The 44,404-nt window shown below is 71.0% G+C and carries 40 protein-coding genes, 2 tRNA genes and 1 pseudogene (1 of these 43 cut by a window edge); 18 read left to right on the top strand and 25 right to left on the bottom strand.

Translation table 11 applies throughout. From position 1 onward, the window contains the following. Window positions 1–118 precede the first annotated feature (118 nt). Window positions 119–1,456: a diaminopimelate decarboxylase gene (gene lysA, locus AB0878_RS32900; RefSeq protein ID WP_366584091.1), complete on the bottom strand. Its 1,338-nt coding sequence runs from the start codon at window positions 1,454–1,456 to the stop codon at window positions 119–121. Between the two features lie 208 nt (window positions 1,457–1,664). Here lysA and AB0878_RS32895 point away from each other — a divergent pair, with 208 nt between their 5' ends. Continuing rightward, on the top strand, window positions 1,665–2,621 hold the full coding sequence (locus AB0878_RS32895) for an RNA polymerase subunit sigma-70 (protein ID WP_366584090.1): 957 nt from the start codon (window positions 1,665–1,667) through the stop codon (window positions 2,619–2,621). Between the two features lie 74 nt (window positions 2,622–2,695). Here the strand turns inward: AB0878_RS32895 and AB0878_RS32890 are convergent, their stop codons facing one another. From AB0878_RS32890 to AB0878_RS32860, 7 genes are all read right to left on the bottom strand, one after another. Continuing rightward, window positions 2,696–2,854, bottom strand: coding sequence for a DUF6307 family protein (locus tag AB0878_RS32890; protein ID WP_366584089.1), 159 nt, complete (start codon window positions 2,852–2,854; stop codon window positions 2,696–2,698). Then, a complete protein-coding gene (locus tag AB0878_RS32885) occupies window positions 2,854–3,039 on the bottom strand; it encodes an RGCVC family protein (RefSeq protein ID WP_366584088.1) in 186 nt (61 codons plus the stop codon). Before AB0878_RS32885 ends, AB0878_RS32890 begins: the two co-directional genes overlap by 1 nt. Continuing rightward, window positions 3,036–4,085: an acyl-CoA desaturase gene (locus AB0878_RS32880; protein WP_366584087.1), complete on the bottom strand. Its 1,050-nt coding sequence runs from the start codon at window positions 4,083–4,085 to the stop codon at window positions 3,036–3,038. The genes AB0878_RS32885 and AB0878_RS32880 overlap by 4 nt, the downstream gene beginning before the upstream one ends. A gap of 176 nt (window positions 4,086–4,261) precedes the next feature. After that, window positions 4,262–5,164 (bottom strand): dihydrodipicolinate synthase family protein, encoded by a 903-nt coding sequence (locus tag AB0878_RS32875; RefSeq protein ID WP_366584086.1) that lies wholly within the window; start codon window positions 5,162–5,164, stop codon window positions 4,262–4,264. A 58-nt stretch (window positions 5,165–5,222) separates the two neighbouring features. Then, entirely contained in the window at window positions 5,223–5,816 is a 594-nt protein-coding gene (locus AB0878_RS32870; RefSeq protein ID WP_366584085.1) for a dihydrofolate reductase family protein, read from the bottom strand. Next, window positions 5,813–6,274: a dihydrofolate reductase family protein gene (locus AB0878_RS32865; protein WP_366584084.1), complete on the bottom strand. Its 462-nt coding sequence runs from the start codon at window positions 6,272–6,274 to the stop codon at window positions 5,813–5,815. The genes AB0878_RS32870 and AB0878_RS32865 overlap by 4 nt, the downstream gene beginning before the upstream one ends. 105 nt (window positions 6,275–6,379) lie before the next feature. After that, complete coding sequence (locus AB0878_RS32860) at window positions 6,380–6,850, bottom strand: heme-degrading domain-containing protein (RefSeq protein ID WP_366584083.1); 471 nt, start codon at window positions 6,848–6,850, stop codon at window positions 6,380–6,382. Window positions 6,851–7,002: 152 nt separating this feature from the next. On the opposite strand from AB0878_RS32860, the gene AB0878_RS32855 reads away from it, so the two are divergent. Continuing rightward, window positions 7,003–9,060: a phosphocholine-specific phospholipase C gene (locus AB0878_RS32855; protein ID WP_366584082.1), complete on the top strand. Its 2,058-nt coding sequence runs from the start codon at window positions 7,003–7,005 to the stop codon at window positions 9,058–9,060. Window positions 9,061–9,724: 664 nt separating this feature from the next. Here the strand turns inward: AB0878_RS32855 and AB0878_RS32850 are convergent. Next, entirely contained in the window at window positions 9,725–10,957 is a 1,233-nt protein-coding gene (locus AB0878_RS32850) for a M20 family metallopeptidase (RefSeq protein WP_366584081.1), read from the bottom strand. A gap of 76 nt (window positions 10,958–11,033) precedes the next feature. Between AB0878_RS32850 and AB0878_RS32845 the strand changes: the two genes are divergently transcribed. The 3 genes and pseudogenes from AB0878_RS32845 to AB0878_RS32835 all read left to right on the top strand — a co-directional run bounded on the left by AB0878_RS32845 (window position 11,034) and on the right by AB0878_RS32835 (window position 12,097). After that, a complete protein-coding gene (locus AB0878_RS32845) occupies window positions 11,034–11,516 on the top strand; it encodes a tRNA adenosine deaminase-associated protein (RefSeq protein WP_354864834.1) in 483 nt (160 codons plus the stop codon). Window positions 11,517–11,539: 23 nt separating this feature from the next. After that, a pseudogene (locus AB0878_RS32840) lies at window positions 11,540–11,965 on the top strand (nucleoside deaminase); the annotation flags it as partial. 45 nt (window positions 11,966–12,010) lie between these two features. Beyond that, window positions 12,011–12,097: transfer RNA gene (locus AB0878_RS32835), tRNA-Ser, on the top strand. Between the two features lie 532 nt (window positions 12,098–12,629). On the opposite strand, the gene AB0878_RS32830 is transcribed toward AB0878_RS32835, so the two are convergent. After that, entirely contained in the window at window positions 12,630–13,202 is a 573-nt protein-coding gene (locus AB0878_RS32830) for a hypothetical protein (protein ID WP_366584080.1), read from the bottom strand. Then, window positions 13,202–13,501 (bottom strand): hypothetical protein, encoded by a 300-nt coding sequence (locus AB0878_RS32825; protein ID WP_285971760.1) that lies wholly within the window; start codon window positions 13,499–13,501, stop codon window positions 13,202–13,204. Before AB0878_RS32825 ends, AB0878_RS32830 begins: the two co-directional genes overlap by 1 nt. A 311-nt stretch (window positions 13,502–13,812) precedes the next feature. On the opposite strand from AB0878_RS32825, the gene AB0878_RS32820 reads away from it, so the two are divergent. Together AB0878_RS32820 and AB0878_RS32815 are read left to right on the top strand one after the other, a co-directional pair. Next, the gene (locus AB0878_RS32820; protein ID WP_366584079.1) at window positions 13,813–14,748 is read left to right on the top strand and encodes a TauD/TfdA family dioxygenase; all 936 of its coding nucleotides are present in this window, start codon (window positions 13,813–13,815) and stop codon (window positions 14,746–14,748) included. Further along, window positions 14,745–15,173: a limonene-1,2-epoxide hydrolase family protein gene (locus AB0878_RS32815; protein ID WP_366584078.1), complete on the top strand. Its 429-nt coding sequence runs from the start codon at window positions 14,745–14,747 to the stop codon at window positions 15,171–15,173. The genes AB0878_RS32820 and AB0878_RS32815 overlap by 4 nt, the downstream gene beginning before the upstream one ends. A gap of 332 nt (window positions 15,174–15,505) precedes the next feature. Here the strand turns inward: AB0878_RS32815 and AB0878_RS32810 are convergent, their stop codons facing one another. Next, complete coding sequence (locus AB0878_RS32810) at window positions 15,506–16,543, bottom strand: CapA family protein (RefSeq protein WP_366584077.1); 1,038 nt, start codon at window positions 16,541–16,543, stop codon at window positions 15,506–15,508. A 105-nt stretch (window positions 16,544–16,648) separates the two neighbouring features. On the opposite strand from AB0878_RS32810, the gene AB0878_RS32805 reads away from it, so the two are divergent. Both AB0878_RS32805 and AB0878_RS32800 read left to right on the top strand, forming a co-directional pair. Further along, window positions 16,649–19,147, top strand: coding sequence for an endonuclease/exonuclease/phosphatase family protein (locus AB0878_RS32805; RefSeq protein WP_366584076.1), 2,499 nt, complete (start codon window positions 16,649–16,651; stop codon window positions 19,145–19,147). 196 nt (window positions 19,148–19,343) lie between these two features. Then, on the top strand, window positions 19,344–20,453 hold the full coding sequence (locus tag AB0878_RS32800) for a serine protease (protein ID WP_366584075.1): 1,110 nt from the start codon (window positions 19,344–19,346) through the stop codon (window positions 20,451–20,453). A gap of 4 nt (window positions 20,454–20,457) precedes the next feature. Here AB0878_RS32800 and AB0878_RS32795 read toward each other — a convergent pair whose 3' ends face one another. The 6 genes from AB0878_RS32795 to AB0878_RS32770 all read right to left on the bottom strand — a co-directional run bounded on the left by AB0878_RS32795 (window position 20,458) and on the right by AB0878_RS32770 (window position 25,814). Then, window positions 20,458–20,826 carry a hypothetical protein gene (locus tag AB0878_RS32795; protein WP_360601296.1) on the bottom strand — a complete coding sequence of 123 codons (369 nt, stop codon included), beginning with the start codon at window positions 20,824–20,826 and terminating at the stop codon, window positions 20,458–20,460. Continuing rightward, window positions 20,823–23,564 (bottom strand): FtsK/SpoIIIE domain-containing protein, encoded by a 2,742-nt coding sequence (locus AB0878_RS32790; protein WP_366584074.1) that lies wholly within the window; start codon window positions 23,562–23,564, stop codon window positions 20,823–20,825. The genes AB0878_RS32795 and AB0878_RS32790 overlap by 4 nt, the downstream gene beginning before the upstream one ends. A gap of 26 nt (window positions 23,565–23,590) precedes the next feature. After that, window positions 23,591–23,839 (bottom strand): hypothetical protein, encoded by a 249-nt coding sequence (locus tag AB0878_RS32785; protein ID WP_285971769.1) that lies wholly within the window; start codon window positions 23,837–23,839, stop codon window positions 23,591–23,593. Window positions 23,840–23,843: 4 nt separating this feature from the next. Then, complete coding sequence (locus AB0878_RS32780; RefSeq protein ID WP_220244957.1) at window positions 23,844–24,104, bottom strand: hypothetical protein; 261 nt, start codon at window positions 24,102–24,104, stop codon at window positions 23,844–23,846. 818 nt (window positions 24,105–24,922) lie between these two features. Beyond that, a tRNA-Ser gene (locus tag AB0878_RS32775) sits at window positions 24,923–25,007 on the bottom strand. A gap of 57 nt (window positions 25,008–25,064) precedes the next feature. Continuing rightward, complete coding sequence (locus tag AB0878_RS32770) at window positions 25,065–25,814, bottom strand: protein phosphatase 2C domain-containing protein (RefSeq protein ID WP_366584073.1); 750 nt, start codon at window positions 25,812–25,814, stop codon at window positions 25,065–25,067. Between the two features lie 77 nt (window positions 25,815–25,891). Here AB0878_RS32770 and AB0878_RS32765 point away from each other — a divergent pair, with 77 nt between their 5' ends. After that, a complete protein-coding gene (locus AB0878_RS32765) occupies window positions 25,892–27,634 on the top strand; it encodes an N-6 DNA methylase (protein ID WP_366584072.1) in 1,743 nt (580 codons plus the stop codon). A 9-nt stretch (window positions 27,635–27,643) separates the two neighbouring features. Continuing rightward, window positions 27,644–28,528, top strand: a complete 885-nt coding sequence (locus AB0878_RS32760; RefSeq protein WP_366584071.1) for a serine/threonine-protein kinase — start codon at window positions 27,644–27,646, stop codon at window positions 28,526–28,528. A gap of 48 nt (window positions 28,529–28,576) precedes the next feature. On the opposite strand, the gene AB0878_RS32755 is transcribed toward AB0878_RS32760, so the two are convergent. Next, complete coding sequence (locus AB0878_RS32755) at window positions 28,577–29,083, bottom strand: hypothetical protein (RefSeq protein ID WP_366584070.1); 507 nt, start codon at window positions 29,081–29,083, stop codon at window positions 28,577–28,579. Between the two features lie 212 nt (window positions 29,084–29,295). Here AB0878_RS32755 and AB0878_RS32750 point away from each other — a divergent pair, with 212 nt between their 5' ends. The 3 genes from AB0878_RS32750 (at window position 29,296) to AB0878_RS32740 (ending at window position 33,844) form a co-directional block, all read left to right on the top strand. Then, a complete protein-coding gene (locus tag AB0878_RS32750; protein WP_366584069.1) occupies window positions 29,296–29,967 on the top strand; it encodes a L,D-transpeptidase in 672 nt (223 codons plus the stop codon). A 304-nt stretch (window positions 29,968–30,271) separates the two neighbouring features. Then, window positions 30,272–33,256: a PQQ-dependent sugar dehydrogenase gene (locus tag AB0878_RS32745; protein WP_366584068.1), complete on the top strand. Its 2,985-nt coding sequence runs from the start codon at window positions 30,272–30,274 to the stop codon at window positions 33,254–33,256. Window positions 33,257–33,412: 156 nt separating this feature from the next. Next, complete coding sequence (locus tag AB0878_RS32740; RefSeq protein WP_366584067.1) at window positions 33,413–33,844, top strand: cupin domain-containing protein; 432 nt, start codon at window positions 33,413–33,415, stop codon at window positions 33,842–33,844. A gap of 57 nt (window positions 33,845–33,901) precedes the next feature. On the opposite strand, the gene AB0878_RS32735 is transcribed toward AB0878_RS32740, so the two are convergent. Together AB0878_RS32735 and AB0878_RS32730 are read right to left on the bottom strand one after the other, a co-directional pair. Continuing rightward, window positions 33,902–35,422: a 3-hydroxyacyl-CoA dehydrogenase gene (locus AB0878_RS32735; protein WP_366584066.1), complete on the bottom strand. Its 1,521-nt coding sequence runs from the start codon at window positions 35,420–35,422 to the stop codon at window positions 33,902–33,904. A gap of 82 nt (window positions 35,423–35,504) precedes the next feature. Beyond that, window positions 35,505–36,182, bottom strand: coding sequence for a TetR/AcrR family transcriptional regulator (locus AB0878_RS32730; RefSeq protein WP_366584065.1), 678 nt, complete (start codon window positions 36,180–36,182; stop codon window positions 35,505–35,507). Between the two features lie 127 nt (window positions 36,183–36,309). On the opposite strand from AB0878_RS32730, the gene AB0878_RS32725 reads away from it, so the two are divergent. After that, the gene (locus AB0878_RS32725; RefSeq protein ID WP_366584064.1) at window positions 36,310–36,759 is read left to right on the top strand and encodes a nitroreductase family deazaflavin-dependent oxidoreductase; all 450 of its coding nucleotides are present in this window, start codon (window positions 36,310–36,312) and stop codon (window positions 36,757–36,759) included. A 1-nt stretch (window position 36,760) separates the two neighbouring features. On the opposite strand, the gene AB0878_RS32720 is transcribed toward AB0878_RS32725, so the two are convergent. The 4 genes from AB0878_RS32720 to AB0878_RS32705 all read right to left on the bottom strand — a co-directional run bounded on the left by AB0878_RS32720 (window position 36,761) and on the right by AB0878_RS32705 (window position 40,403). Then, window positions 36,761–36,967, bottom strand: coding sequence for a hypothetical protein (locus AB0878_RS32720; RefSeq protein ID WP_366584063.1), 207 nt, complete (start codon window positions 36,965–36,967; stop codon window positions 36,761–36,763). Window positions 36,968–36,978: 11 nt separating this feature from the next. Continuing rightward, window positions 36,979–37,641 carry a response regulator transcription factor gene (locus AB0878_RS32715; RefSeq protein ID WP_366584062.1) on the bottom strand — a complete coding sequence of 221 codons (663 nt, stop codon included), beginning with the start codon at window positions 37,639–37,641 and terminating at the stop codon, window positions 36,979–36,981. Between the two features lie 64 nt (window positions 37,642–37,705). Further along, window positions 37,706–38,857 (bottom strand): histidine kinase, encoded by a 1,152-nt coding sequence (locus AB0878_RS32710; RefSeq protein ID WP_366584061.1) that lies wholly within the window; start codon window positions 38,855–38,857, stop codon window positions 37,706–37,708. Between the two features lie 928 nt (window positions 38,858–39,785). Further along, window positions 39,786–40,403: a hypothetical protein gene (locus AB0878_RS32705; protein ID WP_366584060.1), complete on the bottom strand. Its 618-nt coding sequence runs from the start codon at window positions 40,401–40,403 to the stop codon at window positions 39,786–39,788. Between the two features lie 176 nt (window positions 40,404–40,579). On the opposite strand from AB0878_RS32705, the gene AB0878_RS32700 reads away from it, so the two are divergent. From AB0878_RS32700 to AB0878_RS32690, 3 genes are all read left to right on the top strand, one after another. Next, window positions 40,580–41,329: a response regulator transcription factor gene (locus tag AB0878_RS32700; protein WP_285971785.1), complete on the top strand. Its 750-nt coding sequence runs from the start codon at window positions 40,580–40,582 to the stop codon at window positions 41,327–41,329. Continuing rightward, complete coding sequence (locus AB0878_RS32695; RefSeq protein WP_366584059.1) at window positions 41,307–42,821, top strand: ATP-binding protein; 1,515 nt, start codon at window positions 41,307–41,309, stop codon at window positions 42,819–42,821. Before AB0878_RS32700 ends, AB0878_RS32695 begins: the two co-directional genes overlap by 23 nt. A gap of 66 nt (window positions 42,822–42,887) precedes the next feature. Further along, window positions 42,888–44,404, top strand: the 5' portion of a protein-coding gene (locus AB0878_RS32690) for a glycosyltransferase family 39 protein (RefSeq protein ID WP_366584058.1). Its footprint extends 406 nt past the window's final position; 1,517 of the gene's 1,923 nt are visible here — the first part of the coding sequence; it begins with the start codon at window positions 42,888–42,890; its stop codon lies beyond the right edge, outside the window.

Genomic DNA, 44,404 nt, shown 5'->3' with positions numbered 1-44,404 from the left:
TCCTCAACAGCTCCACTTCACAACCGGAGGCCTTCGCCTGTCTGCACGACAGGCCGACCTCACCTCAACCGAGAACAACGTCCCCGGACATCACAGCTAGGCCAGCAACCGGCAAGGCTCAGCAACGCCGAAGCAGGTCTTCTTCGGTTTCGCGCGGCACGAGCAGCTTCGCGAAGCCGTCGCGCACGCCGATGAGCGGCGGGCGGCCCACGAGGTTGTAGTTCGACGCCAGCGAGTGGTGGTACGCGCCGGTGCACGGCACGGCCAGCAGGTCGCCGGCGTGGACGTCGTCGGGCAGGCAGACGTCGTCGGCCAGCACGTCACCCGACTCGCAGTGACGGCCGACCACGGTCATCGGCGTGCGCGCGGCCTTGGTGTGCCGTCCGACGAGCCGCGCGGTGTAGCGGGCGCCGTACAGGGCGGGGCGCGCGTTGTCGCTCATGCCGCCGTCGACGGCGACGAACGTGCGGCTGCCGCGCTTCACCGCGCACACCCGGTACACCGTGATCCCGGCGGGGCCGACGATCGCGCGACCGGGCTCGATCGTCAAGCGGGGCAAGGGAAAGTCGTGCGACGAGCATTCGTACCCCAGCGCCACCCGCAGCCGGCGGGCGTAGCCGTCGAGGTCGAAGCTCGCTTCGCGGTCGAGGTACGGCACGGCGTGGCCGCCGCCGAGGTCCAGCTCGCGCAGGGTGATGCCGTACTGGTCGCGCACGCGCACCAGCACCTCCACCATGCGCCGCGCGGCCTCTTCGTAGCGGTCGACGCGGGCGACCTGCGAGCCGATGTGGCAGTGGAGCCCGACCAGCCTGAGCCCGGGCTGCGCGAGCACGGCGGCGACGGCGCGGTCCACGTTGTCGCGGACGTCCGGGCGCAGCGAGAAGCCGAACTTCTGGCCTTCGGTGCCGGTCGTGATCGCCGCGTGGGTGTCGCCGGAGACGCCGGGCGTCACGCGGATCATGACCTGTTGCGCGCCGTGGGCCAGTGCGCCGAGCTGCTCGATCTCGTCGAGCGAGTCGAGGACGATGCGGCGCACGCCGTACTCCAGCGCGGCCTTGAGGTCTTCGGGGGTTTTCGCGTTGCCGTGCAACAGGATCCGCTCGGCGGGGAAGCCGATGGACCGCGCGACGGCGAGCTCGCCCGCCGAACAGGTGTCGAGCGACAGGCCTTCCTCGGCCACCCAGCGCAGCACGGCGCGGGTACACAGCGCCTTGCTCGCGAAGGCCACTTCGGCCTCCGGCAGGGCGCGGCGGTAGGCGCGTGCGGTGTCGCGCACCTGGGCCTCGTCGATGAGGTACGCCGGGGTCCCGAACCGGTTGGCCAGGTGGCTCACCGGAGCACCCGCGAAGATCAGCTCACCGCCTTCGCCGAGGCAGGTGCTGCGCGGCCAGAGCCCCGGCTCGAGATGGTCGGCGGCCTCGCAACCGAGGCTGGGGAGGAGCTCGCTGAGTGTCACGGTGACCTCCGGGCGATGTGCGAATTCGGACACCGTCAGCACACTGCGGCGGTGTTCGATTCGCCCCAACCGTGAACACCACCCTGACGCTCCGCCCGGCCGCGCTGACACGTTCTTAACACGCGAGTAACTTCGGCCACATTCCGTTTGACCTGCGAAGAGTCGATTTTTCCCGCGGAGTCCCGTCTCATGGGACATGGTTGAAGAGATGACGGACTTCGCGACCGAAACCGAGACGCACCGCCACGAGCTGCGGGTGCACTGCTACCGGCTGCTGGGTTCTTACGACGAGGCCGAGGACTTGGTGCAGGAGACGCTGCTGCGCGCGTGGCGTGGCCGCGGCACCTACGACGGCCGAGCGAGCCTGCGCGCGTGGCTGTACCGCATCGCGACGAACGCGTGCCTGGATCACCTCGCCGCGCACCCGCGTGAGCTGCCGGTGCTGGACCTGCCGGCGACCGGCGGGTCCGATCTGGCGCCGCGGCCGGACGTCGCCGTGCCGTGGTTGCAGCCGGTGCCCGACGACGTGCTCGGCGAGGTGGTCGCGCGCGAGACCGTTGAGCTGGCCTTCCTCGCGGCGATCCAGCACCTGTCCCCCCGCCGTCGTGCGGCGGTGGTGCTGCGTGACGTCCTCGGCTGGTCGGCCCGCGAGACGGCGGCCGCGCTGGAGACGACGCCGGCGTCGATCAACACCGCGGTGCTGCAGGCACGGGCGGCGCTGAAGGAGCACCTGCCGGAGCGGCGAACGGAGTGGTCGGCTGAGGGCAGCGGGGAGGAACGCGCGGTGGTGGCCCGGTACATGGCGGCGCTGGTGGATCACGACGAGGCGGCCTTCGCGTCGCTGCTGCGCGAAGACGTCCGCTGCAGTCACGCCGCGGGCGCCGGCGGGCACGTCGGCGCGGAGCCCACTTGGTACGCGGGCCGGGAGACCGTGCTCGAAGGCTGGGCGCCGGCGCTGCGCGGGCCGGACGCCGTGGCTTTCCGCGTGCTGGCAACGCGAGCCAACGGCCTCCCGGCGCTCGCGACCTACGTCCGGATCGACGGCGAGTTCCGGGCGTTCGGGCTCAACGTGTTGCGAATCGCCCGGGGCAATGTCGCCGAAGTGACAACATTCGCACCGGCGGTGTTCGAGCTGTTCGATTTCCCGCAAACATTGATCGATTGACCCCGCTCAGGGCACGAGATCTCCCTGTGCGGCACCGCGATCTCGTCGCGGTGCCGACGCCGGGATGGGTCAGGTCAGCGCATCTTCTCCGGAACCGTGTCCAGCGCGTGCACCATCTGCACGGCCAGCTCACGAGCCTTTTCCTCAGAGAGCTTGGTGTTGTCCAGCACGATCTTCTTCACACGCTCGACCCGCGTTTCGTAACGGCTCGGCGGCAGGGCAGTGGCGGTCATCATCGTCCTCGGTGTTGGGCTTTTTTCGCGGCGCCGCAGACGCAACCGCGCTCGGTGTGGCCGGCGGCGGTCGCGGCGCAGTACCTGCGGGCGATCACGTCGTGCTCCTCGAGCGGGTGCGGGCAGCTGGGGCAGGACGTCTCGGGCCGGACCTCGGTCGGCGTGTCGTGTTCGGCGGCGGTCATGACGTGGCCGGCTCCGGCGTGCGCTCGCGCAGGGGAGCGCCGACGGAGTGGAGGTGTTCGAGCACGTAGCCGTAGGAGCGCGCCCAGCCGCACTGGGCGTAGGAAATCCCGTGGCGGGCGCAGAACTCGCGCACGATCACCTGCGCGTGCTTGAGGTTTCCGCGGGCCATGCTCGGGAAGAGGTGGTGCTCGATCTGGTAGTTGAGGCCGCCGAGGGCGAAGTCGACGACGACGCCGCCGCGGATGTTGCGCGACGTCAGCACCTGCTTGCGCAGGAAGTCGAGCTTGTGGCCCGTGGTGAGCATTTCCATGCCCTTGTGGTTGGGAGCGAACGAACATCCCATGTACAAACCCCACAGGAACTGGTGTACGACGATGAACACCAGACCCGTCAGGGGTGACAACACGATGAACACCGCGGCGAGGTACGCCACCAGGTGCCCGATCAGCAGCGTCGACTCGAGTTTGTGGCGGCGCATGTCACCTGCCCATACCGCGCGAACGCTCGCCACGTGCAAGTTGAGGCCTTCGAGCAGCAGCAGCGGGAAGAACAGGAACGCCTGGTACTTCGCGACCCAGCGCAGGAAACCTCGCTTGTCGTGGCTCTGCGCCCGCGAGAACGCGAGCGCGGCGATGTCGACGTCCGGGTCCTCGTCCTCGTGGTTCGGGTTGGCGTGGTGACGGTTGTGGGTGGCGATCCACCAGCCGTAGCTGAGCCCGGTGAGTCCACCGTGGACGAGTCCGGTGGCGTCGTTGGCCTTGCGGCTGGAGAAGATCTGCTTGTGGCCGGCGTCGTGGCCGATGAAGGCCAGCTGCGCGAACATCATCGCGAAAAACGCGGCGAGGAAAAGCTGCCACCAGGAGTCGCCGAGAAACGCGAACGCCACCCAGCCGCCGGCGAAGGCGGCGAGGTTGAGGCCGATGCGGATTCCGTAGGCGATACGGCGGCGTTTCAGCAGGCCGGCCGCCTTGACGAGCCGGGAAAGTTCGGCGAAATCACTTCCGGTGGACGGTTCTGTGGTGTCGAAAGTTGAGGACGAAGTCATGCCAGCACCGCTCTGGTTCAGGCGAATCGCTTGTCCAGCGACGGTTTCCGGCCACGACGGGTCCGGGTCCAGTCCGGGAGAAGGGCGCTGGGGCCTGGCCGCGGTGGCACCGCAGCCTGCACCCACCTTCTCACCCTTGGCTGGCAAAGGCAATTGCCCACAGGTGTCGAGAAACCTTACGAAAGTCCCCACGACGAGAGCAGGCCGAAAATCCGCTCGCGCTCGGCCGCGGTCAGCAGCCGGCTCGGCGGGCGCACGTCGGGCCGGCAGAGGCCGAGTTGTGACAACGCGTCCTTGACGACGCTCACGTTGTTGGCGTTGCGCTCGGCCGCGCGCATCTGTTCGAACGGCCGGATCAGTTCCCACAACCGCATGGCACCGGGGAAATCGCGCTCGCGCAGCCGGGCGAACAGGTCGAGCGAGATGCGCGGCGCGACGTTCACCAGCCCCGACGTGAACCCGTGCGCGCCGACGGCGAAATAGCCCGGCGCCGAAAGCTCGGCCAGCCCCGCGATCCACACGAACCGTTCGAGACCGGCGTCACGTGAAACTGTTGCAAAACGCACAGGATCTGACACCGCGTACTTCACACCGATCACATTCGGCGCCGCGTCGGCCAGGCGCGCGAGCTCTTCGCCGCCGATTTCCGGGTTGCGCACGTACAGCACCACGCCGACCTCCGGCACGGCCGACGCGATCGCGCGGTGGTACTCGACCCAGCCCTCGCGCGAGACGTACGGGTGCACCGGCTGGTGGATCATCACCAGGTCGGCACCGGTGTCGCGCGCGTGCCGGGCCGCCTTCACGGCCGTGCGCACGTCGTGCCCGACGCCCGCCAGCACGCTCGCCTCCCGCGCAGCCTTCACCGTGACCTCGACACACAGCCGGGTCTCGTGCTCGTCGAGCGCGTAGAACTCGCCGGTGTTGCCGTTGGGCGTGACCACCTCGACGCCGCCGGTCACCAGCCGCTCGACGAGCCGGCCGTACGTCTCCGCCTCGACTCCGCCGCTCCCGTTGAACGGCGTCACGGGGATCGCGACGACGCCCGCCAACCGCCGTTTCTGCACTTCGAACGCCACTGGTGTGTCCGATCTGATATATGATGTGTCGGCGCAGAGGGTAGCACGGTGAGCTGGGTCAGGCGTCCTGATCTTCGGGTCGGTAGACCTGCACGGAGACGCCCTTGCCGGTCGTGCGATGTTCGACGAGCCGCAGTGACTGCCGCGGTGTTCCCGGCGGGAACAGCCGTTGTCCCTTTCCCAACACCACCGGGAACACCCACACGCGGTGCTCGTCCACCAGGCCGGCCGCCAGCAGCGTCCGGAGCAGATCGCTGCTGCCGTGCACCTGCAGCTCGCGTCCGGGCTCGGCCTTGAGCTCGGTCACCGCCCGCACGACGTCGCCGCGCAGGAACGCGGTGCCCTGCCACGACGAGCGCGTGAGCGTGCGCGAGGCGACGTACTTCGGCAGTGAGTTGAGCGGTCCCGCGATCGGGTCGGAGCCGCCGACGGTGGGCCAGTAGCCCGCGAAGATCTCGTACGTGCGGCGCCCGAGCAGGAACGCGTCGGCGCGCGAGAACCAGTCGGCGGTGTACTCGGCCATCACCGCGTCGTAGTACGGCGTGAGCCAGCCGCCGAGGTCGAAGCCGCCCCGCGGGTCCTCGGTGGGCGTGCCCGGGCCCTGCACCACGCCGTCGAGGGAGACGAAGGTGGTGGCGGTGAGCGTGGTCATGCCATCGACCCGAACGTCGGGGCGCCCGCGGCCGCGTACTCCTGGATGACGACGCCGGTACTCGTCGCGCTGGTGGACAGCGGGCGCAGGGCGAGCGGGTGGGCGCCGGCGGGGAAGAGCGGGTGGCCTTCGCCGAGGACGACGGGGAAGACGAGCAGGCGGTACTCGTCGACGAGGTCGTCGAGCTCGGCCACGAGGCTGCCGCTGGCGTGCAGCTGCAGCTCGCCGTCGTAGCGGGCCTTGAGCCGGCGGACCTCGGTGGCGAGGTCGCCGGTGACGACGTGCCGCGGCAGGTCACCGGAGCTCGGGCAGTAGTCGGCGACGTCCCTGACCTGCAGGAACGCCGACGCTCGGCGTTGCCAGCGGGCCAGGGCCGCGTCCATCTGCGCGTCGACGTGACCCGGTCCGCGCACCACGCCGTCCAGGGTCAGGAACGCCGTGACGGTCAGCTTGCCCATCGGTCGTCTCCCTCGTTCGTCGGGTCTGTGGTGAACCGTCGAACGAGGGATGCGCCGAATCGACAACTTCTTGTGCGCGGGCTACCAGTTTTTGTGCGGAGATTTTCAGCCGGCGAGGAACGCCGCGAGCTGCTCGACCACGAACGCGTGGTCCTCGGCCTGCGGCAGGCCCGAGACGCCGACCGTGCCGACCGGCCCGACGTCCTTGACCAGCACCGGGAAGACGCCGCCGTGGGCTGCGTAGAGATCGGGGTCGAGGCGGGAGTCGGCCTCGAAGCTGCTGCCCTTCGCGCGGAACTGCGTGCCCACGAGGAACGAGCTGTGCCCGTAGCGGTCGACGACGCGGCTCTTGCGATCGATCCAGGCGTCGTTGTCGGCCGATGTTCCCGGGAGTGCGGCGTGGAACAACCGCTGTCCGTTTCTGCGCACGGAGACGGTGACGGGCAGGGCGCGTTCGCGCGCGGCGGCGAGCAGGTGCTGGCCGAGCGCGAGGGCGGTCTCGTTGTCGAACCGGGGGAACACCAGCCGGCTCTCCTGTTCGAGGAGCTCCTGGATGAGCTCGGTTTCGGTCGTCATGTCCGATATTAAATCAACACTGTTGTTTAATTGCCACCGTGTTCAGCCGCGGTTCACATTCGGCTGCTTGTCGTGCGCCGTGACCTGGGGAAGGCTGCTTGCCGCGCGTGATGTGGATCTCCGTCACGCACATTCCGGACGAGGAGGTACGGATGGGGCAGGCGGAAGGGCGGCTGAGCCGTCGCTCGGTGCTCGGCGGCGCGGCGGCGGCCGGCATGGCAGGCGCGGCGGCGGGTCTCGGCGGCGCGTTCGCCGAGGCGGCCGCGGGCCCCCGGCGGCGCGGCAGCCTCGACGACGTCGAGCACGTCGTGGTGCTCATGCAGGAGAACCGGTCGTTCGACCACTACTACGGCACGGCGGCCGGCGTCCGCGGCTTCGGCGACACCGCGGCCGTGCGCGATGTGTTCCGCCAGCCCGACGCCCAGCGCACCGACGGCGGCCGGCTGCTGCCGTTCCACGTCGACACCGCGCTCGTCGACGGCCAGGACCTCGGCGACCTCGCGCACGACTGGGCCACGACGCACCAGGCGTGGGCCAACGGCGCCTACGACGCGTGGGTCCCGGCCAAGACCGAGATGACCATGAGCTACTTCAACCGCGACGACCTGCCGTTCCACCGCGCGCTCGCGAGCGCGTTCACCTTGTGCGACAACTACTTCTGCTCACTGCAGGGCCCGACCACGCCCAACCGCCTCTACCACTGGACGGGCATGATCGACCCGGACGGCGAGCTGGGCGGCCCCGCGACGTGGAACCCGGACGACTACAAGCCCGTCTACCGCTGGACGACCTACCCCGAACGCCTGCAGGCCGCCGGCATCTCCTGGCAGGTCTACGCGAACGACGAGGTCGGCGACGGCGCGGACGGCTACGTCGGCGACTACGGCGACAATCCACTGTGGCTGTTCCAGCAGTACCACGACGCGCTGGCGTCGTCGGACCCGAAGAAGCGCCAGCTCGCCGAGCGGGCCAGCCTGCGCGCGCAGTGGAAAGCGGATTCGGGGCAGGGCAAGAACGTCGACCACGTGCTGCAGCAGTTCGTGGCGGACTGCAAGGCGGGCACGTTGCCGGCGGTGTCGTGGGTCGTGGCGCCCTACGCGTACTGCGAACACCCGGCCGCGCGGCCCGTCGACGGTGCGGCTTACACCCAGCGCGTGCTGAAGGCCTTGTGGGACAACCCGAAGCTGTGGGAGTCCACTGTGGTCCTGATCAACTACGACGAGAACGACGGGTTCTTCGACCACGTCGTGCCGCCGTGCGCCCCGGCCGGGACGCCGGGTGAGCTGCTGCCGGTGAACCAGCCGTCGGGCCCCGGCGGCGTCGGCACGGGCGCGCTGGCGCCGATCGGCCTCGGGCCGCGCGTGCCGATGACGGTGATCTCGCCGTGGAGCCGCGGTGGGTTCGTGAACTCGCAGGTGTTCGACCACACGTCCGTACTGCGGTTCCTGGAGACGTGGACGGGGGTGCGCGAGCCCAACATCTCCGCGTGGCGCCGCGAGATCTGCGGTGACCTGACGAGCTGCTTCGACTTCTCGCGCAAGGACGTTTCGATTCCCGTGCTGCCGGACGCCACGGCGTTGCGCGCCGAGGCCGACCGGACGCAGACGAAGCTGCCCAAGCCGGCGCCCCCGCTGACGGGCCAGCAGTCGATGCCGGAACAGGAACGCGGCACGGCTCCGGCGCGGGCGTTGCCGTATCAGCCGGTGGCTTCTGTTTCGGTGGGCGCGGGGTCGCTGGCTCTGCAGGCGTCGAACCACGGGGCGGCTGGTTTGCAGCTGGCTTCTTACGCTTATCACGCGGGTGGGGTTTCGCAGCGGTTCGACGTTTCCGGTGGTGGTTCGGCTGCCGGGAAGATTGCGTTTTCTGGTTCTTATGACGTTGCTGTCCACGGGCCGAATGGATTTGTCGTGGAAGCTTCCGGCGATTCTTCAACGGCCGGGGTGGAGGTCTCGGCCGCCATTTCGGGGTCGGCGGCGCACCCGGTTTTTGTGGTGAAGGTGACCAATTCGCTGTCCCGATCGGCGACTTTGACAGTCAAGGGCCGCCCCGGTTTTGTCGTGGGCCCGCACGGTTCGCACACACTTTCCGTCGACGCTCTGACGGACAATTCCGGCTGGTACGACCTGCGCCTGTCCCTCGTCGGCCACCCGGAGTGGCACCGGCGCTTCGCCGGCCACCTGGAGAACGGCCAACCAAGCCGGACGGCCTGACCCGGCTGCGCGGGGGACCGTTCGCTGGGCGAATGGTCCCCCGGCGCGCCGCATCCGTGCGCGACTGGACCTCTGGCCGCGCCCGACGGCACGACCGGCCCTTTCGCGCACTGATCGCGCCGCGACTGGACCTTTCGCGCACAGCCTGAGGGTGCGACCGGTCCACTCGCGCACCGACCGCGACGCGACTGGACCGTTCGTGCTCGGCTTGAGGGTCCGACTGCGATACGAGAGGACCTTTCGCGCCGCCGTTTGAGCGCCAGCGGACCTGTCACGGCGCGCCGAGTGCGAGCGAAGGGACCGCTCGTGTCCGCGATAGCGGGGCGAGTGGTGGTCGTTTCGTGCTTGTCGCGCCGCCGCGAGTGGTCCATCCACACCGTCCTGGCTGTGCGAGGGGTCTTTCGTGCGCGGCTTGAGGGTGCGACCGGTCTGTTCGCGCGTCGACCGCGACGCGACTGGACCGCTCGTGCCGTCGTGACCGCACGAGGGGACCGCTCGTGTCGCAGTTGCGGAGCGAGCGGTCGTTTCGTGATTGTCTCTGCGGCGCGAGTGGTCCCCTCGCGCCGCCAGTGACCGGTGCGAGGGGACCGTTCGCGCGCATGAAGCGGCACGAGCGCTCCGTTCGCCTGGCGAAATGCGCGAATGGTCCCCTCGCATCAACCCCCTAGCCCCGCAAAGCGTTCAGCGCGAACGCCGCATACATCGCCACCCCGGCAGGCATCGCGGCTTCGTCGAAGACCACCCGGTTCGAGTGGTTCGCCGGAGCGTCCGAGGGCGACACCCCCGGTGGGCAGGCGCCGAGGAACGCGAATGCCCCCGGAACACGTTGCAGGACATACGAAAAGTCCTCCGCCCCCATGATCGGGTGGGGGATCTCCTGGACGCTCTCCGAGCCCAGCACCGTCGCGCCGAGGGCCAGGACCTCGGCGGCCACCTCGGGGTCGTTGACGGTGGGCGGGTAGCCCGGCTCGATGTCGGCCAGGACGCGGCAGCCGTGGGCCGCGCCGATGGACTCGCAGACGCGGGGCAGCTCGGTGCGGACGACGGCGCGCGTGGCTTCCGACAGGGTGCGGATGGTCCCTTCGAGCACGGCCGTCTCGGGGATGATGTTGGTGGTCGTGCCGGCTTCGATGCGGGTCACGGAGATCACGGCGGGGTCGAAGACGCCGATGCGGCGGGTGACCATCGTCTGCAGGGCGCCGACCATCGCGGCCGCCGCGGGGACGGGGTCGATGGCTTCCTGAGGGGCGGAGCCGTGGCCGCCGCGGCCGGTGACCTCGACGCGGAAGGTGTCGGCGGACGCCATCATCGCGCCGCCGCGGACCTGGAGGAGGCCGGTGGGCACGTTGGCCATGGCGTGGAGGCCGAAGGCGCGCGAGACGCGCGGGCCGGCGGCGTCGAGCACGCCCTCGTGGATCATGAAGCGCGCGCCGTGGTGGCCCTCCTCGCCGGGCTGGAACATGAAGACCACGGAGCCGGCCAGCGAATCCACGCGCGAGGCCAGCAGGCGGGCGGCGGAGGCGAGCATGGCGACGTGGGTGTCGTGCCCGCAGGCGTGCATGGAGTCGTCGACCTCGGACGAGAACTCGAGGCCGGTGTCCTCGTGCAGCGGCAGCGCGTCCATGTCCCCGCGCAGCAGCACGGCCGGGCCCGGGCGCGCGCCGCGCAGCACGGCGGTGAGCGACGTCGTGGCGCGGCCTTCGGTCACGGAAAGCGGCAGGTCGGCCAGGGCCGAACGGATCGCTTCCTGCGTCCGCGGCAGCTGGAGCCCCTGCTCCGGACGGCGGTGCAGGGCGCGGCGCAACGCGACGGTGCGGTCCTGCAGCTCCCGCGCGGCGTCGAGCAGCCCGTTGAAGCGGGTGTCCGGGAGAGTCGGCAGGTCGGTGGGTCCGGTCATGGCTCGATAGTGGCACCACGGACGCTTCGGGTGCACCGTGCGTGCGCTCGCATCGGCGGCGGAATACGGTGTGCGCATGGCGGTGCAAGAGCCGGTCACGGGCTTCGCGATGGCAGTGGTCCGAGAAGACGGTCGGTGGCGGTGCAGTGCGCTCGATCCCGCGGCGCTCACGGAGCTCGACGCGGCGATCACCGAGCTGGGGAAACTCCGCTCGACCGGCGCGGCGTTCGGGCTGCTGGCGGTGGACGACGAGTTCTTCGTGATCGTGCGGCCCAGCCCGCGAGGCCCGTCGCTGCTGCTGTCGGACGCCGCGGCGGCGCTCGACTACGACATCGCCGCGGACGTGCTCGACGTGCTGCGCGTCGACCCGCCCGACGAGGACGACGACGCCGTCTGGCCCGAAGGCGACCTCGACATCCTCGCCGATCTCGGACTGCCGGGCGGCGAGCTTGAAGTTATCGTCGGAGAGGTGGATCTCTACCCCGACGAGCAGCTCCAGATGATCGCCCAGCGCTGCGGCTTCGCGGCCGAGTTCTCGAAACTGCTGGACGAGCTCTGAGACGCCCGGCCGACACCGAAGCCGTGCAGGCGGCGCTCGAAGCCGCGCGCGGTCCAGGCGCCGATGTGCCCATCGGCGCCGTGGTGTTCGGCCCTGACGGAAGGCCTCTCGCCGCGGCCCGCAACGCCCGCGTCGAGCTCGGCGACCCCACCGCCCACGCGGAAATCCTCGCCCTGCGCGCGGCCGCCCGCGTCCACGGCGACGGCTGGCGCCTGGAGGGCTGCACGCTCGCCGTCACGTTGGAACCCTGCACGATGTGCGCCGGTGCCCTCGTGCTCGCCCGCATCTCCCGCCTGGTCTTCGGCGCGTGGGAACCCAAGACCGGCGCCGTGTCCTCCCTCTGGGACGTCGTGCGCGACCGCCGGCTCAACCACCGCCCCGAAGTCCACGGCGGTGTGCTGGCCACCGAGTGCGCCGCGCTGCTCGAGACGTACTTCGCCACCCGCCGCCACCCCGCCGACGCCCTGCCTTCGGCCTCCGGTATTGTTCTCGGCGGTGGCGTGTCCGAGCGGCCGAAGGAGCACGACTCGAAATCGTGTGACGGTTAATCCCGTCCGTGGGTTCAAATCCCACCGCCACCGCTCGCGAGTGGGCGAGGTATGTCAACGGAAAGCGTTGATGTGCCTCGCTCGCTGTGTTTTCTGGGGGTGCAACCCCCAGGCCCCGCCCGGAGGGCGTTGCCCCCGGACCCCCGGTGGTGGTTGCGACTGGTGAGTTGGTCACGGGGGTTGGTGATCGTCTTTGAAAGACAACTCCGGTGGCGTTCAGGTTGACCGCAGGTCGGCACGGCCGAGTTGGGGGCGTTCGTTTCGGGGTGCGGGTTAGCTGGTCGGGTTCGCTGGAATCTGGGCACCTCAGTTGCGGGGCGCGGCTTTGACGGCGGGCGTCGCTGGGACCCCTGGCACCGCCGTTGGGGGGTGCGATTTTGCTGGCGGGCGTCGCTGGAATCCAGGGGGTCGCAGTTGCGGGGCGCGGGTTTGACGGTGGGCGTCGCTGGGACCCGAGGGACCGCTGTTGTGGGGCGCGGGGGTTGCTGGCGGGCGCGGCTGGAATTCAGGGGCCTCGGTGCCGGAGGGCAAGGCTGTGGGGCGGCGGCGCCGGGAGCCGGGTGCGTCAGTCGAAGGGCAGGACTGGAGTGCCGAAGGGTTCCAGGAACGAGATGGTCTCCATGATCGTCGAGACGCCCGTTTCGACGGCGCGCGCGACGGCGGCGCAGGCGTCGAGTACTGGTTGCACCGCCTCGGTCGAGCGGTCGCCGGCCAGGACGGCGACGGCGGACGCGGCGGCGGAGCCGGCGACGCAGATGACCTGGGCTGCCGTCTCGGTGGCGAGGCGGTCCAGGAGGTCGGCCAGGTCCAGGCCGACGGCGGCGGTGCGGGCGGCGGCTTCGGCGGCCTGCCGGTAGTGCACGTCGAGCTCGTCGGCGCGGGTGCGGAACCGCGCGGCGGGCTCGCCGCCCCAGCGGCGTTCCGCGCGGTGGGCGCCGCTTTCGAAGGCGAGCCGCGCGGTGACCAGGACGTCGCGGCCGGTGGACAAGGTGCGGGCCGAATCGCGGATGGCGGGAGGCGAGCAGTCGATCTGCTGCAGCGCGGCCACGGGGTCCGGGGCGCCCAGGCGCGCGCCGGCCTTCCGCAGCGGCTCGAGGGTCGCGGCGGCTTTCTCCAGGGCCGGGTGCAGGAACGGCATCAGGTGAACAGCGCCGTCGCCACCGCGGGGCGGATCTTCTCCGCGTGCCCGCCCGCCGCCATGCGCAGGCGGCCGGCGAGGTCGGACGTCGCGTCGCCGAGGACGCGGGCGTCGACGTCGCGCGCGGCCAGCGCGGCCTCCCAGCGCGCGGCCAGCTCGCGCGCGGGCGCGGAGATGCCGAACGGCGTCGACTCCAGACGCGCCTCGGCGAACCGGCCGGCCGCCTGGTCGGCGTCGGCCGCGGCCTTGTCCAGCGCGTCGGCCGCGGCGCGCAGCCGCTCGCTCGTCGAGCTCGCCATGGGACCTCCCTTCCCGGAACAAACAGTTCAAGGTGGCCAGGCCCCCACCTCGTCACCCTGTAGGGGGAGATCTAACCTCATCACGTCCTGTGTGGTCACTCGGCCGGGCGTAGGACAGTTTCACATCGTGAAGAGCCTTGACCGCGCTCGGCAGCGCTGACGATCATCGCGCCCATGCCAGCCACCCGCCCGCGCCGCCGGCCCGGCCGCCCGTCCGGTGCCGGCACAGCCGCGCGCCGGTCGCCGCGGCGAGCCACCCCGATCGGCCGAACTCCGCTCAACCAAGCCGATTCGACCACGCGGAGGGCTTGATGTCGATCGACCTGCTGCGCTCGTCGGCCACCCCCGCCGACGGCATCCTCGAAGGCCCGCGCGTGCTGCGCCGGCTGCCCGAAGGGGTTGAAGAACGCCCCTACGAGCTGTTCACCCTCCGCCCCCTCGGTCGGGTGATCGGGGCCGAAATCGAGGGCGTCGACCTCGGAGCGTCATTGACCCCCCGGGTTCGCGAAGAGCTGAACCGCGCGTTGCTGGAGTGGAAGGTGCTGTTCTTCCGCGAACAGAAAATGACGTCGGAACAACAGCGCGTGTTCGCTTCCCACTGGGGCGCGTTGGAAACCAACCCTTTCATCCCGCAAGGCGACAACGACGAGGTCGTCCGCTTCACCCGCACCGCGGGCATGCCGGGTTACGAGAACATCTGGCACACCGACGTCACCTGGCGCCCAGCACCCGCGCTCGGCTCCGTCCTCCGGCTGGTGGAGGTCCCGCCGATCGGCGGCGACACGATGTGGGCCGACATGGCCGCCGCCTACGACAACCTGCCCGCCGACGTGCGCGAACGCATCGACGGCCTGACCGCCGTCCACGACTTCGTCCCCGGCTTCGAACGCTTCACCGACCCGGACCTGCTGGCCGCCCACCAGGACCGCTTCCCGCCCGTCGAGCACCCGATCGTCCGCGTCCACCCCGAGACGGGCCGGCGGACGCTGTTCGTGAACCAGGCCTTCACCACCCACGTCGTGGGCCTCGACAAACCCGAGAGCGACCGCCTGCTCCGCTCCCTGTTCCTCCAGGCCCACACGCCCGAGTACCAGGTGCGCTTCCGCTGGACCCGCGACGCCGTGGCGTTCTGGGACAACCGCGCGACCCAGCACTACGCCGTGAACGACTACCACCCCCACAACCGGGTGGCCGAACGCGTCGCGATCGTCGGCGACCGGCCATTTGGGCCTAGCCTGGTCGTATGAGCGAACCCAAGGCCGTGGTCACCGCGTTCCTGCAGGCTCTCGAAGACATGGACGTCGAACGGGCGCTGAGCCACGTCGCTGTCGACATCACCTACCAGAACGTGCCGCTCCCGCCCGCCCGCGGGCTCACGGCCGTGGAGAAGCAGCTGCGCACGCTGACCCGGTTCGGCACCGGGTTCGAAGCACGCACGCACCACATCGCCGCCGACGGCAACATCGTGCTCACCGAACGCACCGACGTGCTGCGCCGCGGCTCGTTCGCGGCGGAGTTCTGGGTGTGCGGCACCTTCGAGGTCGAGAACGGCCGGATCGTGCTGTGGCGCGACTACTTCGACTGGACGACGTTCCTCGCGGCCAGCGCGAAGGGCGCCGGACGCGCTGCACTGTCGGGCGCCAAGACCCTCATCGGCAAGTACCGCTCGTAGGTGGTGCGGCCGCCAAGCCGCCGCCGCACCACCCACGAACCCCCGGGGCAAACTTTCTCGAGGACGCCGCGGTCGCGAGCGAAGCGGAAGATCCCGCGTCCGCGGCGTTCCTCAGCGGGGCGCGAAACCGCGCAAGCCGAACACGATCAACCCCCATGTGATCGTGTCGCCTCCCCCCGCGGTGTGCGACCCGTGAGCTCCCGGGAAGTGGTCTGGGCCACTTTCTCGTGGGCTCGCGAGTAAAGGTACCTCCGCCGCAAACGCACCGCGCCAAAGCTTGACCTGCATTTAAGGCAGATGGGCCGTCCGGGTGACGACCTGGGGAAACGCCCTCAGCGCTTCGGCGCGAGAAACCCTTCGACGGTGCCGATCCCGGCTCCCACGGCCACCTTTGTGGACCGCCGCGCCGACAGCTCGGCCACGTGCCGCAGCACCTGCGCCGCGGCCTCGCCGGCCAGCGGCACGCACTCGTTGTCCTCGCCGCGGCGCACCGGAATGAGTTCGAGCCGCGGCCGGTCGCCGAGCAGGCACCCGGCGAGCAGTCCGTCGACGTGGCGGCCGCGCATCGCGGGCCAGTCGAACACGAGGTTGCCGAGGCTGTAGAGGATCGGGCGGCCGCGGTAGACCTCCACGGCCTGGATGCTGTGCGGCCCGTGGCCCACCACGAGGTCGGCGCCCGCGTCGATGATCGCGTGGGCGTAGGCGATCTGGTACTCGGTGAGCTCCTCGCCCGGCAGTCCCCAGTGCATCGACACGATCACGTGGTCGGCCGTCGCGCGGGCGCGGTGGACGTCGGCGACCAGGCGTTCCAGGTCCGCCGGCACCGGGGTGGTGTGGACGATCGGCGGCCGGCCCGGCACGTCGAGCACCCGCGGGTCCGGCTGGTAGGAGGTGTACGCGCCGGCGACCGCGACGCCCGCCGAATCGGCCTTCGCCTCTTGGCCGACCGGCCAGCACAGCGACGTGAACGCGAGGAAGGCGACGCGGCGGTCGGCCCGCTCGATCACGGCCGGCGTGTGCGCGGCGGTGAGGTTCGGACCGCCGCCGCAGTACGCGATCCCGGCCTTCTCCAGCACCGCCAGGCTCGCGAGCATGGCCGGCGGCGGGTACGTCACGTTGTTGGCCACCGACACCACGTCGATGCCGGCGGCGGTGAGCGCCTCGACCATTTCGGGTGCGGAATGGCGCCAATTCGGCTTGTGCGGGATGTCCAGACCGCCGTGGTCGCCCATCGATCCCGACAGCGGGCCCTCGAGGTTGACGAAACGCAGGTCGGCTCCGCTCAACAACGGAGTCAGCGCCCGGAATGCCGTTTTCGGCTCGGTCCGCCCCTGCACGTTGACGTCTCCGCCGAGTACGAGAGAGATCACTGTGTCAACCCGTCCCTCGGAGGTAATTCCGCGAACTCGTTACGAATCGTTGCCTCTTAGTCTTCCTACCCTTCGCTTGTTCGGGGGACGATGCGTCGACCGTTCATGCAAAGGGGACTCAGGGTGACCATATCCGGTCGAAGAAAGAGCGTGCTGACCGCCGCTGCCGTCGCGGGCTTGGTGGTGAGCGGCGCTCCCGCCGCACTCGCCACACCCAGCGCGGACGCGGTCATCGCCGAGGTCTACGGCGGCGGGGGCAACGCCGGCGCCACCCTCACCAACGACTTCGTGGAGCTCGCGAACCGCGGCGGCACGCCGCTCGCGCTCGACGGCTTCAGCGTGCAGTACCTGCCAGCCACGGCCAGCGCGTCGAGCACGTGGCAGGTCACGAAGCTCGCCGGCTCGGTCGCCGCGGGCGGCCGCTACCTCGTCCAGGAGTCGAAGGGCACCGGCGGCACCGTCGCGCTGCCCACCCCGGACGCGACCGGGACCATCTCGATGTCCGGCACCGCCGGCACGATCGCGCTCGTCAGCGGCTCCACCGCGCTGACCTGCAAGACCGCCGCCGACTGCGCCGCCGACCCGCAGGTCAAGGACCTCGTCGGCTTCGGTGACGCCGTGGTCCGCGAGGGTACGCCGACCGCCGCGCTGTCGAACACGACCTCGGCCGCGCGCGCCGCGTCGCTGGCCGACACGGACAACAACAGCGCCGACTTCACCGTCGGCGACCCGACGCCCACCAACTCCAAGGGCGAGACGGCCGGCGGCGGCGACACCGGTCCGGTCGACCCGGGAACCCCCGCGAAGATCCACGACATCCAGGGCACCACGCGGATCTCGCCGTTCAAGGACAAGAAGGTCAGCGACGTCACGGGCATCGTCACGGCCGTGCGCACCTTTGGTTCGTCGCGCGGCTTCTGGCTCACCGACCCCAACCCCGACAGCGACCCGCGCACCAGCGAGGGCCTGTTCGTGTTCACCGGTTCGACCACGCCCGCCGTGGCCGTCGGCGACGCGGTGACCGCGGCCGGCACGGTGAAGGAGTTCTACCCGGACGCCCCGGCGACCTCGAACTACCAGTCGCTCACCGAGCTGTCCAGTGCACAGTGGACGGTCGGTACGCACGGGAACCCGGTGCCCGCGCCCACGAAGATCACGCCCGACCAGATCCCGGACGTGCTCGCACCCAATGCCGGCGGCAACATCGAGGCGCTGGCGCTGGAGCCGGCGAAGTACGCGCTGGACTTCTGGGAGTCGCACGAGAGCGAGATCATCAGCATCTCCGACGCCCGCGTGGTCGGCCCGAGCAACGACTTCGACGAGCTGTACGTGACGACGAAGCCGCAGCAGAACCCGACGCCGCGCGGCGGCACGGTCTACCTGGGCTACGACAAGATCAACACGGGCGTGCTGAAGGTCCAGTCGATCATCCCGTTCGACCAGCAGCCGTTCCCGAAGGTCAACACCGGTGACGTGCTGACCGGCACGACCTCCGGCCCGGTCGAGTACAGCAGCTTCGGCGGCTACACGCTCTTCGCATCGCAGATGGGTCCGGTGAAGGACAACCACCTGCAGAAGGAGGTTACGGCGCGCCAGCGTCCGGGCCAGCTCGCGGTGGCGACGTACAACGTCGAGAACCTCGCGCCGTCCGACCCGGACACGAAGTTCGCGCAGCTCGCGCACGGCATCGTCGACAACCTGGCCGCGCCGGACGTCGTGAACCTGGAGGAGATCCAGGACAACGACGGCGCCACCGACGACGGCGTGGTCACCGCCGACGTGACGCTCAAGAAGTTCACCGACGCGATCGTCGCGGCGGGCGGCCCGCACTACCAGTGGCGCGAGATCGACCCGACCAACGACGAGGACGGCGGCGAACCGGGCGGCAACATCCGCGTGGGCTTCCTGTTCAACCCGGCGCGAGTGTCCTTCGTGGACCGTCCGGGTGGCAGCGCGACCTCCTCGGTGGGCGTCGTGAAGGACCACGGCAAGGTGCACCTGACGCAGTCCCCGGGCCGCGTCGACCCGACGGACGACGCGTGGACCGACAGCCGCAAGCCGCTGGCCGGCGAGTTCGTCTTCCAGGGCCGCACGGTGTTCGTGATCGCCAACCACTTCAACTCGAAGGGCGGCGACCAGCCGACGCACGGCCGGTTCCAGCCGCCGGTGCGCAGCTCCGAGGTGCAGCGCCAGAAGCAGGCGACCGTGCTGAAGGGGTTCGTGTCCCAGCTGCTTTCGGCCGACCGCAACGCCAACGTGGTGGTGGCCGGTGACCTCAACGACTACCAGTTCTCGCCCGCGCTGGCCCAGCTGACGTCCGGCGGCCTGAAGGACCTCATCTCGACGCTGCCCGCCGCCGAGCGGTACAGCTACGTGTTCGAGGGCCAGTCGCAGGTCCTGGACCACATCCTGGCCGCCCCGGCGCTTCGCGGCGTGGACTACGACGTGGTCCACATCAACGCCGAGTTCGCCGACCAGGCCAGCGACCACGACCCGCAGATCGTGCGGTTCCGGCCGTCGACGGGGAACAAGCTGCAGGACCTGGCTTACGACCTGCTGGACTACCTGGACCAGCTGCTGGGGCGGACTGCTCCGCGTAAGTAGTTCTCTCGTAACGCTGAAGGCCACCATTCTCCGCGAATGGTGGCCTTCAGCGTGTCCGGGGACGCGGTGATCTGGAACAAGTAGCCGATCGGCGCGATACCCGTAGCCGAAAGGCGTACGTGGTGATCACTCCGGCGGGCGTTGTCCGGAGTGGGCCGGGATTCGTACGTTCGGACCAACCGATGAGGAGGTCCGAATGCGCAGGATGGTGACCGTGGCCGCGGCTGTTCTGGTGGCCGGCACGGTGGTGGCGGCGCCCGCCATGGCGGTGTCCGGTGGTGAGCCCACGCCCGAGGGTGCGGCGCCGTGGATGGCGACGGTCGTGTTCAAGGGCGACGAGCCCCTGGTGCAGCGGGAAAGCTGCGGTGGGGCGTTGATCGCGCCGGATCGGGTGGCGACGGCGGCGCACTGCCTCGACCACGTGGACCCGACGCATTTCGAGGTGCACCTCGGGGGTGGGACGCTGTCGACCGATCCCGGGCGGATCGTGCCGATCGAGGGGTGGTCGATCGACCCGGGGTTTCGGCTGATCCCGTCGCCGCTGGCGCCGGAGGATTACTCGAAGGCCAGTGCGGCCGACGACGTCGCCGTGATCAAGCTGGCGCGTCCGGTGTTCGACGTCCCGACGTTGCCGGTGGCCACCCGAGCGCCGAAGCCGGGGTCCACTGTGGACGTGTACGGGCACGGGCTCACCAAAACACCGGACCCAAAGGATCCGTTGCCCGCGCTCGGTGATCAGCTCGCGCACGCGCAGCTCGAGGTCATCGACGACCAGGCGTGCGGACAGTCGTTCGGGAGCTCGGACGTGGTCGACGGCCCGTCGGTGCTGTGTACGCAGGCCGCGGCCACGGTCTGTCCCGGCGACAGCGGTGGTCCGCTGGTTCAGGACGGCCGGCTCGTCGGCGTCGTCAGCTTCGCCGGTGAGGTCGCGGGCAAGCAGTGCGGTGAGCCGACCGCAAACGGGTTCGCCGATGCGGTCGCGTTGCGGAAATTCCTGACGCAGCCGAGGCCGCCGCTGGCGCCGATGACTGAGCACGAGCCGACGATCACCGGCACCAAAGCCGCAGGCAACACGCTCACCTGTGACGCTCCGAAGTGGACGAACGGCGAACCGGCCAAGGTGGACTACGCCTGGTACTCCAATCGGGTCGACCCGGCGAACGGCTTCGAGTTCTACGTCCCGGTCGAGGGCGCCACGAACCCGCAGCTCACGATCACCCCGGACCTCGCGGCCCACAAGCTGAACTGCGGCGTCACCGCCAGTACCGCGGGCGGCACCGTCGTGCTCTACACCGACGTCGTCTGACGCGTCAGCGTTTCGCCCGCCACCCGAGCGCCAGCACCGCCTGCACCAGCTCCTGGTACGACGGCTTCACTTCCTCGAGATACCGGTCCAGGTACTGCGGCCGCGCCGTCGACACCGGCTGCGGATCGTCGGCCGGCTCGAGGAAGTTCAGCCGGGCGACGTTGTGCAGGGCCATCTTCCACCAGCGCGACGCGCGTTCGGCCGCCTTCTCCTCGCGTTCCTTCGCGGCGGAGACGGCGGCGTGCGCGTCGGCGAGCTGGTGGTCGATCTCGTCGGCGCGGGCGAGCTCCCAGGCCCGCAGATTGTCGGCGGAGCCGCGGGCCAGGCCGACGATCTCCTTGTAGCGCATGGCCGCGCTGGCATCGTCCGTCATGACGGGTCTCCGGAGGTCTCGGGGCGCTGGAAGGGGATGATCACTTCGGGGGCGCCGTGCGTGGTGCGGTCGAAGAACAACGCGCGGCCCTGACGCGGCGACCAGTGCACGACCTGGCCGGCGGCGAACGGCGAAAGCTCGTTGCCCTGCACGTCGAGCGCCGCCCACGTGCCGATGTCGTCGGTGCCGCCGAAGCCGAGCGTGTCCTTGAGCCGCGCGATGCTGCGCCACCAGCCGATGGTGTGCACGCCGTGGCCCGGGCCGGTCTTGAGCACCGTGCGCAGGTGGTCGAGGCCGCTCTTGAGCTGGCCGGGTGCCTTGGTCTCCAACGCGGGCAACGCGGCGTCCACCCCGTACAGCAGCAGGATCCGCGACGGACCGCCGAGCTCCCCTTCGACGATCGAGGTCAGCAGAGCCGACAGGTCGTCGATCAGGTCCGCGATGTGCCCCTCGGCGCGCAGCCGCTCCGTCAGCTCCAGCACGGCCGGTGCGCACGCCTCGATCGGGCAGAACAGCACGAACTCGACCTCGCCGATCTCGTACTGCCGCGCGAGCGACCGAGCCGCGGAGTCCATGATGGACAGTGCCTCGGCCGACGCGCCGCCCAGCACGGCGACGTTGCGACCCGGCGCACGCGGCAGCTCGACGCCCTGCGCGGCCTCCGTCACGTCGATCGACTGGCCCAGCAGCGCGCGCGGGCGCGAGGTGGGCTTGAGCTCCGTGTACGCCGGGAACTGTTCCAGTACCGGCGAATGTGCGCCGTCGAACAGCCGGGGGCGCGGGAAGCGTCCGGAGTAGAGCTCCCACAGCTTGTGCTGCAGGTCGACGAACACGTTGCGGCTGCTCGCGTCCGGGATGTGCGCGAGCAGGTTTCCGTGCGCCACACCGGAGTCGTGGTTGATCACGGCGTGCCACTTCGGCGCGGACACGGCCGCGTTGTTCGTCTCCGCCAGCACACGCCGCGCCTTCGGCATGGCGATGCGCAGCGTGCACTGCTCGAACACCGCCGGCTTGCCCCAGAACGCCTCGATGCCCGCGACGTCCTGGCTCGCCAGCACGAGGTGGATGCCCTGCGAACGCCCTCGCCGCGCGATGTCCTCCAGCAGCTGCGTGGCCGTGGCCGTGACCTGGTCGCGCCCGGCGAACAGGTACTGGAACTCGTCGATCACGGCCACGATCCGCGGCCAGTGCCCGCCCGGGTCCTGCTCGCGCAGGTCGGCCAGGTTCGTGACCTCGTGTTCCTTGGCGGCGGCCGAACGCCGGCGCAGCTCGTCGGCGAGGAACCGCAGCAGCGCCAGGCCGAACTCGCGGTCGGTGTTCACGTTGACACCCACGAGCTTCGCGTGCGGCAGCCAGCTCGCGTCCTTGCGGCCGGGCGCCAGGCCCGCGAACGACACGCCTTCCTTGAAGTCCAGGAGGTACAGCGCCAGCTCGTCCGGTGTGTAGCGCGCGGCGAGGCTGCCCAGCAGCGCGTACAGGAAGTTCGTCTTGCCGGATCCGCTCGGCCCGCCGATCAGCGCGTGCGGGCTGGCGTCGCCGATCACGACCTCGACGGCCTCGCCCTCGTAGAACCCGACGGGCGCGCGCAGCTCCCGCGCCGAGCTCTCCTGACCGAACTCCGTGGGCAGCAGGTCGGCGAACGACCGCGGCCCGCCCTGCTTGGCGATCAACGCTTCCGCGATCCGCCCGGCCGCGCGGATGACCTGCCCGGACGGCAGCGGCGGGTCGAGGTCGACGACGAGGTCGGTGCCCGTCATGCTGCTGATCGCGCGCCGTTCGTCGAGCAGGCTCAGCGATTCGACCGACGCGCTCACGGCCGTGGGCACGTCGATCAGGATCAGGCAGATCCCCGCGGCGAGCGCGCCGCTGGCCACGCGCTTGAGGTCGCGCGCGAGCTCGGGTTCCAGCGTTTCGCCGTTGCCGTAGAGCACTGCGATCCGGTACGGCTCCACGCGCTGGTTGCCGGCGCGGCGCAGCTCCCGCAACGACGTGTGCCCGGCCTGCATGCCGGTGGCGTGGATGCGGCGGATGTGGCCGGCGAGCTCGTCGAGGAGGTCTTCCAGCCGCGTCGGGTCGTACAGCGACAGCGCGCTGGTGCGGCTGATCGGGTACAGGTCGGGCAGGATCGCGGTGAGCTGTCCGATGTCCCACAGGTGGATCTTCACGGCGCCGGGCTCGAACGTCGAGAGCACCCGCATCAGCAGGTTCTGCACGATCCCGTCGATCACCGGCCGCGTTTTGGGCGCCGAGGTGATCTGCAGGTGCGACTCGTCGAGCAGGGGCACGGCGACGTCGAACGTCCGCGAGATGTCGCGGCCGGCCGCCGTCGCCGAGCCCACGCGCCACAGCCCCGGCGCGATGATGCCGGGGTTGGTCCCCACCCGGCCGAGCCATTCGCTCGGCGGCCGCCCCGCGGGGCCCGGGGCGTTGGCCGCCACCAGGTCCCGCAGGGCGCCCGGGCCCGAGCTCCAGTCGGTGTAGAACGCGTTGCGCACGCCGCCGAGCGAAGCGAACACCTCGTGCGCGGCCGGGTGCCGCGCCCATTCGGTCTGCTGCTCGGCATCGGCGTGGTTCATGCCGACCCGCACGATTTCCTGTTCGAGAGCGAGCCGCGCCACGTCGGCCTCCGCGGCCTCGCGGGCGCCGGCGGCGGCACCGAGCACGAGCCCGATCTGGTGCCGGACCCGGTCCAGCGCCGTCTGAACACGGTTGCGCTGCTCGGCGGATTTACTGGCCATCGGTGCTGCTCATAGCGCGGTCGTCCCTACAGACGTGACTGATATCCGCTCACCAGGTCGTCGGCGGCGGCTAGGCGGGTGAGGAGGTGGTCGAGTCCCTCGTCGGCCTGGTCCAGTTGCGTCGGCAGCCAAGGATCGGCTTTCGCCTGTGCGTCGACGAGCGCTCTGCGGGCGTCGCCGAGCAGGGACTTGGCCCGCTCGGCGTGGGCGCGCCCGTCGGTGAGGCCCGTCATCGCGGCGGTGAGCAACTGGTGGATCTCGGCGAGTCCCGACATGCGGTTACAACCGGGCCGAGTAGGAGTCGGCCGACGAAATACTGGCCTGGATGGTGCTTTGCATCCCGGTGATTCCGTTCAGCGCTTCGGCCAGCAGACCGTGGGCCTGGTTGACCTCGTGCTGACTGCTGCCCTGCGTCGCCTGGGAAAGCGACAACTGGGCTTCTTCGAGAGATTGCGCTGCCTGCTGCAGGGCGGCGATGCTCGCGGACGCCTTCTCGTTCGCGAGCGCGATGCCAGCGCGGATCTCTTCCACTCCGGGCATGGGGGCGGACTCCTCGGTGCGTCGGGGCTGGAACGACCACGTACAAACTTAGCGTGATCAGGTGTCTTCGGTAAGTGAGGAACTGGGGGAGAATCGACAAGGCCCCGGACGTGGGTGACGTCCGGGGCCTCGCGGGCAGCGGTCGGTAACGGGACCCCCGAACCGTGTTCCAGCCATGGTGACCTGCGGTTTTCGAGGCTCGCGCGCGAGTGGCCGCGCCCAGGTCAGGCCGGTATTCGTGACACCGATGAACCTCTCCGAACTTCTACGATCGAGTCTGCGGAGGAGACTAGCGCGTGGGTTCGGGGTGGGTTCCGGAGGTCCTCGGCTAGCCCCGTGGCCTGCACGGGTGTCGATCAGCAACGCTTCGGCAACGGCCCAACGGGCCGTAGGCCGACCAGCCGAGCGCGGCGCGAACCGGCGAAATCGGGGATGTGGAAGGAAATTCGGGTTTTCGGACGGGCGTGCCGCGGCGGACCCGGGGTGACGCGATGGTGGACCGGTTCGGCACCTTCGACCCGGCCGCGTCGCACCGGGCGCTCGACGCGCAGCGCGCGCCGCGCCGGCGCGGCCTGGGCCGGACCGCGGTGGCCGCGCTGTCCTGGACCTCGACGCCGACCTCGACCACAGCCGCCCCGGCGACCACCTGTTCGCGGCAACCATCCGGATCGTCCGGTGGACGGGCGATCCGTCGACGCAGTTCCTGCGTCTTGCGCGTGGTGAGTCTCGGGATGGCAATTGAGACGGGAATTGAGACTGCAACGACAAAACGCCGAGCTGCTCGTGAAAGCTGCCCGGCGTTTCGCCTGCTATTGCGGCGGAGGATACAGGATTCGAACCTGCGAGGGCGTGAACCCAACACGCTTTCCAAGCGTGCGCCTTAGGCCGCTCGGCCAATCCTCCGTGGAGAAGGGTACCGGATGGGGTGGTGCGGTCCCGCAGGTGGGCCGGGGGTGGGGATCAGGCCGGGACGACGTCGGCGACGACGATGGTGATGTTGTCGGGGCCGCCGCCGTCGTTGGCGAGGGTGATGAGGGCGGGGACGGCTTCGTCGGGGGTGCCGGCGGCCAGGGTTTCGGCGATGGCGGGTTCGCCGGCGCCGGCGGTGAGGCCGTCGGAGCAGAGCAGGAGGCGGTCGCCGGCCAGCGGGGTGAACTCCCAGACGTCGGGGTCGCCCGAGCCGGTGCTCTGGAGGGCCTTCATGAGCAGCGAGCGGCGCGGGTGGTCGATGGCGTCGGCCTGGGAGATGCGGCCGTCTTCGACCAGGGCCTGCACGAGGGTGTGGTCACGGGTGATGCGGTGCAGCTCGCCGTCGCGCAGGAGGTAGCCGCGGGAGTCGCCGATGTGGGCGGCGGCGAAGCGGACGCCGTCGAAGAGCAGGCTGGTGAGCGTGGTGCCCATGCCGTGGGTGGCGGGGTCCTGCTCGGCGACCTCGGCGAGGCGTTCGCCGATGCGCCGGACGCCGTCGGCGAGGGTGCTCTGGAGGTCGATCGAGGTGAGGTCGAGCGAGCGCAGCTCGGAGTCCAGGCTCGCGAGCACGCCGACCGCGGTGGCACTGGCCACTTCCCCGTGGGGCTGACCACCGATACCGTCGGCCACGGCGAGCAGGCGTCCGCTGGCGTAGACGGAGTCCTCGTTGATCGAGCGTCGTCGCCCGGTGTCGGAGCCCGCGGCGTAGCGCAGGGTGAACCGGGTCTGGTTGGTGGCCATGCCACCATGTAACCATTGGTTGACTGAGTTAACAAGCAAAACGATGGAAACTCCAGTCATCAGCTATCGTGCTGGCCATGGACGACACCGCGACGGTCACCGCCGCCGACATCGCCAGGCTGGCGGGGGTGCGCCGCGCCGCGGTGAGCAACTGGCGGCGGCGCCACGACGACTTCCCGCGCCCGGTGGGCGGCACCGCGTCCAGCCCGCTGTTCTCGCTGCCCGAGGTGCAGGCGTGGCTGGCCGGCCGCGGCCGGCCCGTGGAGCTCGCGCCGATCGACCTGGCGTGGCAACGGCTGCGCGCCCTCGGCGACGACCTGGAGCTGGGCACCCGCGTCGCCGACGCCGGTGAGTACCTCGCCCACGCCACCGAACGTCCGACGGACGACCCCGAGCTGCTCACCCTCCTTGCCCAGGCGGCCACGGTGAACGGGGCGACCTGGACCTTCGAGCAGCTCTGCGAACGCTACTTCGAAGCCCACGCGCGGCGCGTCTCCCCGACGACGCCCGCGTACGCGAGCCTGATGGTCCGCCTCACCGGCGCGAAAGGGACCACCGTGCTCGACCCGGCGTGCGGCTTCGGCTCCCTGCTCCTCGTCGCCGAGGCCGCCCGCGCCCAGGGCCAGGACAGCGACCTCACCACTGCCCGCATCGCCGCCCTGCGCCTGCGCCTCCACGGCGCCGACACCGAGATCCACGCCGGAGACTCCCTGCGTGAAGACGCCTTCACCGGTCAGCGGGCCGACGTCGTCCTCTGCGACCCGCCGTTCAACGAACGCGCCTGGGGCCACGAAGAGCTGGTCGGCGACCCGCGCTGGGAGTACGGCCTGCCGCCGCGCGGCGAGTCGGAGCTGGCGTGGGTGCAGCACTGCCTGGCGCGCGTGAAGCCCGGCGGCACCGTCGCCGTCCTGATGCCCGGCGCCGCGGCCGGCCGGCGCAGCGGCAAACGCATCCGCGCCAACCTCCTGCGCGCGGGCGCGCTGCGCGCCGTGCTCACCCTCGCCCCGGGCACCGACCTCTGGCTGCTCACCAGACCCGAGCCCGGCACCCGCGCGCCCGCCACCGCGCTGATCGCCGAGACGACCGTCGACGACGCCGAAGCCCTCTGGCACGACCACCTCGACAACGGCACCGGCGAACGCATCATCGACCTCCTCGACGACGACGTCGACCTCACGCCCGCCCAGCGGCGCACCGCCCGGGAAGACCTCGGCGAGGCTTTCCTTGCCGCACAACGGCTTTTCAGCCGCGTCGGCCTCGATCTCCCGCCCCTGCAGCCGACGGGCGAGGAACCGGCGCACACCACCGTCGGCGAGCTGGTGAAGGCCGGCGCGCTGGAGATCCACCACGCGCCCACGCGGACCGGCGACGGCGACGAACCCGTCCTGACCCCCGACGACGTCCTGGCCGGCCGCGCCCCCACCGGCTACGCGGCCCCCGACGGCGCGGCCGTGATCGCGCACGAAGGCGACGTGATCGCGTCCGTCACCGGCGCCGTCAAGGTCCACAGTGGACCGCCCGTGCGGCTCGGCCCCGCGCTTTCCCTCTACCGCGTCGATCCGGACCGCCTGGACGCCGATTTCCTCGCCGGCTGCCTGCGCGCCGCCGATTTCCCCGTGCACAGCGCCTCGACCCGCATCGACGCGCGGCGCCTCAAAGTGGCGCGCTACCCGCTCGCCGAGCAACGCTCGTACGGCGCCGCCTTCCGTGCCCTCGCCGAGTTCGACCGGGCGCTGCGGGAGACGGCGGAAATCGGCCGTGACCTGGTCCGGCTAGGCTTTGCGGCGCTCGCCGAAGGACGGCTGCGGCCCGGCGCCTGAAGGGAAACCATGCTCATCGCCGATCGCTACGAGGTCGACGAGCTGCCGCTGGGCCGGGGCGGGATGGGCGCGGTGCACCGCGGGCACGACCGGCGGCTCGACCGGCGCGTCGCCATCAAGCTGCTGCGCCTGCCCGGCCGCGACGAAGAGCTCGAAGAACGCTTCGCCCGCGAAGCCCGCATCCTCGCGACGCTCGACCACGCCGGCGTACCCACGCTGTACGACTTCGGCACGCACGACGACCGGTTGTTCCAGGTCATGCAGTTCGTCGACGGCGTCACCGTCGCCGATCTCCTCGCCGAGCACGGTCCGCTGCCGGTCCCCTGGGCGGCGGCCATCGCGGCCCAGACCGCCGCCGTGCTCGCGGCGGCCCACGCCCGGTCCGTCTGCCACCGCGACCTCAAGCCCGCCAACCTCATGCTCTGCCCCGACGGCAGCGTGAAGGTGATGGACTTCGGCCTCGCCGTGCTGCGTGAAGCCGACGTCGCCCGCTTCACGCGGGCCGGCCAGCTGCTGGGTACGCCGTCGTACATGGCGCCGGAGCAGATCCAGCGCGGCCTCGCGGAGCCGCGAAGCGACCTGTATGCGCTGGGCTGCGCGTTGCACGAGATGCTCACCGGCCGTCAGCTCTTCACCGGTCCCACCGCGTACGCCGTGTTCGAGAAGCAGGTGAAGGACGCGCCCACCGCCGTGCCGGGGGTGCCCGCCGCGCTCAACGCCCTGCTCGCCGCGACCCTCGCCAAAGACCCGGCCAACCGACCCTCCGGCGCCGACGCGTTGTACGCGGCGCTGGGCCCGTTCGTCCGTGATCTGCCGCCGTTGCCGGGGTTCCTGCATGCGGTGCCGAGTCCCGCGCGGATGTACGCGCGCGTGGTGGCGCAGGTCCGGGGATGACTAAGTCCTCCCGACCGGGTGCGGTCGGGAGGACTTCGCGGTGGATCGTCAGGCGCGCACCGCCGGCCGGCTCTGCTCGGCCAGCGGGAGGCCGCGCTGCTGGATGCGGTAGTAGGTCAGCGCGTTCTGGACCCCGATGCTCAGGCCCAGCGTCAGCAGGATCGACGCCGAGGTCAGGCCGCTGCCGAAGCCCAGGTAGCCGCCGAGGAAACCGAAGCCGACGCGGGCGCCGATGGTCGCGAGCCACAGCACCAGCGTCAGCGCCGAGCCCTTCTGGAACGTCGTGGTGCCGCGCGCCGTGAGCGTGGTGCTCGCGCTGCGGGCGAGGCCGAGCACGATCAGCACCGCGATGTCCGCGCCGAGCAGCACCAGCTCGCCGGTGCTCGCCTTCGGCAGCGCCTGGGCCGTGGTGAACACGCCGATGGCGGTGAGCACGAGCGGCATCGTGACCAGCGACTTCCGGCTCAGCAGCGTGCCGCGCAGCTGCTTGTAGACCACTCGGTAGAGGACGAGGGCCGCGATGGCGAAGTAGGCGAGGAGGGTCAGCGGGTTCATCGGGGGCTCCTTGGTCGGTGGTGACACCCAGATTCGTCCTTTCGACCTGCCGTTTCGTCGGCTCACGGGCGGGTTCCGGGTGGATCCTCGCGTCCACCCGGGGGTGGAGCCGCGCCGAAATCGTGACCTTCGGGCCGCAACCACCACCGGGGGACGGTCGTCTATCCCCGTGACAAGTTCGACCTGATCGAGTTCCCTGGGGGTACCGGATCGTGAAGAGGCTTCTGGTGGGGATCGCGGCCGTGGCCAGCGCGTTCGTGCTCGCCGCGTGTTCCGGCGGTGGTGCGTCGCCCGCCAACGTGACCGGTGGTGGCGCGGTGGAGGCGGGTGCCGGCGGCGGTGCGCCGACGACCTCGGCGACGACCTCCGCGGCGACGTCGAGCAGCGCGCCCGCGACCACGAGCAGCGCCCCGGCCACCACCAGCTCGCCGGCCACGAGCACGTCGAAGCCCAAGCCGACGACCACCAAGCCGAAGCCCACCACGACCAAGCCGAAGCCGCCGGTGACCGCGGCCGCCGACGTGCCGTGCGCCAAGGCCGCCGCCGCGTCGGGCACGGCCGCGTGCGTGGACATCTCGGCGCACAAGGCGTGGCTGCTGCAGGACGGCAAGGTGATCTACGGCCCCGTCTCGATGCTGCCGGGCCGCAAGGGCAACGCGACGCCGACGGGCTCGTTCCACGTGCTGTCGAAGGAGAAGATGCACTACAGCCGCGAGTTCGACAACGCACCCATGCCGAACTCCGTGTTCTTCTACCCCGGCGACGCCTTCCACACCGGCAGCCTGAAGACGTACTCGCACGGCTGCGTGCACCTCTCGGCGACGTCGTCGCTGAAGTTCTTCAACACCCTCCACGTCGGCGACGTCGTGCAGGTCGTGCCCTGACGCCCTGACGGGTGGGTGAAACGCGAAGTGGGGGCGCCGGTCGAAACCGGCGCCCCCACTTCTTTTTCGTCCTTACGCAGGTTGAGGTCGTGCCCCTGGTGCCCGGGATCGCGCCGAGGCAGAGCTTGTTGTCGCGGTTGATGAGCCCTCGCATCAACCATCCGGGGTGGGCTCAGGTGTTCGAATGTGCACAGCGTTCGCAGGTCCGGGTGACATCCGCCGGTGCTTAACGAAATTCACCCGGATGCGGTAACAACGTCCTCTTCGTGAGCGATAACCGATCACTCACGAAGGGGCACACCGCATGGCCTGGAACAAACTCCGCTCGTTGCTGACGGCCGCCGTGCTGGCCGTGGCGCTGGTCCCGATCACCGCGTCCGCCGCGGCGGCCGATGACGCGGCGCCGACGTTGCCCGCCGGCTTCGTGCTGCGGGACACGCCCACCGGGCTCTCGCCCTACGACTTCACCGACTTCGCGTGGCTGCCCGACGACAGCGTGCTGGCGCTGGGCAAGAGCGGTGCCGTCAACTGGGTCCCGGCCAACGGCTCGGGCGACCCCGTGCGGATCGCGAACTTCCCGGTCGAGACACAGGGCGACATGGGGCTCACGAGCGTCGCGCTCGCCCCGGACTACACGACCTCGCACCAGATCTACCTCAACCGCGCCGTGAGCACGGGCGGCGGCCAGTACGTGCTGCGCGCCGCGCGCTTCACCGTGACCATCGACGGTTCGGGCCACCCCACCGGCCTCGCCGACGAGAAGGTGATCTTCGAGCTGCCCGGCAGCCAGTACTACATCCACGGCCTCGACACCGTGATCCCCGCGCCCGACGGCACGCTGTGGTACTCGGTGGGCGACAACGGTGACGCGGGCAAGACCAACGAGGTCGCTTTCGTGGCGCTCGACCTCGACTCGCCCCACGGCAAGATCCTGCACATCACGCCGGACGGCAAGGGCGTGCCGAGCAATCCGTTCTACGACCCTTCGGCCCCGGACTCCACGCGCAGCAAGGTGTTCGCGAGCGGCTTCCGCAACCCGTTCCGCTTCACGCTCGATCCGAAGAGCGGCCTGCCGGTGGTGGGCGACGTCGGCTGGTACCTGTGGGAAGAGATCGACGTGGTGCAGCCCGGCGCGAACCTCGCGTGGCCGTGCTGGGAAGGCAACCACCCGACGCCCGGCTACAGCACCGACGCGCGCTGCGCCCACGTCGTGAACACGCCGCCGCTGTGGGAACACCAGCACGGCGACGGGCCGGCGAACGGCAACAGCGTCACCGGTGGCGTTGTCTACAGTGGAACGACCTACCCGGCCGCGTACCAGGGCGCGTACTTCTTCGGTGACTACGCGGGCCAGAAGATGTGGACGCTCAAGTACAACGCACAGGGCGCCCTCACTCAGGCTCCGGTGAACCCGCCGCCGTTCGCGAACATCGGCGGCGTCACGCGGATCTCCTCGGCGCCCAACGGCGACATCGTGTTCGCCGACCTCAACGGCAGCCGCCTGCGCCGCCTGAGCTACTCGACGAACAACGCGGCGCCGGTCGCGGTGGCGACATCGTCGACCGACCCCGGCACGCGCACGGTTTCCTTCGACGCCAGCGGTTCCTACGACTTCGACGGCGACGCGCTCACCTACACCTGGGACTTCGGCGACGGCACCACGGCGACGGGCGTGACGGCGAGTCACCAGTACGGCACCGGCGCGTCGTTCACGGCCACCCTCACCGCCCAGGACCCCTTGGGAGCCAAGGGGACCACGACGGTCGCGGTGGCTCCGGGCAACCACTCGCCCGACCTCGAACTGTCCACTCCGGACAAGACCTTCGCCGTCGGCGAGCCGGTTTCGCTGACCGCCACGGCCACCGACGAAGAGGACGGCACGCTGCCCGTCACGTGGACGTCGCTGATCCGGCACTGCCCCGACCTCGGCGCGTGCCACGTGCACCCCGACGACGGCGCGACCGGCCCGTCGATTTCCGTGCCGTTCACCGACCACACCGACTCGCGCATGGAGTTCACCGCGACGGTCACCGACAGCGCCGGTGTGAAGGCGAGCAAGACCTACGTCGCCCTGCCGCGCCAGCACCGGCTCACGCTCGTGAGCACGCAGCCGGCCGCGTTGAGCATCCCCAGCGAGGGCGGCGTGAGCAGCGCGATGGTCACCGAGGGCGCGACGTTCGACGTGACGGCGTCGACGCTGGGCAGCGACGGCGCGTCGAAGTTCACCGGCTGGCAGGACGGGCCGGCCACCGCGTCGTGGTCGATCACCGTCGGCGCGAGCGACACGACGCTGACCGCGAACTACGCCACCGCGATCGACCAGCGCTACGCCGCCGAACCCGCGCTGCGCACACTCGCCGGCGCGGCGACCGGTCCCGAGGTGGTCGACGGCCCGGTGCACTACCGCCCGTACGCCAACGCGCGCCTGTATTGGACCGCGGCAACCGGCGTGCGCGAGATCGGCGGCCAGATCCTCGCCGAGTACCTCGCGATCGGCGGGCACCAGGCCTACGGGCCGCCGGTGACCGACGAGACGCCGACTCCGGACGGCGTCGGCCGCTACAACCACCTGCAGGGCACGCCGGGCACGCAGGCGGCGTCGATCTACTGGACGCCGTCGACGGGCGCGCATTCGATCCAGGGCCAGATCCGGGCGAAGTGGGCGGCGCTGGGCTGGGAAAAGACCATGGGCTACCCGATCAACGACGAGGCCGGCACCCCCGACGGCGTCGGCCGCTACAACCACTTCAGCGGCGGCGGCTCGATCTACTACACCGTGGCCACGGGCGCGCACCAGATCGGCGGGGCGATCAAGCAGAAGTGGGCCGCGTACGGCTGGGAACGCGGCCTCGGTTATCCGACCACCGACGAAGCGGTGACCCCGGACGGCGTCGGCCGGTACAACCACTTCACCGGCGGCGCTTCGATCTACTGGACACCATCGACCGGTGCGCACGAGATCGGCGGGGCGATCAAGCAGAAGTGGGCGGCGTACGGCTGGGAACGCGGCCTCGGCTACCCGACCACGGACGAAACCGCCACGCCCAACGGGGCCGCGCGCTACAACCACTTCAGCGGCAACGCGTCGATCTACTGGAGTCCGGCGACGGGCGCGCACAATGTGAAGGGCGAGATCCGCAAGCGCTGGGCCGCGCTCGGGTGGGAGAAGTCTTACCTGGGGCTGCCGACGTCGGACGAGTACCGCTACGGCGCCAACGGGTTCCGCAGCGACTTCCAGGGCGGCTACATCGTGTGGACGCCGGCGGGGGCGGTCGACCACCGCTGGTGAGTGGCCCGGGTCACCCACGTCGGCTCCGGCGTGGGTGATCTGTCCATTGTGGGCGTTCCCGACGGGTGAGAAGTGCCCGTGTGGACGGTAAGTCAGGAACTTTCAGACAACCGTTCGTGGGGTAACTTCACGGAAGATCATCGAGAAAGGTCTTCCATGCGCAAGCTCGCCACGGTCGCCGTCGCCGGCGTTGCCACTCTCGCCACCCTGCTCGTGCCGTCCGTCGCGTCGGCCACGCCCGGTCGTGGCGTCAGCGCGACCCTGATCTCCCAGTGGACGGCCGGCAACACCGACTTCGTCCTGCGCGAGATCACCCTCGCCCCGGGCGGCTCCACCGGCTGGCACACCCACGAGGGCAACCTCTACGGCTGGGTCCGCTCCGGCACGCTCACCCACTACGAATCCGACTGCGCCGTCGACGGCGTCTACCACCAGGGCGCCCCCATCATGGAACCGGCCGGCGCCGACCACGTCCACATCGGCCGCAACGAGGGCACCACGCCGATGGTCCTCGACGTCCTCTACGTCCTGCCCCACGGCGCGCCGCTGTCGGACGACGCGCCGAACCCGGGCTGCAGCTTCGACTGACGCTTTCGGAGCCGGGGGCGCCGCGGTCGGGGCGGCACCCCCGCGGTTCCGGTGGCGTCAGAGCAGATCGTCGGGCCGCGTGCCCTTCGCGGTGAGCGGCAGGCCGAGCGCGACGCGTTCCACGAGCCAGCTGCTCGGCCGGTAGCGCGGGTCCCCTGTGGACTGGTGCAGGCCCGTGAGGACGCGCAGCACCTTGTCCGCGCCGACGAGGTCGCCCCACTCCAAGGGGCCGCGCGGGTAGCCGAGGCCGAGGCGGACGGCGGTGTCGATGTCGGCCGGCTCGGCGAGGTTCTGGGCGGCGATGTAGCACGCCGTGTTGACGATCGAGGCCAGCAGGCGCTGCGCGACGGGCGCGGGGCCGTCCTGCACGATGGTCACCGGGCGGCCCGTGGCGGCCAGCGCGCCCCACGCGGCGCGGCCCGCGGCGGGGTCGAGTCCCGGGTGGACGGACAGGGTGAGGCGGCCTTCGTAGCCGCCCAGGGCGTCGACGCCGCAGACGCGCGAGGCGGGCAGGCCGGCGCGCGCGGCGGCGTCCAAAGTGGACTCGCCGCGCAGTGACACCAGCAGCACGGCGTCGGGGTACGCGTCGGCGACGACCTGCACGCCGGCGGCGGTGAGCAGGCGGCCGAGGCGTTCCTCGGCGGTGAACACGGGCTTGTCGGGGGCCGGCGGCGCGGCCGGCTCGGGCGCGACCTCCTGCTTGCCGTCGACGTAGCGGTAGAAGCCTTCGCCGTTCTTGCGCCCGAACAGCCCCGCCGCCACTCGCGGGCGCGTCAGCCACGACGGGCGCAGCCGCGGCTCGGAGTGGAAGCCGCTCCAGATGCTTTCGAGCACGGCGTGGGAGACGTCGAGACCGGTGAGGTCGAGCAGCTCGAACGGTCCGAGCTTGAGCCCCAGCACGTCTCGCGCGATGCGGTCGACGTCCGCCGGCTCGGCGACCGACTCGGACAGGATCTGCAGCGCCTCGGTGTTCAGGCCGCGCCCGGCGTGGTTGACCAGGAAGCCCGGCGCGTCCTTCGCGAGCACGGGTTCGTGGCCCCAGCGGCGCACCAGTTTCAGCGCCTCTTCGGGCAGCCATTCGACCGTGCGGACGCCGGGGACGACCTCGACCAGCCGCATCAGCGGCACGGGGTTGAAGAAGTGCAGGCCGACCACGCGCGTCGGGTCGGTCAGGCCCGCGGCGATCTCCGTGACCGACAGCGAGCTCGTGTTGGTGGCGAAAACCGTGTCGGGCCGGCAGACCTGCTCGAGCTTGCCGAACAGCACGCGCTTGGCCTCGAGGTCCTCGCGCACGGCCTCGATCACGAGGTCCACGTCCTGGGCCGGCGCGGACGGCGCGTCCACCATCACCAGGCGCTCCTTGGCGGCGCGCCCCTCCGCCTCGGACAGGCGGCCCTTCGCGACCAGCTTGTCGAGCATGCCGTGCACGTAGTCGAGCGCGGAGCGCACCGCGTCGAGGTCGAGGTCGGCCAGCTCGACCGTGACCCCGCCGGTCGCGGCGAGCTGGGCGATGCCGCGCCCCATCACGCCGGTCCCGACCACCCGGACCCTGCTGACCCGCTCGGCCCATCCCGCCACGTCGAACCACCTTCCCCGCGAAGTCGTCACGCGCGAACGTACCGTCTCTCCGCCGTCGGTGAACCGTCCCGAGAGGGCTAGTTCACAGCCCCACGAAGTCGGCCATCTGTCCCGTCAGGTGCTCGAAGTAGGCGTCGGACGGGTCGACGCTGCCCACGTACTGCCCGAACAGCTCGAAGCTGATCGCGCCGAACAGCTGCGTCCACGCGCCGATCAGCCGCGTCACGACCTCGGCCGGCGCGTTCGCACCCAGGGCCCGGGCCAGCCCCTCGGCCTGTCCGCGCAGCTCGGCGGACATCGGGGCCGTGACGGCCGGCTCGTGCGGATCGGCCTCCAGCAGCACCTTCGCCATCGCCTGCGCCACGCGCGCGGCGGGCACGATCGTGTCCTGCGGCGCCTGGTAGCCGGGGATCGGCGAGCCGTAGATCAGCGCGTACTCGTGCGGGTGCGCCTTGGCCCACGCGCGGGTGGCCTGCCAGACGGCGTGCCAGCGCTCGCGCGGGTCGCCGGTGCCCGGGTCGGCCTTCTCCGCGGCCTCGCCGACGGCGTCGTAGGCGTCGATGATCAGCTCGGTGAGCAGGCGGTCGCGGCTGGGGAAGTAGCGGTAGAGCGCCGAGGACACCATGCCCAGCTCGCGCGCGACCGCGCGCAGCGACAACCCGTGCGCGCCGACCTCGGCCAGCTGGCGGCGGGCTTCGTCCTTGATCTCCTGCGTCAGTTCGGCGCGGGCACGTTCGCGGGCGGTCCTGGTGGCGGTCATGGGGACCAGTGTGCCACTTCGAGAGCGTTGCACAAAATAGAGAGCACTGCTCTTGAATCTAAGTGCGGATTGGTGTTCACTGATCTCAACGGAGAGCAGCGCTCTCGAAGAACCTGGAGGTCCCGAGATGAACACCGAGAAGCGCTACATCAAGCCCGCCAAGGCCACCAACTCGTTCAACAACTTCGTGCAGTGGCTGACCAAGCGGGGCGTGAGCGTGGTCGGCAGCCGCGTGCTGATGGTCCGCGGCCGCAAGACCGGCGAGATCCGCGAGGTGCCGGTGAACCTGCTGCCGTTCGAGGGCGGCCGCTACCTGGTCGCGCCGCGCGGCGAGACGCAGTGGGTGCGCAACCTGCGCGTGGCCGGCAAGGGGCAGCTGCGCGTCGGCAAGCGCGTGGAGGGTTTCACCTACCGCGAGCTGGCCGACGACGAGAAGCCCGTGCTGCTGCGCGCGTACCTCAAGCGCTGGAAGTTCGAGGTCGGCGTGTTCTTCGACGGCGTGGACGCCAAGGCGCCGGAGGAGAAGCTGCGCGAGATCGCGCCGGGCTACCCCATCTTCGAGCTGATGCCCGCCTGAGTCACTTCTTCGTGGACCGCTTCGTGGACCGCCGAGCTGTGGCGGCGACGGCCACGACCCCGACGAGGATCGCGACCAGTCCGATCAGGAACCACAGCTTCTGACCGGTCATGAAACTGCCGGTGATGACGCCGGCGCCCTGCAGGACCCAGACGGCCCCCACCAGCACCAGCACCGCGCCGATGGCCAGCGTGATCCAGCGTTTCACGGGGGTTCCTCCTAGGTGGCCTCTTTCGCGACCAGGTCGTTGCGGTAGGCGTAGACGACGGCGTGCACGCGGTCGCGCAGGCCGAGCTTCGCGAGCACGCGCGAGACGTGCGTCTTCACAGTCTCCTCGCCGACGTGAAGCTGGCGTGCGATCTCCGCGTTGCTGCGCGCGTCGGCTATGAGAAGCAGCACCTCGCGTTCGCGGGACGTGAGCCGCGCCAGCTCCGGCGGCTCGGCCGCGCGGGGCTCGAGGCTGGTGGCGAAGCTGGCCACGAGCCGGCGCGTGACCGACGGGTCGATCAACGCGTCACCCCGCGCTGCGATGCGCATGGCGGCCACGAGCTCTTCGGGGGCCAGGCTCTTGAGCAGGAAGCCGCTGGCGCCGGCGCGCAGGGCGCGGTAGACGTACTCGTCGGCGTCGTAGGTGGTCAGGACCAGTACGCGGGTGTCGTTGCCGGGGGTCGCGAGGATGGCCTCGGTCGCGGCGAGGCCGTCGAGGCGGGGCATGCGGACGTCGAGGACCGCGACGTCCGGCTTGAGGCGCCGGGTTTCCGCCACGGCTTCGCGCCCGTCGGCCGCTTCGCCGACGCACTCGAAGTCGGGCTGCGTGTCGAGGAGGGCGCGCATGCCGGAGCGGAACATGGCGTGGTCGTCGGCGAGCAGCACGCGGATCATGCGACCTCCTGTTTCTTGCGGGGCGTTTGGCCGGCGGCGTGGCCGGGCCAGCGCGGTGGTGTGCTCACGCCACCTCCAGCGGGAAGCCGGCCTTGACCTGCCAGGTGTTGTCCTTTTGGCCGTACGTGACTTCGCCGCCGAAGAGCGTCACGCGCTGGCGGATCCCGGCGAGGCCGCGGTGGGCTCCGTCGCGCTGCGGGACGGGGCGGCCGGCCTCGTTGGTGACGGTCAGAACGATCTCCGTGCGCCGGTGGTCCAGCTCCAGCTCCACGGGTCCGGTGCCGTGGCGCAACGCGTTCGTGAGGGCTTCCTGCGCGATGCGGTAGAGGGCGACGTCGAGCGAGCCGGGGACTTCGCGGACGTCGCCGTGCACCGTGAGACGCACGGGCAGGCCCGCGGCGCGGACGGTGTCGAGCAGCTCGTCGAGGTTGTCCAGCCCGGGCTGGGCGGCTTCGTCGCCGCGCGCGTGCAGCAGATCCAGCAGGCGGCGCAGATCGGCCATCGCGGAGCGGCTCGCGGACTCGACCGCTCCGAGGGACATGTGGACCTGGCTTTCCCCCTTGGGCAGCCCGAGCCGCGCGGCGCCGGCGTGCACGCCGATCGCGCTGACGTGGTGGGAGATCACGTCGTGCAGATCGCGCGCGATGGTCTCGCGCTCTTCGAGAACGGCCCGCCGCACTGCTTCGGCTTCGTGCCTTCGGCGCTCTTCGGCTTCCCGCTCGAGGTCGGCAATGTAGGCGCCCCGGGCCGTCGTGTACCGGCCGACGAGCCACGGCAGCACCGCCGACACGGCCATGCTGATCGCGACGAGCGCCGGATTCGCGCCCCGGCCCCCGCCCAGCAGCTCGCCCGCCCCGACCCCCGCCAGCATCGCGACGAGCGCCACCACCGCCGGCCCCACCCGCAACCACGCCCCGGCCCGATACCCGGCGACGAGGATGCCCGCGTTGTTGCCGACCACGAAGCCGGTGCAGGTGCAGAGCAACAGCGGGGCCGCGACGAAGAGTGCGGCGTGTCCGGCCGCCACCCAGCCCGAATACCGGGCCGCCCCGGCCAGGGCTGTGTCCACGATGACCGCTCCGGCGAGCACCACCCAGCCCCGCCACCCGGCCTCGGGCAGCGGCCCGCGCAGGGTGAACAGGGCGACGTCGCAGACCAGACAGACAAGCGCCACCAGCAGCGACTGACGCGCCAGCGACCCGTTGATGTCCCGCACCCGGCCAACCTACGCACCGACGGCGGCGTTTTGGTGCGCTTTGGGAAGGGGGCGCACGTTTGGTTGAGCGGGGCGGCGGTGAGCCGTTTCGGTGTGGGCCGGGGTTGGCCGCGCGAGGGGACCGATGGGTTCGGGTGGGTCGCGCGAGGGGACCGATGGGTTCGGGTGGGCTGCGCGAGGGGACCGATGGGTTCGGGTGGGCTGCGCGAGGGGACCGATGGGTTCGGGTGGGCTGCGCGAGGGGACCGGGCCGGACCTCGCGAGTGGACCGATGGTGCCTAGTTTGCTGCGCGAGTGGACCGGTCGTGCCGAGCTGGTTTCGTGAGAGGGCCGGTCGGGCTCGGAGGCTGGTGGGGCGTCACCTCGCGAGTGGACTGGTCGTGCCGTCGCAGTGGCGCGAGGGGACCGGTCGTGCCAATTCGCGCAGGCGAGTGGGCTGGCCGGGTCGGGTCGGCGACGCGGCTGGACCGGTCGTCGTGTGCTGGCGCGTCGCGATGGGACCGATCGTGCCGAGCCGTTCCTGCGATGGGACCGATCGTGCCGAGCCGGCTCCTGCGATGGGACCGATCGTGCTGCGCGGTGGTGCGACTGAACCTGTGATGCCGGGTTTGCCGCACGAGGTGTCATGGTGTGGTCGTCGCGCGAGTGAACCTTTCGCGCCGTGCGTCGCGAAGGGACCCGTCGCCCGGGGCGCGGTGATACGAGGGGTCCAGTCGCGCACAACTTCTGCGGAAGAGGACCCGTGGGTGGGGTTGTTCGCGTTGGAGTCGGAGGCGCGAGTGGACCGGTCGTGCGCGGTCGGCGGGGCGAACGGGCAAGAGGGGCGAAGCCCAGCACCGCGAGTGGACCGGTCGTGCCCGAAACGACGACGCCGGCGTCACCGCCCAATGGTGGTCGGGGCGGCAGCGCCGGCGTCGGGGGAGCCCGGTCAGTTGCCGTAGCGGCGGCGGCCCTGGCCGGGCTGGCCGGTGCCGCCGGGGGCGCGTTGGGTGGCGGTGGCGGACTGCAGGGAGGTGGCGGTGGCGGTGGTGCCGTTGAGTTTGGCGATGACGGTGACGTTGTCGCCGGTCTTGGGGGTCGTGGCGGATTTCTGGGTGGACGAGTCGAGGACGTAGGTCTGTTTGTAGCCGTCCTTGCTGGTCAGGGTGACGGAGGTCGCGCTGATCTCGGTGATGGCGCCGGTTTGGAGGCGTTCGGTGACGTAGCCGCCGTTGGGGTCGGTGACGACGAAGTCGCCGTGGAGGGCGTCGCGGAGGGCGGCGGCGCCGCCGCCGAAGCCGCCGAAACCACCGCGGCCGGCGAAACCGCCAGGGCCGCCCTGACCGCCAGGGCCGCCGAAGCCGCCGGGGCCGCCGGGGCCCTGCTGCGCCGAGGCGTCGTTGGAGCTGGTCCCCGCCCAGATCGCGAGGCCGCCGCCCACGGCGATGACCACCGCGACGCCCGCGGCGATCGCCGTTTTGCGGCCCGACCACGACTTCTTCGGGGCCGCCGGTGGCTCGCCGCCAGGGGCGCCCCACGTGGCGCCCTGTGCTGGATCGGTCGTCATGGTGTTTTCCTCCGGGTCTTGACTGTCGGACCGAGAGTCGCGGCCGCCGCTGTGCGGGAGCTGTGTCCGGAGTGGGTTGAGGCTGTGCAAGAAGGCCACGAACGGCTGAACCACCGCACAGGAAACGCACAGTCGCCGCACAGCTCGGCCTGAACACCGGCCCCGAGGATGGCACCATGAGCAGTATGAACGCGACGTCGCCCGGCCGGGGCAAGGACGAGTTGCGCCGCGCCGACGGCAGCCCGGTGCGGGTGCTGGTGGTGGACGACGAGTCGACGCTGGCCGAGCTCGTCGCCATGGCGCTGCGCATGGAGGGCTGGGAGGTGCGCAGCGCGGGCGACGGCACGGAAGCCGTCCGCGTGGCGCGCGACTTCCGGCCCGACGCCGTGGTGCTCGACGTGATGCTGCCCGACTTCGACGGCCTCGAGGTGCTGCGCCGCATGCGCGCCGAGGCGCCGTTCCTGCCGGTGCTGTTCCTCACCGCGAAGGACGCCGTCGAAGACCGCATCGCCGGCCTCACCGCGGGCGGCGACGACTACGTCACCAAACCCTTCAGCCTCGAAGAAGTCGCGCTCCGTCTGCGCGCGCTCCTCCGGCGTGCCAACGGGGTGACGGGCGCCAGCGGTTCGCAGCTCGTGGTCGGCGACCTGACCCTCGACGAGGACAGCCGCGAGGTCCACCGCGGCGGCGACCTCGTGCCACTCACCGCCACGGAGTTCGAGCTGCTGCGCTACCTCATGCGCAACCCCAAGCGCGTGCTGAGCAAGGCGCAGATCCTCGACCGCGTGTGGAGCTACGACTTCGGCGGCCAGGCCAACATCGTCGAGCTCTACATCTCCTACCTGCGCAAGAAGATCGACGCCGACCGCGAGCCCATGATCCACACGATGCGCGGCGCGGGGTATGTCCTCAAGCCCGCCGGCTGAGGTGCCCGCGCGCCGGCCGTGGTCGCTGCGGCGCCGGCTGATCGTGCAGCTGGCGGCGCTGCTGGCGCTCGTCTGCCTGGTCGTCGGCGTGGTCACGGAGTTCGCGCTGCAGGACTTCCTCGTCGGCCAGGTCGACAAGCGCCTCGCCGCGGCGACCGACCGCGGCTTCCGCAGCGGCGACCGGCCACCGTGGATCTACGGCGACAAACCGCCCCCCGACCCGCTGCGCGTGCTCGGCCAGGGCGACGGCACGCTCGCCGTCCAGGTCCACAACGGAGCGGTGCGCGCGGCCGTGCTCAACTTCGGCTCCGCGACACCGTCGAAGGTCAAGCCGCCGCTGCAGTCGGTCTCCACCGCGCAGCAGAAGCTCCTGCTCGGCCTCCCGCCCGACGGCCACCGCCGCACCATCGACCTCGGCGGCGACCTCGGCGACTACCGGGTGATCGCGTCGTTCTCCCCGTCCGGCGACTTCTCCGTGGTCGGCCTGCCGCTCTCGGACGTCACGGACACGTTGTGGCGCTTGGGATTCATCTTCGGCGGGGTCGCACTCGGCGGCATCATCGTGGCCGGCGTCGCGGGCGCGGTGACGATCCGGCGCACCATGGCGCCGCTCGACCGGCTGGCCGCCACCGCGTCGCGCGTGTCGGAGCTGCAGCTCGACCGCGGCGAGGTGGCGCTGTCGGAGCGGGTGCCCGAAGTGGACACCGACCCGCGCACCGAGGTCGGCAAGGTCGGCTTCGCGCTCAACCGCATGCTCGGCCACATCGCCAACGCGCTGAAAGCCCGCCAGGCCAGCGAAAGCCGCGTGCGCCAGTTCGTCGCCGACGCGAGCCACGAGCTGCGCACGCCGCTGGCCGCCATCCGCGGCTACGCGGAGCTCACGCGGCGCAGCAAGGAGCAGGTGCCGCCCGACGTCGCGTTCGCCATGAACCGCGTCGAGTCCGAGTCGGCACGCATGACGACGCTGGTGGAGGACCTGCTGCTGCTCGCCCGGCTCGACTCCGGCCGCCCCGTCGTGCCCGAGCCGGTGGACCTCTCGCGCCTGGTGGCCGACGCCGTCGCCGACTCCCACGTCGCCGGCCCCGACCACAAGTGGCGGCTCGAGGCGCCCGGCGAGCCCATCAGCGTGCTCGGCGACGCCGGCCAGCTGCACCAGGTCGTGCTCAACCTCCTGGGCAACGCCCGTACCCACACCCCGCCCGGCACCACCGTGACGACGGCACTGTCCACACAGGACGGCTGGGTGCGGCTCTCGGTGCTCGACGACGGCCCCGGCATCCCGCCGGAAATCCTGCCGGACGTGTTCGAACGCTTCGCCCGCGGCGACAACTCGCGCTCGCGCGCGGCCGGCAGCACGGGCCTCGGTCTTGCCATCGTCGCCGCAGTCGTGGCCGCGCACAGCGGCCGCGTTTCGGTGCTCAGCGAGCCTGGTCGAACCGAGTTCGTCGCCATGCTCCCGGAATACCGTGACCCGGCTATCACCCGGTCGTGAATGTCTCACAGGACGCGCACAGGAAGCGCACAAGGAGCCCACAAACCGCGTCGTGAGCATGGCCGCATGACGAGTGCCCTCACCGCGCCCGGACCGACCACAGTGGACCCGACACCCGCGGCCCCGCCGACGGAGCGGCCCAGATGGGTACGGCCGGCGGTCGCGGTGCTCCTGATCGCGACGGCTGCGCTGTATGTCACCGATGTCGCGATTTCGGGTTGGGGCAACGACTTCTACGCCATGGCCGTGCAGGCCGGCACCGAGAGCTGGAAGGCGTGGTTCTTCGGCTCGCTCGATCCGGGCAACGTGGTCACGGTCGACAAACCGCCGTTCTCGCTGTGGGTCATGGGGCTCTCCGGCCGGATCTTCGGCTTCTCCAGCTGGAGCATGCTGGTGCCCGACGCGCTGGCGGGCGTCGCGTCCGTCGGCCTGCTCTACCTCGCGGTGCGGCGCCTCTCCGGGCCGGGCGCCGGATTGCTCGCGGGCTCCGCGCTCGCGTTGACGCCGGTGGCGGCCCTGATGTTCCGTTTCAACAACCCCGACGCGTTCCTCGTGCTGCTCCTGGTCGCCGCAGGCTACTGCGTGGTGCGCGCGCTGGAGCACGCGAGCACGAAGTGGCTGCTGCTCGCGGGCGTCGCGATCGGGTTCGGGTTCCTCGACAAGATGCTGCAGGCCTTCCTGGTGCTGCCGGCGTTCGTGCTCGCCTACGCGGTGGCGGCGCCGACGTCGCTCGGCCGGCGCGTGTGGCAGCTGCTCGCCGCGGCCGGTGCGGTGCTCGTGTCGGCGGGGTGGTGGGTGCTGGCCGTCGCGCTGTGGCCCGCGGCTGACCGCCCGTACATCAGCGGTTCCACGAACAACAGCGTGCTGGAGCTGGCCTTCGGCTACAACGGGCTGGGCCGGATCTTCGGCCAGGGCCACGGCGGGGGCGGTGGCGCCCGGCCCGAGCTGCCCGCCGGCTTCGAGCTGCCGGACCGGGCCGCCGCCGGCGGCGGTGGCGGTTTCCGCGGTTTCGGCGGCGGAACGGGCCTCACGCGGCTGTTCACCGAGCAGTTCGGCGGCGAGGCGTCGTGGCTGCTGCCCGCCGCGCTGATCGGGCTCGTCGCCGGGCTGTGGTTCACCCGCCGCGCCCCGCGCACCGACCGCACGCGCGCCGCGCTGCTGCTGTGGGGCGGCTGGATGGTCGTCTCGGTCGTGGTCTTCAGCTACATGAGCGGGATCATCCACCCGTACTACACGGTCGCGCTCGCGCCCGGCATCGCGGCGACGATCGCCATCGCGGCCCGCGAGCTGTGGCGCGGCCGCGCGCACTTCGCCCCGCGCGCGGTGCTCGCCCTGATGCTCGCGGCCACGGCCGTGTGGGCCTTCATCCTGCTCGCCCGCACGCCGGAGTGGCAGCCGTGGCTGCGCTACACCGTGCTCGTGCTGGGCGCGCTCGGCACGGCGGCCGTGCTCTTCGGCGCCGGCTCGCTCCGACGTGCGGCCCCGGCGGTCGCCGTACTCGGGCTCGTGGCGGCGCTGCTCGGCACGGCGTCCTTCACCGTCGTCACGGCCGCGACCGCGCACACCGGCGGCCAGCCGTCGTC

This window comes from Amycolatopsis sp. NPDC047767, from assembly GCF_040704195.1.
GTDB lineage: Bacteria > Actinomycetota > Actinomycetes > Mycobacteriales > Pseudonocardiaceae > Amycolatopsis.
The sequence above is the reverse complement of the archived record's forward strand: the minus strand, read 5'-3'. Positions and strand labels throughout refer to the sequence as shown.

What these genes read in the sequence shown, in the direction of transcription:
- AB0878_RS32755 (WP_366584070.1), bottom strand. Translation starts at nt 29,083, where the DNA reads ATGAACCCGCTGACCCTCCTCGCCTACTTCGCCATCGCGGCCCTCGTC.
- AB0878_RS32880 (WP_366584087.1), bottom strand. Translation starts at nt 4,085, where the DNA reads ATGACTTCGTCCTCAACTTTCGACACCACAGAACCGTCCACCGGAAGT.
- AB0878_RS32740 (WP_366584067.1), top strand. Translation starts at nt 33,413, where the DNA reads ATGCGCAAGCTCGCCACGGTCGCCGTCGCCGGCGTTGCCACTCTCGCC.
- AB0878_RS32765 (WP_366584072.1), top strand. Translation starts at nt 25,892, where the DNA reads ATGGACGACACCGCGACGGTCACCGCCGCCGACATCGCCAGGCTGGCG.
- AB0878_RS32730 (WP_366584065.1), bottom strand. Translation starts at nt 36,182, where the DNA reads ATGACCGCCACCAGGACCGCCCGCGAACGTGCCCGCGCCGAACTGACG.
- AB0878_RS32895 (WP_366584090.1), top strand. Translation starts at nt 1,665, where the DNA reads ATGACGGACTTCGCGACCGAAACCGAGACGCACCGCCACGAGCTGCGG.
- AB0878_RS32825 (WP_285971760.1), bottom strand. Translation starts at nt 13,501, where the DNA reads ATGGCGAGCTCGACGAGCGAGCGGCTGCGCGCCGCGGCCGACGCGCTG.
- AB0878_RS32725 (WP_366584064.1), top strand. Translation starts at nt 36,310, where the DNA reads ATGAACACCGAGAAGCGCTACATCAAGCCCGCCAAGGCCACCAACTCG.
- AB0878_RS32760 (WP_366584071.1), top strand. Translation starts at nt 27,644, where the DNA reads ATGCTCATCGCCGATCGCTACGAGGTCGACGAGCTGCCGCTGGGCCGG.
- AB0878_RS32890 (WP_366584089.1), bottom strand. Translation starts at nt 2,854, where the DNA reads ATGACCGCCACTGCCCTGCCGCCGAGCCGTTACGAAACGCGGGTCGAG.
- AB0878_RS32715 (WP_366584062.1), bottom strand. Translation starts at nt 37,641, where the DNA reads ATGATCCGCGTGCTGCTCGCCGACGACCACGCCATGTTCCGCTCCGGC.
- AB0878_RS32780 (WP_220244957.1), bottom strand. Translation starts at nt 24,104, where the DNA reads ATGCCCGGAGTGGAAGAGATCCGCGCTGGCATCGCGCTCGCGAACGAG.
- AB0878_RS32850 (WP_366584081.1), bottom strand. Translation starts at nt 10,957, where the DNA reads ATGACCGGACCCACCGACCTGCCGACTCTCCCGGACACCCGCTTCAAC.
- AB0878_RS32745 (WP_366584068.1), top strand. Translation starts at nt 30,272, where the DNA reads ATGGCCTGGAACAAACTCCGCTCGTTGCTGACGGCCGCCGTGCTGGCC.
- AB0878_RS32795 (WP_360601296.1), bottom strand. Translation starts at nt 20,826, where the DNA reads ATGACGGACGATGCCAGCGCGGCCATGCGCTACAAGGAGATCGTCGGC.
- AB0878_RS32860 (WP_366584083.1), bottom strand. Translation starts at nt 6,850, where the DNA reads ATGACGACCGAAACCGAGCTCATCCAGGAGCTCCTCGAACAGGAGAGC.
- AB0878_RS32865 (WP_366584084.1), bottom strand. Translation starts at nt 6,274, where the DNA reads ATGGGCAAGCTGACCGTCACGGCGTTCCTGACCCTGGACGGCGTGGTG.
- AB0878_RS32820 (WP_366584079.1), top strand. Translation starts at nt 13,813, where the DNA reads ATGTCGATCGACCTGCTGCGCTCGTCGGCCACCCCCGCCGACGGCATC.
- AB0878_RS32700 (WP_285971785.1), top strand. Translation starts at nt 40,580, where the DNA reads ATGAGCAGTATGAACGCGACGTCGCCCGGCCGGGGCAAGGACGAGTTG.
- AB0878_RS32885 (WP_366584088.1), bottom strand. Translation starts at nt 3,039, where the DNA reads ATGACCGCCGCCGAACACGACACGCCGACCGAGGTCCGGCCCGAGACG.
- AB0878_RS32805 (WP_366584076.1), top strand. Translation starts at nt 16,649, where the DNA reads ATGCAAAGGGGACTCAGGGTGACCATATCCGGTCGAAGAAAGAGCGTG.
- AB0878_RS32705 (WP_366584060.1), bottom strand. Translation starts at nt 40,403, where the DNA reads ATGACGACCGATCCAGCACAGGGCGCCACGTGGGGCGCCCCTGGCGGC.
- AB0878_RS32815 (WP_366584078.1), top strand. Translation starts at nt 14,745, where the DNA reads ATGAGCGAACCCAAGGCCGTGGTCACCGCGTTCCTGCAGGCTCTCGAA.
- AB0878_RS32830 (WP_366584080.1), bottom strand. Translation starts at nt 13,202, where the DNA reads ATGCCGTTCCTGCACCCGGCCCTGGAGAAAGCCGCCGCGACCCTCGAG.
- AB0878_RS32870 (WP_366584085.1), bottom strand. Translation starts at nt 5,816, where the DNA reads ATGACCACGCTCACCGCCACCACCTTCGTCTCCCTCGACGGCGTGGTG.
- AB0878_RS32785 (WP_285971769.1), bottom strand. Translation starts at nt 23,839, where the DNA reads ATGTCGGGACTCGCCGAGATCCACCAGTTGCTCACCGCCGCGATGACG.
- AB0878_RS32695 (WP_366584059.1), top strand. Translation starts at nt 41,307, where the DNA reads ATGTCCTCAAGCCCGCCGGCTGAGGTGCCCGCGCGCCGGCCGTGGTCG.
- AB0878_RS32770 (WP_366584073.1), bottom strand. Translation starts at nt 25,814, where the DNA reads ATGGCCACCAACCAGACCCGGTTCACCCTGCGCTACGCCGCGGGCTCC.
- AB0878_RS32845 (WP_354864834.1), top strand. Translation starts at nt 11,034, where the DNA reads ATGGCGGTGCAAGAGCCGGTCACGGGCTTCGCGATGGCAGTGGTCCGA.
- AB0878_RS32800 (WP_366584075.1), top strand. Translation starts at nt 19,344, where the DNA reads ATGCGCAGGATGGTGACCGTGGCCGCGGCTGTTCTGGTGGCCGGCACG.
- AB0878_RS32790 (WP_366584074.1), bottom strand. Translation starts at nt 23,564, where the DNA reads ATGGCCAGTAAATCCGCCGAGCAGCGCAACCGTGTTCAGACGGCGCTG.
- AB0878_RS32855 (WP_366584082.1), top strand. Translation starts at nt 7,003, where the DNA reads ATGGGGCAGGCGGAAGGGCGGCTGAGCCGTCGCTCGGTGCTCGGCGGC.